Origin of the sequence: Micromonospora sp. NPDC049257 (assembly GCF_040678915.1) — a bacterium.
Taxonomy (GTDB): domain Bacteria; phylum Actinomycetota; class Actinomycetes; order Mycobacteriales; family Micromonosporaceae; genus Micromonospora; species Micromonospora antibiotica.
Window position 1 is genome coordinate 1 of the sequence record NZ_JBFAQU010000035.1, and the last position, 57,671, is coordinate 57,671.

The following is a 57,671-nucleotide window of genomic DNA, read 5'->3' on the forward strand; positions in this document are numbered from 1 at the left end:
TTGGGTGTGGTGGGTTCGGGTGGTGTGGTGGTGCCGACGTTGCGTCGGGGTGAGGGTGGTGTGGGTCGGGTGTTGTTGTCGTTGGGTGAGGCGTTCGTTGCGGGGGTGGGGGTTGATTGGCGTGGGGTGGTGGGTGCGGGTCGGTTGGTGGATGTGCCGACGTATGCGTTCCAGGGGGAGCGGTACTGGTTGGAGGCACCCCGCAACACCGGCGACGACACGACCGCCACCGGCCATGCGCTGCTCAGTGCCGCGGTGGAGTTGCCCGGCTCCGGCGGGGTGGTACTGACCGGCAGGGTGTCCCTGACCGACCAGCTGTGGCTGCGTGACCACGCGGTCGGCGACACGGTCGTCCTGCCCGGCACGGCCTTTCTCGACATGGCACTGCGCGCCGGTGACGAGGTCGGCTGTGGCCACGTCGACGAGTTGACCCTGCACCAGCCGCTCGTCCTGACCACCGGTTCCGTGCAACTGCGCGCCGTGGTCGACGCCGCTGACGACGCCGGTCGCCGGCCGGTGTCCATCTTCGCCCGGAGCGGCTCCGGCGAGACGGACTGGACGACGTGCGCCGCCGGTGTCCTCTCCGACAGTGACGACCGGGCACCGGCCGAGGGCCTGGCCGACACCTGGCCGCCGGCCGACGCGGAACCCCTCGACTGCGTCGAGCTCTACTCCGACCTGGCTACCCGGGGCTACCACTACGGCCCGGCCTTCCAGGGCGTACAGGCCGCCTGGCGGCGCGGAAACCAGGTCTTCGCGGAGGTGACGCTCGCCGCCGAGCAGCACGCCGAGGTGACCGCCTTCGCCATCCACCCGGCGCTGCTCGACGCGGCCCTGCACGCCGGCCTGACCGACCCGGAGGCACCCGCCGCACCGGTGGAGCTGCCCTTCGCCTGGTCCGGCGTCGCGCTGCACCGCACGGCGGCGACCACGGCCCGGGTCCAGCTCACCCGGACCGCACCCGGTGTCCTGCACCTGGTCGTCACCGACCCGACCGGCGCGGCGCTGGCCACCGTGGACACGCTCGTGATGCGGCCCATCCCCGGCGGCCTGCGGGGACCCGCCACCGACGGCGGCCTGTACGCCATCACCTGGTCACCCTCCGGTGACCGGGAGCCCGCTGCGGCGGACCCGGCGGATGCACCCGACCGGCAGGTGCTGGACCTGACCGACCGGGGGGTCGGCACCACCACCGACGGCGACGCCGCCGAGGCCGCCCGGTTGCTCGTGCACGAGGTCCACACCGAGGTCACCCACTGGCTGACCGGGGCCGGCACCGACGGGTCCCCGGGCGGGGCCCACCCGTCGAAGCTGGTCGTGGTGACCCGTGGCGGGGTCGCGGTCGGGCCCGACGAGGACGTCGACCCGGCTGCCGCCGCCGTGTGGGGGTTGCTGCGTACCGCCCAGATCGAGCACCCGGACCGGATCGTGCTGATCGACCTGGACGCCGACGAGCGCTCCCGGGCCGCCGTCACCGTCGCCGGGTTCGGCACCGAGCCGCAGCTCGCCATCCGCTGCGGCGTCGAGCACCGGGCCCGGCTCACCCGGCTCGCCCCACCCGGCGACGCCTCGCGGGCCACCGCCGGGACGCGCAACGACGGCACCGTCCTGATCACCGGTGCCTCCGGGGTGCTCGGTGGGGTCTTCGCCCGTCACCTGGCCACCCGGTATCCCACCCAGCGGCTGCTGCTCGTCGCCCGGCGCGGTGCCGCCGCACCCGGGATGGCCGAGTTGACCGCCGCGCTGGGCGACCTCGACGCCCGGGTGGAGGTGGCGGCCTGCGACGTGACCGACCGGACGCAGCTCGCCCGGCTGCTCGACGCGATCCCCGCCGCGTACCCGCTCACCGCCGTGGTGCACGCCGCCGGGGTGCTGGACGACGGACTGCTCACCTCCCTGCGCCCCGAGCAGCTCGACGCCGTCCTGCGGCCGAAGACCGCGGCGTGGCACCTGCACGAGTTGACCCGCGACCTCGACCTGGCCGAGTTCGTGCTCTTCTCGTCGGTGACCGCGACCCTGGGCAACGCCGGTCAGGCCAACTACACGGCGGCGAACGGCTTCCTGGACGGCCTGGCCGCTCACCGACGCGCCCACGGCCTGCCGGCCACCAGCATCGCCTGGGGCCTGTGGGCCACGGCCTCCGGCATGACCGCCCACCTGAGCCGGACCGACCTGAACCGGCTGGGCCGCGACGGGATCGGCGCGTTGGACGAGGCGGCGGGCCTGGCGCTGTTCGAGGCGGTCCGGGCGGGCCACCCGACCGGCCCGGACCCGTTGCCGGCGACCGTGGTCGCCGCCCGGCTGGACGAGGCCGCGCTCCGCGCGAAGGCCACCGCCGGGCTGCTGCCCGCCCTGTTCGGGGACCTGGTCCGGGTCGCCCCACGCCGGGTGCGGGCGACCGCCGGTGTCGACGCCGGTCAGTCCTGGGAGCGGCGGATGGCGGCGCTCCCTGCGGCCCGGCGTCGGGAGGCGGTCACCGAGCTCCTGCGCGGCGCGGTGCTCACCGTCCTCGGACACGACCCGGCCGGGACGATGGAGGCCGACCGCACCTTCAAGGACTTCGGCTTCGACTCGCTCAGCGCGGTCGAGCTGCGCAACCGGATCGGGGCCGCCACCGGGATCACCCTGCCGGTCACCCTGGTCTTCGACCACCCCACCCCGGCCGCGCTCGCCGAACACCTCGACCAGCGGGTCTCCGGCGGCACCGGTCCCGCCCCGACGCCGGTCGCCCCGACGGTCGGGCCGGCCGACGAACCCATCGCGATCGTGGCGATGGGCTGCCGCTACCCGGGTGGTGTCGAGTCCCCGGAACAGCTGTGGCGGCTCGTCGCCGACGGTGTGGACGCGGTGGGCGGGTTCCCCCGCAACCGGGGCTGGGACATGTCCGGTCTGCTCGACTCCGGCTCGGACGGGCCCGGCACCAGCCACGCCGACCAGGGTGGTTTCCTCTACGACGCCGACCGGTTCGACGCCGACTTCTTCGGCATCAACCCCCGCGAGGCCGCCGCGATGGACCCCCAGCAACGGCTGCTGCTCCAGACCGCCTGGGAGACGTTCGAACGGGCCGGCCTGCCGTCGGCCACCCTGCGCGGCAGCCGTACCGGCGTGTTCGTCGGGGTGATGTACGGCGACTACGGGGCCCGGCTCGCCACCGCTCCCGAGTCCTCCGAGGGCTACCTCTACAACGGCAGTGCCGGCAGTGTCGCCTCGGGACGCATCGCGTACACCTTCGGGTTGGAGGGGCCGGCCGTCACCGTCGACACGGCCTGCTCCTCGTCGCTGGTGTCGGTGCACCTGGCGGCGCAGGCCCTGCGTCGGGGCGAGTGCACGATGGCCCTCGCCGGTGGTGTCACCGTGATGGCCACCCCCAAGACGTTCATCGAGTTCAGCAGGCAGGGCGCGCTCTCCACCGACGGCCGGTGCCGGGCCTTCTCGTCGTCGGCGACGGGCACCGGATGGGCCGAGGGGGTCGGTCTGCTGCTGCTCGAACGGCTCTCCGACGCCGAACGCAACGGGCACGAGGTGCTCGCCGTGTTGAGCGGCTCCGCCGTCAACCAGGACGGGGCCAGCAACGGGATGACCGCGCCGAACGGGGCGGCCCAGCGTGCGGTGATCCGGCAGGCGCTCGCCTCGGCCGGGCTCACCGGCGTCGACGTCGACGCGGTGGAGGCCCACGGCACCGGCACCCGGCTCGGCGACCCGATCGAAGCCGAGGCCCTCATCGCGACGTACGGCGTCGGACGCTCCCCGCAGACGCCGCTGTGGCTCGGCTCGCTCAAGTCCAACATCGGCCACGCGCAGGCCGCCGCCGGGGTGGGTGGTGTGATCAAGATGGTGCTCGCGATGCGCCACGGCACCCTCCCGCGCACCCTGCACGTGCAGGAGCCGACGCCGCACGTGGACTGGTCGGCCGGCGCGGTCCGCCTGCTCGACGAGGCCCGGGACTGGGTCGCGGTGGCCGACCGTCCCCGCCGGGCGGGCATCTCGTCGTTCGGCATCAGCGGCACCAACGCCCACGTCATCGTCGAAGCTCCCGCGCCGGCCGGACGCCCCGGCGACGACGTCCCGGACAGCCCGTCCGCCGACGCGGGGAAGGAACCGGCCGGGGTAGCGCCGGGCACGGACGACGGCGGTGCCGGGGCGTCGGCCCTCCCGGTCCTCGTTCCCCTCTCGGCGCGTACCGCCGAGGCACTGCGCGGTCAGGCCCGCCGGTTCGCCGCCGCCCTGGCCGACCTGCCGCCCGGCTCCGACGGGCAGCGGGCGCTGGTCGCGGACACGGCGTACACCCTGGGTCGGCGGGCGGTGTTCGCGCACCGCGCGGTGCTGGTCTGCCGGGACCACGACGGCCTGCTCGCCGGCCTGTCCGCGCTCGCCGACGGCGGCGTGGCCGGCGGCGTCGTCACCGGGCGCGGCACACCCGGCGGGTTGGCCCTGATGTTCACCGGGCAGGGCAGCCAGCGTCCCGGCATGGGCGCCGAGTTGTACGCCACCGAACCCGTCTTCGCAGCGGCCTTCGACGCGGTCTGCGCCCACCTCGACCCCTACCTGGACCGTCCCCTGCGCGCAGTGGTCTTCGCCGCCCCCGACTCGGCCGACGCCGCGCTGCTGGACCGGACCCGCTACACCCAGGCGGCCCTGTTCGCCGTGCAGACGGCGCTCTACCGGCTGGTCGAGCGGGCCGGCATCGTCGCGGACCGGCTGATCGGCCACTCGATCGGTGAGGTCGTCGCCGCGCACGTGGCCGGGGTGCTCACCCTGCCCGACGCGTGCCGGCTGGTGGCGGCCCGCGGCCGGCTGATGGAGTCGGCCCCCGAGGGCGGCGCGATGATCTCGATCCGGGCCGACGAGGCCACCGTGACCGCCCTGCTCGGGCCGGACGCGCACCGGTTGAGCATCGCCGGGATCAACGGCCCGGAGTCGGTGGTCGTCTCCGGCGACGCCGACGCGGCGCAGCGGGTCGCCGAGCGGTGCCGGGCCGACGGCCTCGGCACCCGGCAGCTGCGCGTCAGCCACGCCTTCCACTCCGCACACATGGACGGTGTGCTGGCGGAGTTCGTCCGCCTCGCCGGCGAGTTGACCTTCCACGAACCCGAGATCCCGATCGTCTCCAACGTCACCGGTCGCACGGCCACCACCGAGGAACTGACCTCACCCGACTACTGGGCCCGTCACCTGCGCGGCACGGTCCGGTTCCACGACGGGGTCCGCACCCTGCACGCCGACGGGGTCCGGATCTTCGTCGAGCTGGGACCGGACCCGGTGCTCGCCGCGATGGTGCAGGGCAGCATCGGCGGTGCGGAGCCGGCACCGGTGACCGTGGCCGCGTTGCGGACCACCCAGCCGGAGCAGGACACCTTCGCGGCGGCCGTGGCGACGGTACTGGCCAACGTCGAACACCCCGACCCGGTGGCGGTGCTGGCCGCGCGCAATCCGGCCGGCCGGCTGGTCGCGTTGCCCACCTACCCGTTCCAGGCCACGCGGCACTGGCTCGACGCCCCGGCCCCGGTCGGGGACACCCGCGCCGCCGGCCAGGACACCGCGGGTCACCCCCTGCTCGGTGCCGTGGTCGAGTTGGCCGACGGGGCGGGTGAGCTGCTCACCGGTCGACTCTCGGTGGCCGACCAGCCGTGGCTGGCCGACCACGCGGTCGGCGGGGTGGTCACGCTGCCCGGCGCGGCGATCGCCGACCTGGCCGTCCGGGCTGGCGACCAGGTCGGGTGCGGGCGGGTCGACGAGCTCACCTTCCGGACGCCGATCGTGCTGCCGGCGCAGGAGGCCGTCCGGCTCCAGGTCACCGTCCGGCCGGCCGACGGGTCGGGGCGTCGGGCCTTCACCGTGCACACCCAGCCGCAGGACCGCTCCACGCCGTGGCGGCTCAACGCCGACGGAGTGCTCGGCACCGAGGCGGCCACGCCCGCCGGGTGGCCCGAGGGCGACGCGCCGTGGCCGCCGCACGGGGCGTCGCCGGTGGACCCGGACGCCCTGCACGCCGACCTGGTGGCCGCCGGCCTGGCGGTCGGCCCGGCCTTCGCGGGCGTACGGGCGCTGTGGCGGGCCGGTGACGTCCACTACGCCGAGGTGGCCCTGCCCGACGAGGTGTCGTCCGACGCCGCCGGTTTCGGCCTGCACCCGGCGCTGCTCGATGCGGCACTGCGCGCCGTCGCGTTCGGCGTCCCACCGACCGACCGGCTGCACCTGCCGTTCACCGTCGCCGGTTTCGCCCTGCACGCCGGCGGCGCGACCACCGCCCGGGTACGGCTCGCGCCGGGCTCCGGGGCCGGCACCGTCTCCGTGTCGTTGGTCGACCCCGCCGGTGCGCCGATCGCCGACATCGACGAGTTGGCCCTGCGGCCGTACCAGCCGGACAGCGGGCCGACTGGTGGCCTCTACCGTCTCGACTGGCACCCCGTGGCGCTGCCGGCCGTCGACCCGAGCCCGCACCCCCGGTGGGCGGTGCTCGACGACGGTCGCGTCCTGGCCGACTCGGCGGCGGAGCTGCTCGGCCCGGCCGCCCTCTTCGTCGACATGACGGCCGTCCACGAGGCGGTGACGAACGGGGCCCCGCCGCCGTCGGTGATCGTGGTCGACGCGGTCTCCTCGATCGCCACGAGCCGGGCGATGGCCGCGCTCGCACCGCCGTTGGCCGCCGAACGGGCCGTCGCCGACACGCTGGAGTTGTTGCAGCAGTGGCTGGCCGACGACCTGCTCGCGGACGTCGGTCTGGTGGTGCTCACCGAACTGGCGGTCGCCGCGCGCCCGGGTGAGACGCCCGATCCGGCGATGGCCGCGGTGTGGGCGATGCTCGGTAGCGCGCAGAGCGAGCACCCGGGCCGGATCACGGTGGTCGACGTGGACGGCACGCCGGCCTCGATCACCGCACTGCCGATGGCGCTGGCCGCCCGGGATCCCCGGCTGGCCCTGCGTGACGGCGTCGCCCTCGCTCCCCGGCTCTCCCCGCTTCCCGCCTCGGCCCGGACCGCCGGGGACCGGCCGGACCCGACGGCCACGACGGGTGACCGGCTCGACGCCGACGGCCCCGTGCTGATCACGGGTGCGACCGGCGCGGTGGGGGCCGTGCTCGCCCGGCACCTCGTCGCACAGGGTGTCCGTCGGCTGGTGTTGACCGCCCGGCGCGGCCCGCAGGCGCCCGGCGCGGCGGAACTGCTCGCCGACCTGACCGCCGCCGGTGCCACCGCCACCGTCGTCGCCTGCGACGTCGCCGACCGGGACCGGTTGGCCGAGGTGCTCGACGCGTACCAGCCGGGTGCGGTCTTCCACGCCGCCGGTGTGCTCGACGACGGGGTGCTCACCGGGCTGACCGCGCAACGCTGTGCCGCCGTGCTGCGCCCCAAGGCCCGGGGCGCGTGGAACCTGCACGAACTCACCCGGGGTCGACGCCTCTCGGCTTTCGTGCTGTTCTCGTCGGTGGCCGCCACCGTCGGGACCGCCGGTCAGGCCAACTACGCGGCGGCCAACGGTTTCCTGGAGGCGCTGGCCGGGCAGCGTCGCGCCGAGGGACTTCCCGGCCTGGCCGTCGGCTGGGGGCTGTGGGGCACCGGCGGTATGGCCGGCGAGCTGGGCGCGGCGGACCGGGCCCGGCTGGCCCGCATCGGCATCTCCCCGATGGCCGCGGCCGATGCGCTGGGCCTGCTCGACGAGGCGCTCGCCGGGGTCGACCCGTACCTCCCGCCGGTCGTGGTGGCTGCGGCGTTCGCGCCGGCGGCACTACGCGCGGCGGCCGGGGCCGGTGGGCTGCCGGACGTCCTCACCGCACTGGCTCCCGTGGTGCCCGTGCCGGCCCGCCGGGCGGCGGCCGTGAGCTCCGCCCCCGGGAACGACCCGGGCAGTCTCACCGACAGCCTGGCCGCCCTGTCGACCCAGCAGCGTGGCGAGCGGCTGCTGGACCTGGTCCGCACGGAGATCCGCGGCGTCCTGGGTTACACCGACGCGGAGGTCGTGGACGACGAGCGCAGCCTGCGCGACATGGGTTTCGACTCGCTCACGGCGGTGGAGCTGCGCAACCGGCTGAACACCGTCACGGGACTGCGGCTGCCGACCACGCTCGTCTTCGATTTTCCGACCGCGGTGGCGCTGTCGGAGCAGATCGGCACCCGTCTGGTGCCGGAGACCGGTGAACCCGCCGGAGCGGTGCTGGCCGTGCTGGACCGGCTGGACGCTCTGCTGGCCACCCGCGACATCCCCGACGGGGAGGAGGACGACATCGGTGAGCGACTGAGGAATCTGCTGTGGAACTGGCAGGGCCGGCAGGGCGGCGACGAAGCCGCCGGGGGCGCCGACGAACTCGACACGATCGACGACGACGACCTGTTTCACACATTGGACCGGGAGCTCAGCGGTCCGCATCCGGATCGGCTCCCCTGACCGGCACGCGACCGTGTGGTCGGCACCGGTAACCGCATCATGAGGCATGGAAGGGAAATATCTTGAATAGGCTGCGCGGAAACCCGTGGGCGGTGCTGGCGACACTGTCGATCGGTTTCTTCATGACCCTGTTGGATCTCACGATCGTCAACATCGCCATCCCGGACGTGATGTCCGACCTGGGCGCCTCGTTCAACCAGGTGCTCTGGGTGATCAGCGCGTACTCGCTGGTCCTCGCCGTCCTGTTGATCACGACCGGGCGGCTCGGTGACCTGAAGGGACCACGGCTGCTGTTCCTCACCGGTACGGCGCTCTTCACCCTGGCGAGCGTCTTCTGCGGTGCGGCACAGAACCCCGGCCAGCTCATCGGGGCGCGGGCCGTGCAGGGCATCGGCGCGGCGATGATGGTGCCGCAGACCCTCGCGATGATCATCGGTATCTTCCCGCCGCAGCGGCGGGGCACGGCCATGGGCGTCTGGGGTGCGGTCGCCGGTGTCGCCACCATTTCCGGTCCGACCCTCGGCGGTCTGCTGGTGTCGACCTTCGGCTGGCGGTCGATCTTCTTCGTCAACGTGCCGTTGGGCATCGCCGTGCTGGTGCTGACCCCACTGCTCATCCCCAACATGAAGCCGGACCGCAAGCACCGCTTCGACGTGGTCGGCGTGCTGATCGCCACCGCGGCGCTGTTCTGCGTGGTGTTCGCCCTCAACGAGGGGGAGCGTTACGACTGGAGCGCGAAGATCTGGGCGTTGCTCGCGGTCGGGGTGGTGTTGATCGGCGTCTTCATCGCCCACCAGCGCACCAAGCAGGACGACGAACCGCTGGTGCCGTTCGCGTTGTTCCGGGACCGCAACTACACGATCATGAGCATCAACGCGGCCGTCGTCTCGATGGCGATGCTCGGACTGGTCCTGCCGATGAACCTCTACCTCCAGCAGGTCCTGGGGATGGACGCGTTGCACGCCGGCCTGACGCTGGCACCCTCGCCGCTGGTCGCGATCATCGTGTCCCCGTTCGCGGGTCGGCTGTCGGACCGTATCGGCGGCAAGTTCGTCCTGCTCTTCGGTCTGACCATGTACGCCATCGGCATGGTCATCCTGGTCAGCCTGGCCCAGTTGGACAGCAAGTGGTACACCTTCCTGCCCGGTCTGCTCGTCGCCGGCGCCGGCACCGGGTCGTTGCTGGCGCCGATGGCGACCGAGGCGATGCGCGGGGTCAACCCGCGGCTGGCCGGAGCGGCGTCCGGGCTGAACAACACGGTGCGGCAGCTCGGTTCGGTGCTCGGTCTGGCGATCGTCGGCGCGCTGATCCAGAGCCGGCTCGCCACCACGGTCCGGGAGGAGGCGACCGCGCAGGCCGGGCAGTTGCCGGCGGACGTGCGTGACCGGTTCGTCGACGCCGGGGTGCAGGCCGGGGCCGGTGGTCCCGGTGGCATCTTCGGTCACCTGCCGGGCGACCTGCCGGACCAGCTCCGGGCCCAGATCGCGACGGTCTTCACCAACGTGTACGACCATGCCTTCCTGTCCATGTTGAAGACCAACTTCCTCTTCCCGATCGCCATCGTCGTGGTCGCGGCGGTGCTCACCACGTTCGTCCGGCGGCGGCCCCCGGCCCCGACCCCGCCGGGCACCGCGGTGCCCGCACCGGCGCCGGCCGCTGCGGCTGCGGTGGCCCCGACCGAGGCAAGCCGGACGTAGCACGGCTGACACCCGAGACGACGTGTCCCTGGTCCGCAGTCGCGGCCGGGGACACGTCGTTTCGGGTCGGGCGGGGTTCAGAAGACCAGCACCCGGTTGTCGTACTGGAGCAGCCGGTCGGCGCAGTGCCACTCGACGGCTCTGGCCAGGACGGTCCGTTCCACGTCCGCGCCGAGCCGGACCAGGGTGGCGGTGGTGTCCCGGTGCGAGGTGCGGATCACGTCCTGCTCGATGATCGGCCCTTCGTCCAGCGCGGCGGTGACGTAGTGCGCGGTGGCGCCGATGAGCTTCACGCCGCGCTGCCGGGCCCGCTCGTACGGGCCGGCGCCGGGGAACGCTGGTAGGAACGAGTGGTGGATGTTGATCACGGGGACGCCGACCTTCTCCAGGAACCCGCCGCTGAGGATCTGCATGTAGCGGGCCAGCACGATCAGGTCGCACTGCCCGGCCAGCAGGTCGGCGAGGGCACCCTCGGCGGCGTCCCGGGCGCCGGGCCGGACCGGGACCTCGTGGAAGGGCACGCCGAATCCGGTGACGGTGTCGCGCAGGACGGGGTGGTTCGAGGCGACCAGGGTGACGTCCGCGGCCAGCTCTCCGCGCCGCCACCGCCAGAGCAGGTCGACCAGGCAGTGGTCGGCCCGCGAGGCCAGGATCGCGATCCGTTTGACCTGTCGGGCGTCGCTGAACCGCCACCGCATGCCGAACGGCTCGGCGATGGCGGTGGCGAACTGGTCGCTCAGGCCCGCCCGTCGCTCGGGTGCGATGGTGAACTCGGTACGCAGGTAGAACTGACCGCCGCTGGGTTCGCTGGTGTACTGGTCCAGCTCCACGATGCTGGCTCCCCGCAGGTGCAGGAACCTGGCCACGGCGGCGATGATCCCCGGCTGGTCGGGGCTGGACACGATGAGACGAAGGGTGTCGACCGACATCTGCTCTCCTCGACGATCTCGGGGTGCCCGGGAAGGTGACACCCCGACGCCGAGCCTGCCCTGCGGACCTAACGCGGATCCTGCGTCGTGCCGTCGTGCCGTCGTTCACCCGTCCGTCGGGCTCATCCGTCGCTCGCCTCGGTGCCACCGCGGAGCCGCAGGAGCGCCTGCGGGGTGAGGCTGCGGGCGAGGGTCTCCAGGGCGGCGGTGATCTCGGCGATCCGCTGCGGGTCGTCGGTGCCGAGTGCCGTGGCCAGCGCGCCGTCGATCGAGGCGGCCCTGATCTGGACGACCCGGTCGGAGACCTGCTGTGCGGTGTGCAGCAGCAGCCGTCGCCGGTCGTGGGGGTCGGCCACCGCGTCGATGGCACCGGCCTTGCGCAGGCGTGCGGCGCAGACCGACACCTTGCTCTGCGGGAAGCCCGTCCGCTCGGCGATCTCGCTGACCGAGGTGCCCGGATGGGCCCGGATGTCGCTTGCCACGATGAGCACCGAGCGGTGCAGCGCCGGGTGGGGGTCTACCCCCTCGGTGGGGATCGCCTCTTCGCCGATCTTCATGAGGGTGCGCCCCAGGAGGAACAACTCGATGCCGTTCACCCGTTCAGAGTACATCAGAAACGATCCATCATTCGAGATGCATCTGATACGATGCTTTTATCGGCGCGGGGCCCGCCCGTCCGTCAAGCGCATGGAGATGCACATGTCCGCAACCGACACCCTCCGGACCGGTACGCTCGCCGTCGCCGGCGCCCGCCTCTACCACGAGGTCCGGGGCAGCGGCCCGGTCCTGCTGATCGGCCAGAGCGGTGAGGGTGACGCCCGCCGGACCGCCGACCTGGTCGCACAGCTCGCCGACGCGTACACCGTGGTGACCTACGACCGGCGCGGGCTGTCCCGCAGCGCGCTCACCGACCCCGACCGGCCGGTGACCCTGGCCGACCACGCGGACGACGCCGCCCGCCTGCTGGCCGCCCTCACCGACGAGCCGGCCGCGATGCTCGGGTGCAGCCTCGGTGCCTCGATCGGGCTCCGCCTGGCCGTCCACCATCCCGGCCGGCTGCACACGCTGGTCGCCCACGAACCGGTCTCGCCCCGGCTGCTGCCCACCGGCGAGCGGACCCGCCACGAACGCGAACTGCTCGACGTCCAACGCCTCTACGCCGCCCGTGGACTGACCGAGGCCATGCGCGAGATCGCCCGGGTGCTCGGCATCGACCCGACCTGCCAGCAGGCCGAGCCCGACCTCACCCCGCAACCGTTCACGCCGCGCCGGGTCGCCAACTTCGACACGTTCATCCGCCGGGACTTCACCGCGATCGTCGGCGACGACCTGCGCCCGGCCGACCTGCCCGGCTGCGGCACCCGGATCGTCCCGGCCGTCGGTGCCCGCACCGCACCGGAGGTCTTCGACCGCCGGTGCGCCGACCGGCTGGCCGAGCTGCTCGGGACCGCACCGGTGGTCTTCCCCGGCGGCCACAACGGCAACACCACCCACCCCCGGGGGTACGCGGCCACGCTGCGCCGGGTCCTCACCGCCGCGCAGCGCTGACCGGCGGAGCCGACCACCCACCGTGCGGCGTGGCACCGGGGCGCCGACCACCCGCCGTGCGGCGTGGCACCGGGGCGCCGACCACCCGCGGTGCGGTCCCGCGTGCCGGTGGCGCATCGGCGGCCGGTGCCGGGGTGGGACGGTTCAGCCGCGACTCCACCGCTGGCTGGTCGCGCCGTTGCAGTCCCAGATCTGGGTACGGGTGCCGTTGGCCGTGCCGTTGCCCACCAGGTCCAGGCACCGGCCCGAGCCGACCGCCGTGACGGTGCCGTCGGCGTTGAAACGCCACTTCTGGTTCGACTGGCCGTTGCAGTCCCAGATGATCACCGAGGTGCCGTTGGCGGTGCCGGCGTTGTTGACGTCCAGGCACTTGGTGCCGTAGACCCGCAGCTCCTGGCTGCCGGTCGAGGTCCACGACTGGTTGGTCTGGCCGTGGCAGTCCCAGACGATGGCGGTCGCGCCGTTGGTCTGCGTCGCGCCGTTGACGTCGAGGCACCGGCCGGCGGAGACGCTGCGTACGGCCGACGTCGTGCCCGGCGGGGGCGTCGTCGGTGGGGGAGTGGTCGGCGGCGGGGTGGTCGGGGGTGGCGTCGTGGGCGGCGGGGTGGTGGGCGGGGGCGTGCCGCCGCCGGTGACCAGGAACATCGCCGCGCCGTGCGCCGGCACCGAGGCGCTGATCGTGCCGGTCGACGTCGAGCTGCTGTGCGCCCACAGGTCCCGCACCGCGTAGGACGACGCGCTGCCGAGGCCGAGCGCGCTGGCCGTGGTGGTGACCGTGGCCGTGCCGCCGCCCCGGTTGAGCAGCACCGTGGCCACCCCGCCGGAGGACATCGGCTTGCGCCAGACCTCCAGGTCACCGCTGTCACTGATCTTGTAGCCCTGCCGGCCGCCCCAGTCCTGGTTGACCGCGATGACGTCGGTGTTGGTCAGGATGGTCCGGGTGGCCGCCGACATGGTGCGCAGGTCGTTGCCGGCCAGCAGTGGGGCGTTCAGCAGTGCCCACAGGCTGAAGTGGGCCCGCGACTCGGTCTCGGTGGGGCCGTTGCCGACCTCCAGCATGTCCGGGTCGTTCCACGCGCCGGGACGGGCGTACGAGTCCTTGCCGACCTGCTGGTCGAGGATGCCCATGATGGAGTTCCAGTTGCCGCCGATGTCGCCGGTGTTGCGCCAGGAGTTGCCCACCGACGCGCCCCAGGTCCAGACGCTGTCCTGGCCCCAGTTGCACAGGCTGTAGAGGATCTGCCGGCCGGTCGCCGCCAGCGCGTCCCGCATCGCCGTGTAGCGCTGCTGTCCGCTGCGACCGAGGTGGTCGCCGCAGTTGTCGTACTTGAGGTAGTCGACGCCCCAGGACGCCCAGAGGTTGGCGTCGCGCTGCTCGTAGTTGATGCTCGCCGGGTAGCCGGCGCAGGTGGTGGTCCCGGCCGAGGAGTAGATGCCCAGCTTGAGGCCCTTGCCGTGGACGTAGTCGGCGAGCGCCTTCATGCCGCTGGGGAACTTCGCCGGGTCGGCGACCAGGTCGCCGCTGGCGTTGCGCTGTCTGGTCGACCAGCAGTCGTCGATGTTGACGTACTCGTAGCCGGCCGCCGCCATGCCGCTTGTCACCAGCGTGTCGGCGGTCTGCCGGATGAGCGTCTCGTTGACGTTGCAGCCGAACGAGTTCCAGTCGTTCCAGCCCATCTGCGGGGTGCGGGCCAGGCCGTTCTCCAGCGCCTGCGCGGGCGGGGCGCTGCCGAGCACCGCCGCGCCGGTGACCACCGCCGTGCCCAGGGTCGCCGCCAGCAGTACGGGGGACAGCAGGGCGACTCGTCGTCTGAACATGCGCACGCTCCTTGCCGGGGTGCAGGCCACGATTCGTAATACATCGACGTTCGCCAACGTAATTCGTCTGACATCTGACGTCAATACGCGCCCATCGGCCGTACCCGGGGCCGGCCTGCGCCGCCCTCGCCCGGGCCGCACCGCCCGCCGTCCGCCGTCCGCCGTTCGCCGTCCGGGGGTCGGTCACCGGACGTCCGGGCTGCACACCTTCCAGTCGCCGTCCTGCCGCTCGACGTTCAGCCCCACCGTCCGGGGTGCCTGGTCCGAATAGGTGACCTCGGCGGTCACCCACCGCAGGGTCGGTCCCTCGCTCAGGCGCTTGACCGTCACGTCGGTGATCCGGAACCCGGTCACCCCGTACCCGGCCGCAGGACGGTCCAGCCAGTCCGCCCGCGACTCGCGGCGTCGGTCGGCCGCACACAACATGTCGTACGCGCCGTTGTCGTCATGCCTGACCACTGCGGACAGGTAGGCGTCGGCGGCGGCGCGGATGCCGGGCTCCTCCCTCGCGTCCTTGTGGGACAGGTAGAAGCCGGCGGCCGGTGTGCCACAGCAGAGCAGCACGCCGACGCCGACGATAGCGATGACGAAACCCCGGTCGGAGAGGTCCTTCTCGGCCACCGCACCGACGGTACGGGCCGGCGGCAAGGTGCCCACCGGCCCGGCCGCGACGGGTGTCCACCGTGCACCACGGCGGACACCCGTCGACAGCCCCCGTCAGGAGACCGAGGCGGGGAACCGGTCCCACACCCGGTGCGCGGCCAGCAGGGGCTGCGCGTCGGCGAGCACGCCGCTCGGCGAATCACCGGCCACCACGCCCGCCGCGCCGGCCACCCCGGCCAGCTCCAGCACCCGCACGCCGTCACCCCACGCGCCGATCACCTTGGCGTGCCGCCAGCACTCCTGCACCAGCAGCAGCACCCGGGGGTCGACCACGGTGGCGTCCGCCGCGCCCGCCTTGGCGTCCCGGGCCGGCAGCGCGTCGGGGGCCGGCGCGGGGGCCCCGGCCAGCAGCAGCGCGTCCAGCTCGACCGAGCGGCCGGTGGCGAAGGTCCGCTGCACCGTCAGGCCGCCCACCGTGCCGCCGTGCGCGGCGATCACCAGCGGCACCATGCCGGCGGCGGACACCTCCCGGCGTACCTGCTCGACGTCGTCGGTGTCGGCGTCCGCGTCGACCACGATGCCGACCGTCCGGCCGTCGGCCGGCCAGACGCGGCCGAGCTGGGACAGCGCCGGGCTGGGCGTGACGTCGGCCAGCGGCACGGTCGGCTCCGGTGCCGGCAGGCCCAGGCCGGTGGCCACCTGCGCGCAGAGCACCGGGTCGATGTTGGCCAGGCACTGCAACTGCCGTTCCCGGATCGCCTGGTGGTAGCACTTGCCCAACTCGAAGGTGTAGGCCCGGACGATGTGCTCCCGCTCCACCGGCGACATGCTCAGCCAGAACAGCCGGGCCTGGCTGAAGTGGTCGTCGAAGGAGGCCGGGTTGGCCCGGACCTTCGGGGCCTCGGCCACGGTGACCGGCACGTCGACGAACGCGTTCTCGGCGTCCCCGGCCGGGAACGGGTTGCCCCCGTCGAGCGAGTTCGGCCGGTACGGCGCGACCCCGGCGTGCACGGCCTGCTGGTGGAACCCGTCGCGGAGCATGTCGTTGACCGGCGCGTGCGGCCGGTTGATCGGGAGCTGCGAGAAGTTCGGCCCGCCCAGCCGGGTGAGCTGGGTGTCGACGTACGAGAAGAGCCGCCCCTGCAACAGCGGGTCGTTGGTGACGTCGATGCCCGGCACCAGGTGGCCGAGGTGGAAGGCGACCTGCTCGGTCTCGGCGAAGAAGTTCGTCGGCGTCCGGTTGAGCACCAGCTTCCCGACCGGCTGCACCGGTGCCAGCTCCTCCGGCACGATCTTGGTGGGGTCGAGCAGGTCGATGCCGGCGAAGGTCTCCTCCGGGGTGTCCGGGAAGACCTGGAGGCCGAGTTCCCACTCCGGGTACGCGCCGGCCTCGATGGCGTCGTAGAGGTCACGCCGGTGGAAGTCGGGGTCCATGCCGCTGAGCAGCTGTGCCTCCTCCCAGTCCAGCGAGTGCACGCCCAGCTTCGGCTTCCAGTGGAACTTCGCCAGCACCGTCGCCCCGGCGGCGTCGACCAGCCGGAAGGTGTGCACCCCGAAGCCCTCCATGGTCCGGTACGAGCGCGGGATGCCCCGGTCGGACATGTTCCACAGGGTGTGGTGCTGCGCCTCGGTGTGCAGCGAGACGAAGTCCCAGAAGGTGTCGTGGGCGCTCTGCGCCTGCGGGATCTCCCGGTCCGGGTGCGGCTTGCCGGCGTGGATGATGTCGGGGAACTTGATCGCGTCCTGGATGAAGAAGACCGGCATGTTGTTGCCGACCAGGTCGAAGGTGCCCTCGTCGGTGTAGAACTTGGTGGCGAATCCCCGGGTGTCCCGGACGGTGTCGGCCGAGCCCCGGGACCCCAGGACGGTGGAGAACCGGACGAACACCGGCGTTTCCTTACCCTTGTGCAGGAAGCCGGCCCGGGTGACCTCTTCGGCGCCGTACCCGGTGAAGACGCCGTGCGCGCCCGCGCCCCGGGCGTGCACCACCCGCTCCGGGATGCGTTCGTGGTCGAAATGGGTGATCTTCTCGCGGAGGTGGTGGTCCTGGAGCAGCGTCGGCCCGCGCGGACCGGCCTTGAGTGAGTGGTCGGTGTCGCGCAGCCGGGCCCCCTGCGCGGTGGTGAGGAACTCGCCCTGCTGGCCGTTGGCGACGGCCGGTGCGCCGGTGGCCGCGCCGGTCGGGGTACGGGTCTGCGGTGCGCCCTGTTCCTTCTTGGGTGGCAGCGGACCGTGCGGGGTGGTGGGCTCCTCGACGGTCGGCGGGGCGCTGCCCGGTGCGCCGGGCACCTCGGGGGTGATCAGGTGGGACACCTTCTCGGCTGCGGCGTCCACCACGTCCTTGACGACTTCGGTCGGCTTGCGGGATTCCATCTGGGTGGCACCTCTTTGTGCGGAGCGGGGAACGGGTCTTCTTCCCCTACCCGGGCATCCCACCGCAAAACACACAGGGCCGTCCGGTACGCCGCCGCCCGCCGCCCGCCCGCCGCCCGCCGCCCGCCCGCCGCCCGCCGCCCGCCGGTGGCCCGGGCACCGCGCTGCCGCCGTGGGGTCAGCGCAACGCGCGGAGGGTGACGGCGGTGACCGCGCCGTACGCCAGGTGCGGGACCAGGTCGGCTACCCAGTCGGTGGCCGACCAGGTCCGCGGGTCGGTGACCCGCAACAGGGTCAGCGGGCCGTTGGAACCGATCATCGCCAGGCCGGTCAGCGCGAGGGTGGACACGCCCAGCGGCAACCGGCGACCACCGGCCGCCACGTAGCCGACGGCGGCGGCCACCGAGGTGACGTAGCCGAGCAACGGCCCGAGCCCGGACCGCCGGTTGGTGGCGGTCCGGGCGTCACCGAGGTCGACGTGGGCCAGTTCGGCCAACCGGCCGGCGCTGTCCTCGGCGGTGCTGCTGGCCGGCCGGGCCCGGACCACCATGTCGAGGTAGGTGACGGCGTTGAGGGCGGACGCGCCGGCCGCACCGGCGATCAGGGCTCTGCTGGTCGGCATCATCCCTGCCGCGTACCCGCCTGAGCGGCGGTGACACCCCGGAGCACCGCCCGCCAGCCGGGACACCGGCCGCTGCCGGTCAGGAGACCGCTGCCGTCACCAGTTCCCGGACCCGCTTCTCCACGGTAGGGCTCCAGGTACGCAACGCGTACGACACCGGCCAGAGGTCACCGTCGTCGAGGTGCGCCGCCTCCTGGAAGCCCAGGGTCGAGTACCGGTAGTTGAACTTGCCGGCGTCCTGGAAGAAGACGACGATCTTGCCGTCCTCGTTCGCGTACGCGGGCATCCCGTACCAGGTCTTCGGGGACAGCTGCGGAGCCGCCGTGACCACCGTCAGGTGCACCCGCTCGGCCAGCGCCCGGTCCGCCGGGGCCATCTGGGCGATCCGGTCCAGCACCGCCTGCATCCCGTCGGCCTTCTTGGCGCCCTTCTTCCCCTCGGCACGCAACTCGGCGGCGCGTTCCTGCATCGCGGCACGCTCCTCGGCGCTGAACCCGCCGGCATCGGCCCCGGCGGCCTCTCCGGCGGTGCCGCCGCCGGACGCGGCGGTCGAACTCTTCGTGGACACGCTGTCTCCCTCACTGGGTGGACGAGGCGCGGCGTCCTGCCGGCCACCTGGGAAAAGGCTATGGTCCGGTGCCGCCGCCCGCTTCTCGATTCCTGACCAACGGCAGGCGGCCGGATGATCCCACCGTGGGGCAGGACCGGGCTGCGCCGGTCCACCCGGGTTGGCGGCCGGCCGGCGGACCCGTCGTCGGGGGTGCCGGTCGTGGACACGTCGCCGTCGATGCGTCTATGGTCACCGCATCCTCCGCCCGTGCCCGTCGTCCGAGGAGCGCCATGGGTTTCCCGGTATCCCTCGACGACCTGCTCGGCGACGAGGTACGCCGCGACCCGTACCCGTACTACGCCCGGCTGCACGAGCTGGGGGAGGCCGTCGCGCTCGCCCCGACGGCCCCGTACGCCGCGGTGGTCCACGGGTACGACGCCGCCCACCGGGTCCTGCGTGATCCGGTGTTCCGGGTGCTCGACGCGGACCACCTGGACCGGGCCGGCCTGCGCTGGCGGGACCACGCGGTGATCCGGACCCTGCAGGCCAGCATGTTCAACGCCCCGCCCGACGACCACGCCCGGATACGCCAGTTGTTCGGCCAGGCGCTGACCGCCCGCCGGGTCACCGCGTTGGAACCGGCGATCCTGCGCATCGCCGACCGGCTGCTCGACGGGCTCGCCCGGGAGGGCGCGGACGGCCGACCGGTGGACTTCATGGCCGCGTTCGCGTTGCCCCTGCCCAGTGCCGTCGTCGGCGAGCTGCTGGGGGTGCCCGAGCGGGACCGGGGGTGGTTCCCGGCGCGGGTGCGGGCGTTCGACGCGGTGCTGGAGATCGGACCGCGTTCGTTCCGGGAGATCCGGGCCGCCAACGTCGCCGCCGACGAACTGACCGCCTACTTTACCGACCTGCTGGCCGTACGCCGGGCGGAGCCCCGCGACGACCTCGTCTCGGCGCTGGCGGCGATCCGGGACGGACGCCCCGACCAGCTGTCGGAGGCCGAGCTGCTGGCCAACCTGATCGTCATGTACAACGCGGGGTTCCGGACCACGGCCAACCTCTTCGGCACCGGGCTGACCCTGCTGTTGGCGCGGCCGGCGGCGTTGGCCGCGTTGCGCGCCGACCACAGCCTCGCCCCGGCCTACGTGGAGGAGATCCTGCGGTACGAGCCACCGGTGCACTTCGCCGTGCGCTACGCCGCCGAGGACACCGACATCGCCGGAGTCGCCGTCCCCCGTGGACGGTCGGTGCTGGTGCTGACCGGTGCGGCCAACCGCGACCCCCGACGGTTCCCCGACCCGGACTCCTTCGACCCGTCCCGTCCGGACAACCGGCACCTGGCCTTCAGCGCCGGGCCGCACTACTGCGTCGGCGCGGCGCTCGGCCGGGCGGAGGGGCGGCTCGTCCTGCCCCGGCTGCTGGACCGGTTCCCGGCGCTGGCGCTCGCGGCGGAGCCCGGCGAACGGCGGCAACTCATGCTGCGGGGTCACGACCGGCTCCCGGTGCGGCTCGTCGCTGCGGACACCGATCGGTCCGCCGGCACCGTCCGGGTGGACCTTGCGAATCGGTCTTGATTGAGTAAGGTCGATTCACACGGAGCGGCTGCTCCGGTGACCAGAACGGCGACGGTCACGCCGACGTCGTACCCGGTCTCCGGCCGCGTCCCCGGCCACCTGTCACGCCTCCCGCGCCCCACCGGCTGCCGGGCCCGCCGACGCCGACCTCCGGAAAGGAAACAACGGCCATGACCGACGAGATCCGCGCGTTCCTCTTCGCCGCGCTGACCGAGATGAAATACGACATCGAGGGCGCCGACGACGACACGGTGTTCGGTCCGGCCGGCCTCGACGTGGACTCGCTCGGCCTCGCCGAGCTGGCCGTCCGGGTGGAGGACCGGTTCGGGGTGGCGTTCGACGACGACGAGGCCGAGGCCCTGGCGATGATGACGGTCGGCGAGTTCTGCGGCGCGGTGTCCCGGCGCATCCAGCCCGCCTCGGCGCACTGACCGTGCCCGCCGCGCCACCCGCCCGGACGCCCGTCGACCGGTCGGCTGACCGGGCCCGGTGCGGTCGGGCCCACGGTTGTCGTCGGTGCGGCCGGGGTGTCGCCGGGACCGGGCGGGAGGGACGCGCGTGCGTGCGGGTGTGACGGTTACCGGGATCGGGCTGGTGAGCCCCGTCGGCAGCACCGCCGCCGAGGTGTTCGACGCGGTCTGCGAGGGCCGCTCCGGCCTACGCCGACCACCCGAGGGGCACCCGGTCGATGGGGTCGTCGACGTCGCGGCGTTCAGCCCGGACATCGACCCGGCCAGTGTGCTGCCCGGCCCCGAGTCCCGGGTGGTGGACCGCTCGATCGTGATGGTCCTGCGGGCCGCCGAGGACGCGTTGGCCGACGCCGGTGTCGAGGTGGGCCGGGACGTCGACCCGTACCGCGTCGCCGTCATCGTCTCCGGCGTCGGCGGCCTGTCGACCCTGGCGAGCCAGGTGCTCGCGCGGGCCGAGCGGGGCCGGTTCGGGGTCAGCCCGTACCTGCTGCCCGGGACGCTGCCGAACATGGGCGCGGCACGGATCGCCATCCGGTTCGGCATCCGGGGCTACACCTCGTCGATCGGCACGGCGTGCGCGTCAGGTGCCCAGTCCCTCGGCGAGGCGCTGCGGATCCTGCGCGCCGACGAGGCCGACATGGTGGTCTGCGGGTCCAGCGAGGCGCCGCTCTTCCCGGCCTTCGTCGACGCGTTCGGCAACGCCCGCGCGCTCGCCCACGGCTGGTCCGACCCGACGGCCGCGAGCCGTCCGTTCGACCGTCGCCGCAACGGTCTCGTCCTCGGCGAGGGGGCCGGGGTGTTCGTCCTGGAACGCACCGCGCACGCCGTGGCGCGCGGCGTCCCCCGGTACGCCGACCTGCTCGGGTGGGGGGCGAACAACGACGCCTACCATCCCACCACCCCGCGCCCCGACGGGTCCGGGGCCGCGCACTGCATGCGGGCGGCGCTGCGCGACGCCGGTCTGCACGCCGACGAGATCGGCTACCTCAACGCCCACGGCACCAGCACCAAGGCCGGTGACGCGGCCGAGATCGCCGCCCTGCGTGACGTCTACGGCACGGCCACCCCGCCGGTGAGTTCCACCAAGGGCGTCACCGGGCACCTGCTCGGCGTCTCCGGGGTGGTCGAGGCGGCCATCGGCATTGAGGCGCTGCGCCGCGGTCTGCTGCCGCCGACGCACAACCTCGACGACCCGGACCCGGCCGACGAGGTCGACCACATCCGCAAGCAGCCCCGGGCCGTCCCGGTGACTACCGTGATGTCCAACTCGTTCGGCTTCGGCGGCCACAACGTCAGCCTGGTGTTCGGCCCCGCCGGGGGCTGACCGGCCGGGGCCGCCCCAGCGGGCACCGGCCGGCCGCACCGGGCGGTTCAGCGGATCGTGAGCACCGTCGCGGTGTCGTGTACGCCGACCGTGACGTCGAAGTGCTGGTGCAGCATGTCGGTCAGGTAGTCGAGGTCCGCCACGAGGGGCACCGGCAGCATCGCCCGCTGGTCCGGGACGGCGTGGGTGGCGACCAGCTCGATCCGGTCGGCCTTGAGTAGCCCCCGGGTCAGGAAGGCCGGCAGATCCTCGGGGAGGAGACAGCGCCACAGGTCGACGTTGACGATCAGATCGAGCGCACCGGCCTTGAACTGCTGGAGCACGGTGCCGAGCAGGTGCGCGTTGGTCGGGCCGGGCGGCGCGTCGTGGTCGAAGGTCTGCGAGTCGGGGCCCAGCTCCAGGGTGGACACCCCATTGCCGATGACCAGGGCCGCGCCGGTGGCCAGCTCCGCGCGCAGCGCGGCGGGCAGCACCGCCGGCCGCCCCAACCCCGCCCGCCGGTACGCGTCGATGGCCTGGCCGTAGAGCCGGATCCGGCCCAGGTGCCGCCCGAACGTGTTGATCGAATACAGCACCTCGACGTCGTAGCGCAGGTGCTTGCGCAGCAGGTACTTCATGTTGTCCATCGAGGCGAGCCCGTTGGACGTCTTGCGGAAGTGCGGCAGATGGTAGGACGTCGCCTCGACGTCCAGTTCGAACAGGTCGGGCCGGGCCCCGTGCAGGTGGAAGATCCGGTAGAAGAACTCCAGATCCTCGAACCCCCACTTGACGATCGTCTCGTCGAAGCCGCCCACCCGCAGGAACGACTCCCGGTCCACCGACGCGTTGTGGGTCAGCCCGAGCACCCAGGGCGCGCTGGGGAAGTCGTGGATCCGTTGCGGGTGGGAGATGTCCTCCAGCCGGGGGTCGCCGCGCTCGGCGTCGAGCAGCTCCGCCCCGATCGGCTCACCCCGGCGCAGCGCGTCCGCACCGGCCCAGTCGAGGTCGTACCGCTGACCCAGCAGCACCCCGGGCCGGCCGTCGAGGGCGTCGTGGTGGGCCCGGTGCCGGGCCAGCAGGGTCGGGTGGGCCACCGTGTCGGCGTCCAGGAACAGCAGGGTGTCGGCGTGGGCGCGGGCCGCCGCCGCGTTGCGGTTGGCACTGCGGCCCCGGTTGGCTTCGCTGCGTACGCAGTCGATCCGCAGCCGGTCGGCATAGCTCCCCACGAGAGCGGTGAGCGGTTCGGCCGAACCGTCGTCACCGACGATGACCTCGAATTCCTGTGGCGGCAGGGTCTGCCGGGTCAGGGACGTCAGCGTCGTGTCGAGCGCCGTGCCGTTGTTGTGGGCGGGGATCACCACGCTCAGCCGGGGCTGGTCCATGGTCGGCATGTGACTCCTTCGCGAAACGCCGGCCAGGCCCCGTCGCGGGCCGTCAGCGGGGGGTGCAGTGCGCGGTGATGTAGTCGGCCAGGTCGGCGACCGTGGTCATCTGGTCCTCGTCCAGATCCTCCACGTCGATCTGGATCTCCAGCTCGTCCTCGATCTCGAGCAGCAGCTCCAACGCGAGGGAGGAGCTGAGGCCCAGCTCGTCCATCAGCTGGGTCCGTTCGGTGACCGGGGCCGGCGGCCTGAGCATCCGGGTCAGCAGCGTGGTCATGCTGTCGACGACCTGCGCACGCAGCTGCGGCGCAGTGGCCGTGTCGGACTCTGTCACGGGACCCTACGCTCCACCATGGAGCCATCAGAGCAAACGTGATCGTCGGGTGTCAACGGGTGCGACGATCTTCAGCCGGGGTGCCGGCGGGACGATCCGTCCACCCGGTCGGACCGTACGACGTCGCGACGTCGAACGGCGGCTCGCCGGCGAGCGCCACCGCGACCCGGTACCCGCCCGGGGTGGCGACGTCGGTGACCCGGTGCACCCCCACCGGGTCGCCGCAGCGCACCACGTCGTCGCGGTGCACCGGCAGCGCCAGCTGGGGCCAGAGCCGACCCCCGGCGGCCTTGACCACCGCCTCCTTACGGGCCCACAGCCGGGCGAACTGGTCGGCCCGGGCGGCGGCGTCGGGCCCCGAGCGGACCAGCCGCGCCTCCTCGGCGGCGAAGAACCGGTCGGCCAGCGCCACCGGGTCCAGCCCCGGCGTCGGATGCTGGATGTCCACCCCGACCGCCCGGTCGCCGGCCACGGCGATCGCGACGAGTTCGTCGGAGTAGGACAGGCTCGTCTGCGGGCCACCCCGGGGGTGGGTCAGCGTCGGTTTGCCGTGCCGGCCCCGCCGCCAGCTGAGCCGCTCGGGTGACAGGTCCATCGCCCGGCCCACCAGGACGCGCAGCGCGCCGTGCGCCACGGTGAACCGGTCCCGGGTGGCCGCCTGGGCGAGCGTCGCCGCGCGGGCCCGCTCGTCGGCGTCGAGCAGCGCCCGGTACCGGGCCAGCTCGTCCGGGGACACCCGGGCCGACACGATCCAGATCCGGACGGCGTCGGGCATGGCCGTACCCTAACGCCACCGCGGCGGCGGCGATTTGTGACGTTGACACGTGCCGATTCGCGTTGCTCTGATGGACCGATGTTCGCGCAGACCGCCGAGGCGCAGGTGCTCGTCCCGTTCGCCGGCCCGGGGGCGGGCACCGCGCCGCTGACCTGGGGTCAGCTCGCGATCATGCAGGACATGCGGGAGACCGGGTGGACGCACAACGTCAGTGGCGCGCACCCGGTGCCGGCCGGGGTCACCGTGGCGGAGGTGGCGGCGCAACTCGGCGACCTGATGAGCCGGCACCCGGCGCTGCGGATGCGGCTGGGCGCCGACGAGCACGGCGAACCCTGCCAGGTGGTGTCCGCCGCCGGGGAGGTCGCCCTCGACGTGCTGGACGTCCCGGACGACGCCGACCCAGCCGACGTGGCGAAGTTCGCCTACGAACTGGGCCACGCCCGGCTGCTGGCCCACTACGACCTCTACCGGGACTGGTCGGTGCGGATGGCGGTGGTCCGGCACCGGGGTGCCCTGGTGCACCGGGTGCTGACCCTCGACCACCTGGTGGTCGACGGCACCGCGACCGCCCTGCTGATGGCCGATCTCGGGCTGGTCGACCTGACGGCCCGGCGGGCGCCCGACCCGCGTACCGTGCAGCTGCTCGATCTTGGCCGGCGGGAGCGCACACCGCCACTGCGCCGGGTCAGCGACCGGGCGGTCCGGCACTGGGAGTCGCACCTGCGCGACATCGCGCCGTCGACCTTCGGTGCGGTCACCAACCCGGCCGGGCGACACGGCCGGCGGTTCTGGCACGGCCGGTTCAGCTCACCCGCGGCCTACCTGGCGGTGCAGGCCATCGCCCGACGGACCAGGACGGACACCTCCCGGGTGCTGCTCGCGGTGATCGCCGTGGCGGTCGGCCGGGCCACCGGGGTCAGCCCGCTGACCGCCAAACTCATCGTCGGCAACCGGTTCCGGCCGGGGTTCGCCGAGGCCATCGCCCCGCTGAGCCAGAACGGCGTGCTCACCGTGGACGCCACCGACACCACCGTGGACGAGGTGGTGGCCCGGGCCCGCAAGGCCTCCGTCGCCGCCGGGATGTACGCCTACTACGACCCGGTGCAGCTCGCCGAGGCCAGCGCCCGGCTCGACGACGAACGCGGGTACCCGGCCCGGGTCACCTGCCGGATCAACGACCGTCGGGTGGTGACCCGGCAGGCGGCGGACGACGGCGCGCGTACCGAGGAGGTGACCCCCGAGCAGATCCGGCGGAAGGCAGCCGAGACGTTCCTGGTCTGGGACGGCACCCTGGACCACCTGCCAGAACAGGCGTTCATCACCGTCGAGGACCAGCCGGAGACCATCTTCCTCCAGGTCATCTTCGACCTGGGCTGTTTCACCGAGACCCAGGCCGAGGCGCTGCTGCGCGGGGTGGAGGAGGTGGCCGTCGAGGCGGCGTTCGACCCGACGGCCCCCACCCGGATCACCGGCTGAGCGCCGGGTCGACGGTCACCCGTCGACCCGGTCCCAGGTCACCGGCAGCGTCTCCAGGCTGCGTACCACCAGGCCGGGCTTGAAGCGCAACTCCTCCTCGGGTACGGCCAGCCGCAGGCCGGGCAGCCGGCGCAGCAGCGCGCCGAGGGCCTCCTGCAACTCCATCCGGGCCAGCGCCGCGCCGAGGCAGTGGTGCGGGCCGGCCCCGAACGCCAGGTGCGGGTTGTCGACCCGGCTCAGGTCGAGGGTGTCGGCCCCGGCGAACACCGAGGCGTCCCGGTTGGCCGACGCGATCGCCGGGAGCACCGGGGTGCCCGCCGGCAGGCACACCCCGCCGAGTTCCACCTCCTCGGTGGTCACCCGGGGCAGCAGCACCCCGTTGTCCCCGAGCTGGATGAACCGGGACAGCTCCTCCACCGCGCGGGCCACCGCGACCGGGTCGTCACCGCGCAGGCCGGCGAGCTGCTCGGGGTGCCGGGCCAGCACCAGCAGGAACAGGTTGAGCTGGTTGGTGGTGGTCTCGTGGCCGCCGACGAAGATGCCGGCGGTCACCGAGACGAGTTCCCGTTCGGTGAGGTCGTCGTGTTCGTCCCAGGCGTTGATCAGGGCGCTCATCAGGTCGTCGCCGGGCTCGCGGCGACGTTCGACGATCATCTCGCCGAACGCGTCCAGGGCGGCCTGCGGGGCGGCCGGGTCGGCGTCCCAGTCACCGACGAGCGCGTCGGACCACTCGCGTACCCGGTCCTGGTCCTGCTCGGGGATGCCGAACAGTTTGCTGATCACATAGATCGGCAGCGGCGCGGACAGGTGCGGGATCAGGTCCGCCGGTGGTCCCGCCGCCACCATCCCGTCGATCATCCGGTCGATCAGCGCGGCCACCGTCGGGCGCAGCGCCTCCACCCGGCGGACGGTGAACGCGTGCGACACCGCCCGGCGCATTTTGGTGTGCCGGGGCGGGTCCATCCCGATCAGCGAGTCCTCGGCCAGCGAACCCAGCTCCCGGGTCGGACGGTCGGGCCCGGCCGCGGCGGCCCGGCTGAACCGCTGGTCGGTGAAGACCCGGCGGACGTCCGCGTGCCGGGTGGCCAGGTAGGCCGACGCCCCGTCGGGCAGCGCGACGGGCGCCACCGGGCAGGTCTCCCGCAGCCGGGTGTAGTCCGGTGACGGGTGGTAGATGGTGGGAGCCGGGGCGAGCGGGTACGGAATGGGCTCTTGCGTCATCGACGACTCCTAGGGTGGTCCGACAGGCCGGTGGGCTCAGCTGCGGGGGTGCGCGGCGAGGGCCACCAGCGCCGGCACCACCTCGGCGGGGGTGGGCATCGCGCGGACCCGCTCGCGCATCGACGTCGCGGCGTCGCGCCAGGGGCCGTCGCCGATCAGCTGGCCGACCAGGTCGCGCAGCGTGTCGTCGTCGGCCCGCGCGGGCGCCAACCAGGTCCCGGCGCCGGTGAGCGCCAACCGCTCGCCGTTGAAGTGCTGGTCGCTGACCTGCGGCAGGATCAGTTGCGGCACCCCGAGGCTGAGCGCCGTCATCGTGGTCCCCGCGCCGCCCTGCTGCACCAGCGCGGCGCAGGTCGGCAGCACCAGCCGCAGCGCCAGCGGGCCGTCGACCAGCCGGACGTTGCCCGGCAACGGGCCCAACCCGGCCTGCTGGGCCCGTTCGACAAGCACGACGACCTCGACGTCCAGCCCGGCGACCGCGCGGATGACCCGGGGGAGGCCCAGCCGGTCGCTGAGCCCGGCACCGGCCATCATGGTGCCCGCCGTGACGCAGACCCGGGGCCGCTGCGGCGGGCGGTGCAGCCAGGACGGCAACACGGCCGGGCCGTTGTACGGCACGTACCGGATCGGTCGTCCCGGGCGGGTCATCGGCACCTGCATCGGTGGTGGCACCGGGTCGAGGGTCAGCCCGCCGGTGAGGTCCACGTCGGTGGCGGCGAGCCCGAACCGGCCGGCGAGCGGGCCGAGGACCTCCTCCGGGTCGAGCCGGAGGGTGACCGAGGAGTCCGGCCCCCACAGGTGCTGCACACCGGGCACGCCGAGCGCGGCGGCGGCCACCGCGGCGGCGAGGTTGAACGGCTCCCAGACCATCAGGTCGGGCTGCCAGTCCCGGCCGAAGGTGACCAGGTCGTCGAGGAGGGCGTCGGCGAACCGGACCACGCCGCCGTCGGCGGTGATCGCCGGCTCGACCGCGTCGACCGGCTCGGCGGTGCGGGTGGCCCCGTCCAGCGCGCCCACCGCGCCGATCCGGCCCGCGAACGCCTCGGCGAAGTCGAGGTCCGCACCCAGCGGCACCGCCGCCAGGCCGGCCGCGGTGATCGCCGGCACCAGCGTGGGATGGCTGGCCACCCGCACCTCGTGGCCGGCCGCCTGGAGGGCCCAGCCGAGCGGGACGAGGCCGTAGAAATGCGACCGCCAGCCCCACGTCGACATCAGAATCCGCAAAGCCGCAGTCAAGTCCGACCCATCCGCGCGCGTCACCGGGCAGTCCTGGTGCACAGATGCTAGGCGATGGATGTCGGTACCCGGAAGATCGTCGGTCGACCCAATGGATATTGACGACGACGCACCGATGGCCGAGTCTTACCAGTGCCCGATGTGGACCGCCGACCGACAGGTGGGTAGCTCGTCATGACCGTCGTCTCCGAGCTGCGGGACTATCCGTTCGAGCCGTTCACCGGTGACCTGCCGGCCGAGCTGCTCGACATGGTGGTGTCCGACCCGGTCAGCCGGGTGCGACTGCCCGACGGTCGGCCGGCCTGGCTGGTGCTCGGCTACCAGGACTGCTGCACCGTCCTGGCCGATCCCCGGTTCTCCCGGCTTCCGCCGGGCGCGACCGCGACCCCCGACGGCGTCGGCCCGCGCGAGCTGAACATGGACGGTCCGGCGCACGCCGTGGTCCGCCGGGTGGCCAGCCGGGCGTTCACCGCCCGCCGCATCGACACCTTCCGCCCCCGGGTGCGTCGGCTGGTGGACGCGCTGCTCGACGACCTGCTCGCCGGCCCCCGGCCCGCCGACCTGGTGGCGGCCCTGGTGGCGCCGCTGCCCGTGTACGTGGTCTGCGACGTGCTGGGGGTCCCGGTCGCCGACCGGCCCCGGTTCTACGGGTGGATCGAGGGCCTCAACTCGGTCACCGCGTACGGTTCGGCCGATGCCGCCACCGCGCAGGCCCAGCTGCGGGACTACCTGGCCGGGCAGTTGGCCGACAAGCGGGTGAGCCCCGGCGACGACCTGCTCTCGGCCTGGGTGCTCGGCAGGGACGCGCACGAGCTGGTCGACGCCGAGCTGGTGGAGCTGGCGATGGGGGTGCTGCTCGGCGGGCTGGAGATCAACTCCACCAGCGCCGGGCTGCGCGCGCTGTTCCAGCACCCCGAGCAGTTGGCGAAGCTGCGGGCCGACCCGGGCAAGCTGTCCTCGGCGACCGACGAGATCCTGCGCTACACGTCGGTGAGCAGCATGTTCCGGGTCCAGGTGGTGCAGGAGGACCTGACCCTCGGCGGGGTGGCGATGCGCGCCGGGGACTGCGTGATGGCGATCCCGTGGGCGGGCAACCGCGATCCCCGGGTCTTCCCCGACCCCAACGTCTTCGACATCGACCGGGTGCCGACCGCGCCGCACCTCACCTTCGGCTTCGGGCCGCACTTCTGCCTGGGCACCGCGCTGGGCCGGATGCAGGTGGAGCTGTCGATCGGCGAGCTGCTGCGGCGGCTGCCGGGGCTGACGCCGGCGGTGCCGATCGAGCAGATCCCGTGGCGGCACGACCGGATGAACGGCGGCATCGCGTCGTTCCCGGTCACCTGGTGAGCCGCCGGGGTGGCCCGGCGGTCAGTAGTTGTCCACCGCGTTGACCCGGTCCGGCCAGTAACGCTGGCCGGGTGCGGCGACGTAGTGGTCCCACCGGGGCGCGTCACCGGTCGGGTGGTCACCGAGCACCGTGATCCGCTGACCGCGCCGCAGGCCGTCGTAGTCGTTGATCGCATAGTGCTGGGTGACCCGGTTGTCCCAGATCGCCACGTCGCCGACGCGCCAGCGGTACCGGCAGGTGAACTGCGGGCCCTCGGAGAACGCGAACAGGTACTCCAGCAGCGCGTCGCTCTCGTTGCGGCTCAGCTGCGGGATGTGCGAGGTGAACAGCCGGTTGACGTACAACGAGCGGCGGCCGGTCTCGGGGTGCACCCGGACCACCGGGTGCTCGGCCCGACTGGTGAACTCGGTGCCGATCCGGATGACGTGGATGGCGGTCAACCCGTCGAGCAGGTCGCGCATGGGCGCGGACAACGCCTCGTACACCTTGCACTGGTTGGTCCACATGGTGTCGCCGCCGGTCTCGGGCAGCTCGACCAGGTGCAGGATGGAGGCGATCGGTGGGCTCTGGTGGAAGGTCATGTCGGTGTGCCAGACGTCGACCTTCCCACCGTGCTCGGAGTCGATGAGGACGATCTCCGGATGCCCCTGGAGCCGGGGCAGGTACGGGTGCAGCTCGACCTCGCCGAAGCGCCGACCGAAGGCGATGTGCGCCTGCGGGGTCAACCCGGTCTGCCCGGCGACGAAGACCACCTGGTGCGCCAGCAGCAGCCGGTGCAGGTGGGCGAAGCCCTCGTCGGTCAGGGTGTTCAGGTCGATGCCGTGGACCTCGGCGCCCAGGGCGCCCGCGACGAGCCGTACCTGCGGCACGAGGGAAGTGGTCATCGGTGCTTCCTCCGGTCTGGGCCCCGGGCCCGTCGGCGCATTGTTCCACGACGGTGAATGGGATCTCCACCGTCGATGTTGACGCCGTCACGCCGCCCTTGGGAACATTCGGGCCGCCGGACGACGGCCACGGCCATCGTGGACGCGTGGCGCGACAGGAGGCTGTCCGGGTGACGATCGAGACCCCGACCGATGACGACGCGGCGGCCCGGCTGGGCCGGCTGACCGACCTGGCGACCCCGTTCGCGGTCCGCACGGCGGTGACGCTGCGGGTCCCGGAGCGGATCGCGGCCGGTACGACCCGCCTCACCGAGCTGGCCGACGGGTGCGACGCCGACCCGGACGCCCTGGGCCGGTTGCTGCGCTACCTGGTCCACCGGGGCGTCTTCGTCGAGCCGGCTCCCGACGAGTTCGCGCTGACCGACGTCGGTGAGCTGCTCTGCGACCGTGACGGCGGCGGGCACGGCGGCTACCTGGATCTCGACGGTCTCGGGGCCCGGATGGACCTCGCCTACACCGGGCTGCCGACGGCGATCCGCACCGGCGGGCCCGGCTACCAGGCGGTGCACGGGCGGGACTTCTGGGCCGACCTGGACGCCCACCCGTCCTACCGGGCCTACTTCGACGCGTTGATGCTCAGTCAGCAGCGGTTCACCGCACCCCAGGTGGCGGCGCTCTACCCGTGGGAGCGGGTGGGTCACGTCGTCGACGTCGCCGGGGGTGCCGGCGGGCTGCTGCGGGAGCTGCTGACGACCCACCCGCACCTGCGGGGCACCCTGGTCGACCGGGCCGAGCCGGTGGCCACGGCGGCGGGCACGTTCGCCGAGCACGGGCTGACCGGGCGGGTCGACACGGTGGTCGGGGACTTCTTCGCCGAGTTGCCGGCCGGCGCCGACGTCTACGTGGTGTCCCGGGCGTTGACCGACTGGAGCGACACGCACGCCACGGCGATCCTGCGCCGGTGCGCCGAGGCGGCCGGCAAGACCGGACGGGTACTGGTGGTGGAGGTGCTGCCGACCGACCCGTACGTGCCGCACCGGTCCCCGTACGACCTGCAGATGCTGGTGTTGGTGGGTGGCCGGGAGCGGGGCGTGGCCGACCACACGGCGTTGGCCTCGGCGGCCGGTCTGGCACCGGTCGGGACCTATCGCGGCACCGACGGACTGACCCTGTTGGAGTTCGCGGCGGACGCCTGATCCGGCGGCGGGTGATCTGACTTTCGTACCTGATTCCGGCTATCGGTGTGACACACGGTGAGCAGGTCAGCGGATTTCTCTGGGCATCAACCGATTTGATGGTGAATTGGTTCGTGACATTCGTGTTTCTCCATCGCCGGGGCGGTTTTCCGATGGTTGTTCAGGGCGGGACCGGCAGGTAACGTCTCGCGTGGCGGCTGGGCCGAGCCTTTGCGAAAGGGTCGACACGCTATGACGGTTACTGGCTTTACGCGTTTTCCGCCCTTCATCGACGACCTTGCCCGCAGTGAATCCGGGCGGCTGCTGCACGCGGAGTTCGAGCGTCGGTGGCCCGAGACGACCGACCAGTTGGTGGGGATCGCCCGGTACGCCCTGTTGCCGGCGGGCAAGCTGCTGCGTCCGATGATGACGCTGCACGCCGCCGAGGCGGTGGGCGGGTCGCCGTCCCGGGTGCTGCCGGCCGCGCTGGGGATGGAGTACCTGCACGTCGCGACGCTCGTGCACGACGACATCATCGACGCCGACACGCTGCGGCGGGGTCGCCCGGCGGTGCCGGTGGCCTTCGGGATTCCCAGCGCCATCGTGGTGGGTGACCACCTCATCTTCACGGCCTTTCAGTCCATTGTGGAATCAGGGGTGACCGCACCCCCGGGGCACGTCGCCGCCGCCGTCGCGGCCCTGGCCGAGGCGGGCCGGGACCTGTGCCGGGGCCAGATGCTCGAGACGCAGCTCGTCGGTGACCTGGACGCGGGCGCCCGGTGGTACCCGGAGATGATCCGGCTCAAGACCGGCGCGCTGTTCCGCGCGGTCTGCCACGTCGGCGCGCTGCTCGGCGGAGCCGACCCGCAACTCGCCGCCGGGCTGGCCCGCTACGGCGAGCACCTCGGCATCGCCTTCCAGATCCGCGACGACCTGCTGTCCTACGTGGCCACTCCCGAACAGACCGGCAAACCGGCCACCAGCGACCTCAACAACGGCCGGCCGACCCTGCCGCTGCTGCTCGCCTACGACGCGGCCACCGACACCGCCCGGGTCGAGCTGATGGCGGTGCTGCACCGGCGCGGCGCCGGCCCGGGGGACGTCGAGTGGGTCGCCGCCCTGCTCGACGAGGTCGACGCGGTGCAGGCGGCCCGGCGGCAGATGGCGGAGCACGCCGAGCAGGCCCTGGCGGAGCTGACCGCGCTCACCCCCTCCGCCAGCGCCGACGTGCTCACCGGCATCGCGCACTGGATGACGAGCGAGACGGCGTGAGCACAGCCGGTGCCGTACGCGCGCTGCGCGCCCACATCGAAACCTGGCGGCCGTACACCCTGTGGTATGTCGGGCTGGTCGGGCTCGCCGGCGCGGCCCTGGCCGACGGCCCGCACCACCCGTGGCTGCTGGTGTCGGCCTGGGCCGCCCCGACCGCCGGTTGGCTGGGCGGCCACTACCTCGGCGACTACTTCGACCGGGACCTCGACGCCGGCAGCAAGCCGCACCGGCCGATCCCGTCCGGCCGGCTGGCCGCCCGCACGGCGCTGTGGTGCGGCGGGGTCTGCTTCGCGGTCCTCGCGCTGCTGGCGGTGCTCGGCGGCTGGGGCACCACCTCGGCCGCCGTGCTCGCCGCGTTCGGCATCGTCGCCTACAGCCGCTGGTGCAAGGCGCGCGGCGTCGCCGGGAACCTGGTCCGGGGCGCACTCGGCGCGATCGCGCTGCTCTACGGGGCGCTGGCCGTCGGACTCTCCCCGGACCCCCCGTCGGCGGTGCCGGTGCTGCTCGCCGCGATGGTCGCGTTCTGGTCGCACGACACGATGTCCAACCTGGTCGGTGCGTTGCGCGACATCGACGGTGACCGGGCCGGCGGCTACCACACGCTGCCGGTACGCCGGGGTTCGCCGTTCGCGGTACGCACCGTGCTGGCCCTCTACGCGGTGACCGTCGTCGCCGCGCTCACCGCCGGGCTGCTGGCCGGGCCGGACGGCCGGACCGGCTACCTGGCCACGCTGATCGTGGTCCTGGTGCTGGGGGTCGTCGCCCTCGCCCCACTGGTCGCGCACCGCGCCGACATGCCCGTCGTGGTGGCGCTGCGGGCGCACTCCGTCCTGGTCGTCGAGCGGGTGGTGCTGGCCTCGGCCCTGGTCGGGCTGCGGCTGGGTATCGGCCTGCAACTGCTGCTGGTGCTGCCGATGGTCGGGTTGACCTGGTGGGCCCAGCACCTGATGCGTGCCCGGCACGAACTCGGCACCGGCCGACCGGCACTGGCCCTGGCCACCCCCCGCCGAGCCGCCATGGAGGACGTGTCATGACCGTTGTGCCCACCGAGGCCCTCGACCGGGCCATCAGCGACGGCGCGGAGGCGCTGCTGCGCCGGCAGCGCCCCGACGGGGTCTTCGGCGACGACCCACCGGCCTCGGTGCTGGGCACCGCGGGTACGGTCGCCGCCCTGCACGCCGCCGACCCGGTGGGCAGCGCCGACCTGGTCGACGCCGGCACCTCATGGCTGCGCCGGCAACAGCACGACGACGGCGGTTGGGGCGGCGTGGTGGGGGCCGACAGCGAGGTCGTCGCCACCGCCGTCGCGGTCGCCGCCCTGGCCCTGACCGCACCGGAGGCCAGCGCCGAGGCGATCACGGCCGGCCGCGCCCGGCTGGCCGCGATGGGGGGTGTCGACACGGTCACCGACCCGGCCATCTCGCTGCTCTGCCGGCAACTGCTCACCCTGGCCGGGATGACCGTCGAGGCGGGCCCGCTGCGCCGGCTGCCGTTGGAGATCGTGCTGTTCGACCGGGTCCGCCGGCAACGGCTGTCGTTCCGTACCTCGCCGTTCATCGGGCTGGCCCTGATGCAGGCCGACCTGCTGCCCACCGGCCGACTGCGCCGGGCCACCCTGCGCCGGGCCCGCCCGGCGGCCCTGCGGCTGCTGCGCGCGATCTACGACCACGAAGGCCGGACCGGCGCGCTGAGCGAGGACCCGTGGCCCGCCGCCCTGGTGCTGCTCGGCCTGGCCCGCTCCGGCGAGGCCCCGGACATCGCCACGGCCGTCGTCGGCTGGCTGCGTCGCGCGGTCCGCCCCGACGGCGCCTGGGACGCGGTGACCAACCTCGACCTGACCCGCTCCGGCTACGCGGTGACCGGGCTGGCCGCCGCCGGCTACGCCGCCGACCCCCGGTTGGCCCCGACCCGGGACTTCTTCCACGCCACCCAGAAACCGACCGCGTTCACGGTGCTCGACGTGCCGCCGGGCGGATGGAGCTACTCCAACGTGGGCGGCTGGCCGGTGACCCTGGAGTCCGCCGAGATCCTCTCGGCGCTCGCCGGCTACCCCGACGCCGACACCGACCCGGTGCTGCGCAGCGGCCTGACCTGGCTCATCGGCCGGCAGGACACCCGGGGCTCGTGGAGCCTGTGGGTGCGCGACACCAAGCTCGCCAACGACGGGCCCTGCCCCGCCATCACCAGCCAGGCCGTCCTCGCCCTGCACGACACCGGCCACCCCGACGACCACCCGGCGGTCGCCGCCGGGGCGGCCTGGCTGCTGACCGCCGGACGCCCCAACGGCAGCTACGAGAACCTCTGGTACCGCGACCACACCTCCGGCACGGCGGTCGTGGTGACGGCGCTGTCCCGGGTCGGCCACGCCCGGCACGACGTGGTCCGCCGGGCGGCCGGCTGGCTGCGCGACACCCAACTGCCGGACGGGTCGTGGGGGCCGGGCGACGGCACCGCCGGGTCGGTCGAGGAGACCGGCTGGGCCGTCCAGGGGCTGCTGGCCACCGGCGACCCCGCGCACGCCGACGCGGTCGACCGGGGGGTCCGCTGGCTGCTCGCCGCCGCCGGGCCCGACGGCGGCTGGCCGGCCACCCGGGTCTGCAACTACATCCGCCACCACCTGCGCTACCCCAACGCCGTGATCACCCAGGCGGTCGCGCTGCGGGCGCTCGGCGAATACCGGCGTACCGTCGCCGGGCGGGCGGGCGTCACACCCGGCGCGGTGGCCCGATGAGCGCCGACGTCGTCGTGGTCGGGGCCGGGGCCGGCGGCCTGGCCGCAGCCCGCGCGCTCGGCGCCCGCGGGCTGCGGGTGGTCGTGCTCGACCGGCAACGCACCCCCGCGTCGATCGCTAAGGGCGAGATCCTCCAACCCGAGACGGTACGCATCCTCGACGGCTGGGGCGTGCTCGACGCCCTGCGGGCCACCGGCGCGCGTCCGGTCGACCAGCTGGCCATCCGCGACCCGCAGGGCCGGGCACTGCTCGCCCTCGACTACGGCACCCTGCCGGGCAGCCACCGGCAGATCCTCTGCGCCGACTACGGCGACCTGCGCGGCGTCCTCGCCGACGGGCTGCCCGGCACCGTCGAGCTCCGCTGGGGGCAGCGGGTCACCGGCCCACTGCGCGCCGCCGACGGCCGGGTCACCGGGGTCCGGGTCACCGGCGGCGACGGCGAGCAGGACATCCCGGCGGCGCTGGTGGTCGCCGCCGACGGGATGTCCTCACCGCTGCGCAAGGCCGTCGGCATCGACGTCGAGCGGCGGGAGTACCCGCACGGCCTGGTCGCCTTCGACGTGCCCGGGGTGGAGGTGGCCGACGAGGTGTCGGCCTACCGCACCGACCGGGGGCTGTGCCTGGTCTACCCGCTGCCCGGCGGGCGCTGCCGGGTCTACGTCCAGGTGACGCCGGGCGAGTTCCGCGGCCACAGCACCGCCGACCTGGCCGCCTGGTGCAACCGGCTGCTCGCCGGGGTGCCCGCCATCCGGCCGCTGGGGTCGGCGTTGCGGGCCAGCCTGCAACGGCGGCAGCTCCTCGCCGTCTACCGACTGCGCGCGGCGCAGCTGACCGTGCCCGGCCTCGCCCTCGTCGGCGAGGCCGCCCACGCGGTGCACCCGATGGCGGCGCAGGGCGTCAACAGCTCACTCGCCGACGCCGAGACCCTCGCCGCCACCCTCACCGCCGACGGGGACCGCCCGGACGCCGCCGGGGTGGACCGGGCACTGCGGAACTACGACACGGCCCGCCGACCCCAGCTCGACCACATCGCCACGGTCAGCCACAACGCCGCCCGCATGATCACCAGCGTGTCGGGGCTGCCCCGGCTGCTCGGGGCGCGGATGATGCGGCGCACCGCGGCCAACCCCCGGCTGCTCGGGCTCACCGCCGGCAACCTGTCCGGCACGAACGTCCGACCGCTGTCCCTGGTCGACCGGATCTACCAGCTCGGGCTGCTCACCGACCGGCACGCCCACCCGCCCGTCCCGCCGGCCCCGCAACGAAGTGAGCGACGATGACCACTGCCACCACCGTCGGCACCCAGCCGCCGGCCGACCTGTCGATGAACGAGACGCCGTACCCGCCGCTGCCGAGCATCCGACGGATCGTCGAGGACGGGGCCGCCGCCCTCCAGCGGTACCCGGACCGCACCGCCGCCGCACTGCGGGGCACCCTGGCCGCACGGTTGGGCGTGGGACCGGAGGCGATCCTCGTCGGGCCCGGCTCGGCCGGGCTGTGCCAACACCTCGTCCAGGCGCTCGGGCCGCGCCCCGAGGTGGTCCACCCGGCACTGTCCTTCGAGGGCTACCCGCTGATCATCAGCAACGTCGGGGCCCGGGGCGTGCCGGTGCCGATGGACGGCTACCGCCACGACCTGCCCGCCATGGCCGCCGCCGTGACCGACCAGACCCGGTGCGTGCTGCTGTGCAACCCCAACAACCCGACCGGGGCGGTGCTGCACCGCGACGAGATCGACGACTTCCTGGCCCGGATCCCGGCCGACGTACCGGTGATCATCGACGAGGCGTACCGGGAGTTCGTCACCGACCCGCAGGTGCCCGACGGGATGGACCTCTACCGCGCCCACGACAACGTCTGCGTCCTGCGCACCTTCTCCAAGGCGTACGGGCTGGCCGCGCTGCGCGTCGGCTACGCGGTGGTGCCACCCAGGGTGACGCCGCTGGCCGGCATGGTGGGCGCGGTGTTCTTCCCGAACAGCCTGGCCCAGGCCGCGGCGGTGGCGAGCCTCGACGAGGCGGTCACCCCCGAACTGACCCGACGCTGCGCCGAACTGGCGGCGTCGCGTACCCGGCTGATCGACGAGCTGCGCGGACTCGGCCTCACCGTGGCGGACAGCGAGGCGAACTTCGTCTGGCTGCCGCTGGGGGAGCGGGCGGTGCCGTTCGCCGAACGGGCCCGCGAGGCCGGCATCCTGGTGATGGCCCTGCCCGGCGCGGGGGTGCGGATCACCGTCGGCACGGACGAGGCGAACGACCGGCTGTGCGCGTTCGCCCGGACCGCCCTGGCCGCCGGGCTCTGACCGGCCGGTGCGGCGTGCCCACCGTCCGGGCCGCCGCCGGCCCGTCGGGCCGGAGTAGTCACCGGTCGGGCCGTCCCTCGCCGGTCGGATCGGCGTCGTCCCAGCTGACCAGGCAGAGGTAGCGCAGGTCGGGGTCGTAGTCGGCGGCCACCACCGGCCGGGACCGGTCCGGGTCGGCGAGCCGGTCCAGCAGGGTCCACCACAGGCCGGTGACCGGCTGCCCCGGCGGCGTGACGTGCACCCCCTCGACGGGGTGCGCCGGCCAGGCAGTGGCGAGGTCGGCGCTCAGCACCACCCGGCCGTCGGTGCGGCCGGCCGACAGCGCGGCCAGTTCGGACCCGGCCAGCGCGGCGACCTCGTCGGCGGCCACGTCCGGGTGCTGGCGTACGACGTCCACCCGGGCCGTGACGTCCAGGACGTCACCGGTGGAGCCCGCCGGGCCGGTGGTGCCGGGTCCACCTCGTACCCCGGCGGCCACCGGCTCCTCCGCTGCGGCGGGAGCCGCGGGCGGCACCGGGCCCGGTGTGGGGACCGGCCCGTTGGCGCGGTAGAGCAGGGCGACCCCCTGGTGCCGGGCCGGAGCGGGGGCGGACGTGTCGTAGGGCACAACGGTCTGTTCGACGACGATCAGCAGGACCCGTCGGCACCCGACCGACGACGCGTACGCCCGGGCGAGCCGCAGCGCGCTGAAGGCCGCCGCCGAGCCCTGGTCGCAGACGGCGAACGACAGCGGGGTCCCCGGGCAGACGTGGCTCAGGTAGGTGGCGGTGGCCCGGCCGGGCAGCATGTCGTGTCGGGAGAACGCCAGGACGAGCAGGTCCACCGGTTCGTCCGGCGTGACGAGCGCCCGGATCAACGCCTCGGCCATCTCCGCGTAGGACTGCCCCAGCGACCCGGACGCCGTGTCGAACAGGTCGGCCGGCACCTCCCGCCCGTCCTGGCGGGCCAGGTCCGTCAGGTAGCGCCGGGACTGCTCCCGGTGGGCCGGGTCGTGCAGCAGCGCGGCCGGCCCGGGGAAGGCCCGCCGGGCGGCCCGGATCAGGTGCAGGTCGGTCGGCGGGGCTGCCGGCACGGTTCTCCTTCCTCACACCGGTCGGCACGCACCGATCGGCTTCACACCGGGCGGCACGCGCCGACCGGTTCCTGCGGCGCGGTCAGTGGGCGAAGACCATGGCGGCGAAGGTGGCGCCGTCCCCGGCCCCGACGGCGGCGACCAGGTAGCGGTCACCGGGGTCCAGCAGCCCCCGCTCGCGCGCCGTCAGGTAGTTGGCGAACGCGTCCGCGCAGAAGACGTGACCGGTGTCCCGGACGTTGTCCAGCAGCACCCGGTCGCGGGGGAGCCCGATCAGCCGGCACAGCCGGTGCCACGTCACGACGTTGACGTTGTGCGGCAGCACCAGCCGGATGTCGTCCAGGGTGACCCCGGCCACCGCCAGGGCACGCCCGATCACCTCCGCCAGCGCCGGCCGGTACTCGCGCTGGAACTGGGCCCCGGAGGCGCCACCGGCGACGTCGAACTCGCCCCGCTGCGCGCACGCGTAGCCGAGCAGCCGGTCCCGGGGCCCGTCGGCGCTGACCAGGCACGCGGACGCCCCCTCACTGAAGACCGAGGTCTCCGGGATGAACTGGGCGTCCCGGGTGAACGCCTTCTCCCCGGTGAGGACCAGCGCCAACGGACCGTCGCCCGGCCCGTGCCGGCCGGGTGGTTCGGCGGCCAGCAGCCGGCCGGCCATCTCGATCGCGAGCAACGCGCTGGCACACGACTGCTGGGTCAGGGTGAAGGCGACCGCGTGGCCGAGCCCCAGCGCGCGGCAGACGTCGTGCAGCGGGTTGACCGGGTACGGCGTGACGACGGGAAACGCCCGCCCGTACAGGACGAACCGGACCCGGTGTTCCTGCCCGCGCAGGGCGGTGAGCCCGGTCGCGGCGTGCAGCAGCAGGTCGTGCAGCGACAGGTCGGGGTCGCGGCGCACCTGGTCCAGGCCGTGGAACCGGCGGAACAACCGGACCTGCATGTCGGTCAGCTCCAGCGGGCCGGCCAGGCTCTCGATCGGGACCCGGCGCTGGGGGAGGTGGACCGCGACCGCGTCGAGGGCCGTCATGCCGACGGTGCCGACCGTGGCCGGTCGGCGGCCGGCGCCCGGCGTCGGCCGGCCACCACGACGGTCGGCCCGTCACCGGACACAGTGGACGACGCCGCCCGGTGTCGTTGCTCGTCGACCGCCACGCGTCGAATCCCATCAGCGGCGTCCGTCGCTGTCAACGCGTGCCACAATATCGACGTGGCCCGCTTCCTGTTCGTCGTCCTGCCGGTGGCGTCCCATCTCAACGCCCCGCTCGCCATCGGCCAGGCGCTCCAGGCGGCGGGGCACGAGGTGGCCTGGTGCGGGCCCCGCAGCGACCTGCGACCGCTGATCGGCCCCGACGCGACCCTCTACCCGACCGGCAAGCGGTACTTCCGCCTCGACGGCGAGACCGGCATGGCCTCGGTGCGCAGCCTCTGGGAGGGGCACGTGTTGCCGGTCAACCGGTTCATCCGCGACGCCGCCGACCAGGCCGTCGCACACCACCGGCCGGACGTCGTCGTCGTCGACCAGTACGCGCTGGCCGGCGCGCTGGCCGCGTACCGGCACGGGGTGCCGTGGGCCACCTTCTGCGTCGGCACCCTGGAACTCACCCCGCCGGACCTGCCCGAGTTCGACGAGTGGGTACGCGGCCAGCTCACCCGGGTCTGGGCGATGACCGACCTGCCGGTCGACGAGACGATCGACCTGCGCTTCTCGCCGTACCTGGTGCTCGGGTTGACCAGCACGGCGTTGACGGGCGCGACGCCGCTGCCGGCGCGGTGCGTGCTGACCGGCCCGGCGCTGGGCCACCGGCCCGACGCGCCGGCCTTCGACTGGGACGCCTGGGACCGGTCCCGCCGGCACGTGCTGGTCACCGTCGGGACGATGGCCGAGCACCTGGCCCGGGAGTTCTTCCAGCGGATGCTGGCGGCCACGGCACCGCTCGCCGACCGGGTGCAGGTGGTGCTCACCGCCTCGACCGACCTGCTGCCCGACCCGCCCGCGCACGTGCTGGTGGCCCCCCGGGTGCCGGTGCTGGAGCTGATGCCCCACCTCGACGCGCTGGTCTCCCACGGTGGGCTGGGCACGGTGACCGAGGCGCTGGCGCACGGCGTCCCGGTGGTCGTCGCGCCGATCCGGCACGACCATCCGATGGTCGCCCGGCAGGTGACCGACGCGGGCGCCGGCATCGAGGTCTCGTTCGGGTCGGCCACCCCGGCGGAGCTCACCGCCGCGCTCACCGCCGTCCTCGACGGGCCGGGCTACCGGGCGCAGGCCCGCCGGGTCGGCGAGTCGTTCGCCGCGGCCGGTGGCGCGACGGCCGCCGCCCGGCACCTCGCCGCCCTGGCCGGTCGACCCATCGACCATTGTCCTACGGGTACGCCCACACTAGCCTGACCTGACGCACCCGCACGGGTGTCGCCGTCCATGGTCGACACTCCCGTGGCCCGGCGTCGTCCCGCCCGAGGAGGCTCGATGATCGAGGCCACCGGCCTGCGCAAGTCCTACCGGGTCGGGCGTGGCCGCAGCGCCGGCACGGTCGAGGCGGTGCGCGGGGTCGACTTCGCGGTGGCCCGCGGCGAGATCGTCGGCTTTCTCGGCCCCAACGGCGCGGGCAAGTCCACCACCATGCGGATGCTGGCCACCCTGATCCGCCCCGACGGGGGTCGGGCGACGATCGCGGGGGTCGACCTGCTGCGGGCACCCGCCCAGGTCCGCCGGCAGATCGGCTTCGTGGCCCAGGCCAGTGGCACCTACGACGACTCGACCGCCCGCCGTGACCTGGTGCTCCAGGCCCGGCTGTACGGCTTCGGCAAGGCCGAGGCGCAGCGCCGGGCCGAGGCGGCGATCGGGGCGTTCCAGCTCGGCGACTTCGCCGACCGCCGGATCAGGACCTACTCGGGTGGGCAGCGGCGGCGGCTCGACGTGGCGCTCGGGGTGATCCACTCGCCGCAGGTCATCTTCCTCGACGAGCCGACCGCCGGGCTGGACCCGCCCAGCCGGGTGCGGATGTGGCAGGAGGTCCGGCGGCTGCGGGCGGAGGGGATGACCGTCTTCCTCACCACGCACTACCTCGACGAGGCCGACACCCTGTGCGACCGGGTGTCCATCATCGACGGCGGCCTGATCGTCGCCGAGGGCACCCCGTCGGATCTCAAGCGGGAGATCTCCGGGGACGTGGTCGCGGTCGACCTCAACCGGGCCGGTGTGGTCGACGACGTCACCGACAATGACCTGCCGGTCGCCACGAAGCTGCTGACCGAGCAGCCCTACGTGCACTCGTCCGAGGTGGTCGACGGCACCCTGCGGCTCTATGTGGACAGTGCCGCCACCGCCATCCCGCAGATCATGCGCACCCTGCTGGGCCGGGGGATCGAGCCCGGGGCGATCGAGGCCCGCCGACCCAGCCTCGACGACGTCTTCCTGGCCAAGACCGGCCGCTCGCTCGAGGAGTGACCACCGGTGCGAGAGGAGCCGCAGTGAAACTGGTCCGCGACACCTGGCTGATCTTCCAGCAGGAGGTCGGCCTGATGGTGCGCAACCCGGTGATGGTGGCGTTCAGCCTGGCCCAGCCGATCACCTATCTGGTGCTGTTCGCCCCGTTCCTCAAGGTGGTGATGGTCGACCGGGGCGCCTCCTCGTACGCGGACGCGTACCGCATCTACGTGCCCGGACTGTTCGTGGCGATGGGCCTGTTCGGTGGGCTGTTCGCCGGCTACGGGCTGCTCAGTGCCCTGCGTGCCGGCATCATCGACCGGTGCCGGGTGACCCCGGTCAGCCGCACGGCGCTGCTGCTGGGCCGGGCCCTGATGCACGTCTGCCTGAACGTGGTGCAGGCGGTGATCATCACGCTGGTGGCGTTGCCGTTCGGGCTGCGGGTGCACCTGGGCAACCTGCTCATCTCCTACGCGTTGCTGTCGGTGATGGTGCTGCTGAGCACCTCGATCTCGTACGACATCGCGCTGCTGGTGCGCAACGAGAACAGCCTCGGTGTGCTGGTGAACACCGTCGGCCAGCCGATCTCGCTGCTCGCCGGGGTGCTCATCCCGCTGGTGCTGGCCCCGCTGTGGATCCAGCAGGTCGCGGTCTGGAACCCGTTCGCCTGGGCCACCAACGGCATGCGGGCGCTGTTCAACGGTCAGATCGGCCAACCCGTGGTCTGGCAGGGTGCGCTCATCATGATCGGGTTGGCGGCGGTCAGCCTGGTCTGGTCGTCGCACCTGTTCAACCGTGAGGTCTCCTGACAGGCTGCCGCAAACCGGCCGGGCGGCACGGGCGGTCACCGCCGTGGTCGTACCCGAAATTGATGTTGGCCATTGTCTGCCGGTGGTCCGCGCTCTAGCCTGAGCGTGTCCCAGATCGGCCGTCGCGCCGAGGTGCGGTGACCGTGAGCGTGTCAGGTGAGGAGACAACTCGTTGGGTGCCGACAACTTCCGGGCGACCCTGGCGGCCGACATGGAGCTGGGGGCCGGAAACGTCCTGCTCCGGCTGGCCGAACACGGTGCCGACCCGGACCTGCCCCGGGTGACCTTCGACGTCGACGTGGACGGGATCCCCGCCTGGACGCCGCTGTCGCTGGCCACCCTGACCGAGCGGGTCGCCGCCCGCGCCGACTGGTTCCGGCGGCGCGGCATCGGCCGGCGTGACCCGGTCGCGGTCTACGTGACGTCCGCGCCCGACGTGTTCCTCAACTTCCTGGCCCTCAACCGGCTCGGTGCGATCCCGGCCCTGATGAACGGCAACATGCCGATCGAGTTGGCGGCCGAGTTCATCAGGCGGCTACGCGGCGTCGGGGTCGTCGTCGACGCCGACCATGCCGCGCTGCGTGAGCACGACCTCGGGGTGCCGATCCTCGGCGACGCCGCGGAGACCGGCACCGGCGACCCCGACCAGGCCCCACCGCACTACCGCCACCACCCCGAGGACCCGGTCGCCATCACCCACTCGTCGGGGACCACCCGGGTGCCGGCCGCGATCGTCCACTCGCACCACGGGCTGTTCGCCGCCATCCGGGCGGTCCGGCTCACCGAGTCCCGCCCCTACGGTGAGGTACGGGAGCTGTCCGTCCTGCCGGCCGCGCACACCGCCGGCATCATCACCGTCAACCAGGCGCTCTGCAACGGCTACCAGCTGCTCTACCTGTCGGCGCAGGGTGGCCCGTTCGCGCGCAGCGCCGAGACGATCCTCGACGCCATCGAACGCTGGCGGCCGACCGGCGTCTTCGGTTTCGCGGTGACCTGGTCGGAGCTGGCCCGCCACGACCTGACCGCCCGCGACCTGAGTTCGGTGCGCAACTGGTTCAACACCGGCGACTGCGCCCACGAGTCGCACATCCGGCGGCTGGTGGCCGTCGGCAGCCACCCGGCGTACACCCGGCAGGGCATGGTGGACGTGCCCGGTTCGAAGTTCGTCGACATGCTCGGCTCCACCGAGATGGGCCACGGCGCGTTCCGGATCAGCCACCGCCTCGGCAGTGACCGCTACGACCGTTGCGTCGGCAAGCCGTACCCGTTCGCGCAGATCGCCCTGCTCGACGTGGTGACGGGCGAGGAGGTCGCCGAGGGGGAGGTGGGCCACGTCGGGCTCAAGTCGCCGACGCTGGCGATCGGGTACTGGAACGACTCGGTCAACACCTTCCGTACCCGGCTCAACGGCTACTACCTGACCGGTGACCTGATGTACCGCGACCCGGAGGGCAACTACCACCACGTCGACCGGGCCAGCGACGCCGTCGACCTGGGCGACGGCAACTGGCTTTACACGGCGCTGTCCGAGGAGCGCGTCCTGAAGCACTGCCCGGACGTGCGCGACTGCACTGTCATCGCGGTCCGGGAGGACGACGACCGCATCGTCACCGAGGTGCTGCTCCTGCTCGCCGACGACGCCGATCCGGCGCTCGACCGCGCCGACCAGGTCCGCACCGCGCTCGGCCCCGTGGTCGGCGGGACGCTGCGGCGGGTGGTCACCGTGCCCGACGACGGTGTGGTGATGGGCCCGACGGGCAAGGTCCGCAAGTTCCTGATGCGCCAGCGGCTGCTGGCCGACGCCGGGGCACCCGCCACGCGTTGACGCCTGCGCACCGGTCGCTCGTCGGCCGGCTGCGCTCGGGTCGGCCTGCCGGGCTGCGCTCCGACCGGTCCCGACGGGCTGTCTGGGTGCCGGCGCTCGGCGTCCGGTCCGGGCGCTGCCTCCGCCGCCAGGTGTCCCCGGCGGCCGGCTGCTCTGCTGCCTGCCGCTCCTCACTGCGGCGGCGTCCCCGTCCCGTCCCGACGTCAGGATGCGCAGACAGCGTTATGCCGCAGCGTCATATTCATGACGCTGCGGCATAACGCTGTCCACGACAACCACTCCCAGGCCGGTCGGCTCCGGCAGTTCGGGCCGCAGCTGCGGCCCGTCGGTAGGCCCGCCCGGACCGGCGACCGCCACCGCCGGGTCGACCAGCGACCGCCACCCCGGACTGGCGACGTCACCCCGCCGGATCGACCAGCGACCGCCATACCGGACCTGACGACGTCACCCGGGCGGGTCGGTCAGCGACCGCCACACCGCCGGCTCGGCCGACCGGTCAGCCGACCGGCGGGGCCCACCGGACCCCGCCGGTCGGCGTCACCGCAGTCGGGACTCGATCGCCTCGATGATGCGGGGGCGCAGTTCGGCGGCCCGGATCACCGCGTCGACCGAGCCGACCTCCACCGCCCGCTGGATGTTGTGCACCCGGTCGAACTCCGCCGCCACCTCGCCGAGCTTCTCCGCGCGGACCGCCGCGCGGGTCTCGTCGAGTTCCGCGGTCAGCGCCGCCCGCTCGGTGCCGGTGGCCGCCGCGACCCGCGCCTCCAGGTCGCGCACCCGCAGGTCGGCAGCGGTACGGGCGTTGACGTCGCCGGAGAACACCACCGCCGCCGCCGGGGCGCCGCCGAGCACCGAGGCGAACGAGCCCTCCAGTGCCAGCACCGTCATGTTCGGGTTCAGCGCCTTGGAGAAGACCACGAACGCCCCGCCGTGATAGCGGGAGATCACGCAGAACACGATCGGACCGCGGAAGTTGACGATCGCCCGGCCGATCTCGGCCCCGTACTCCAGTTGCAGTTTGCGCATCGACTCGGGTGAGCCGTCGAAGCCCGACAGGTTCGCCAGCACCACCAGCGGCCGGTTGCCGCTGGCCGCGTTGATCGCCCGCGCGGCCTTCTTGGACGAGCGCGGGAACAGGGTGCCCGCGGTGTAGGTGTCCGGGCCGTCGGTGGGCGGGAAGCCCCGGCGGGGCACCGACCGCGACTCGATGCCGAGCAGGCAGACCGGGATGCCACCGAGGTGGACGTCCTGCACCACCGCGGTCTCCGCGTCGGCCATGCCCGCCCACCGCTCCAGCACCGGGTGGTCCTGGTCGGACAGCGCCCGCATCACCGTACGGATGTCGAACGGCTTCTTGCGGTCCGGGTTCGCCGTGGCGGAGAAGATCTCGCCGACGGTGGTGAAGTCGCTGCCCGCCACGGTGTGCGGGAAGGCGGAGACGTCCCGGTCGGCCGGGTCGGCGGTGGTCGCCCGACGCGGGGCGTCCTCCCCGGGCGCGACGTACGTGTGGTCGTAGTACGACATCAGCACGTCCCGGGCCGCCGTCAGGTTGGGCGCCCAGTACTGCGCCTGCCCGTTGGGGCCCATCACCCGGTCGTAGCCGCCGATGCCGAAGTTGTCCTCGGCGGAGACCCCACCGGAGAAGTCCAGCGACTGCTTGCCGGTGAGCACCATCGCGGCCTCCGGCGTCATCACCAGGATGCCCCGGGTGTGCATGAGCATCGTCGCCTCGGCGTTCCAGTACGGCTGGGCGCCCACGTTGATCCCCGCGACCACGATGTTGATCTCGCCGCCGTCCTGGGTGAACTCGACGATCCGCTTGAGCGCCGCCGCCACCCAGTCCATGTTCTCGGTGCCCGACGTCATCGAGATCCGGGCACCGGCCGACAGGGCGTACCACTCCAGCGGCACCTGGAGCCGCTCCGCCAGATCCAGGGCGGCGATCACCCGCCGGCACTCGGCCTCGGAGAGCGCGCCGAGCGACTTGGTCGGGTCGCCCAGCAGCACCACCCGGGTGACGCCCTGCGGGTGCCGCGGGGTCGGCGTGGTGACCACCCCCGCGACGATCGCCGCCGTGTTGCGCCCCCGGGGCCGGTCCACCGGCGCCAGCGCGTGCTCGTCGTCGAGGTCGTGCTCGACGAACTGGCCGAGCATCCCGGTCAACTCGTACGGGTAGACCGTGTTGCGGCTGCTGGCCCGCAGCACCTTCAGCCGGTAGTCGTCGAGCGGCTCGACCGGGTCGGCCGGCGGCTCACCCATGCTCAGCTCGGCCCCACCGGTGGCGTCGAACGAGATCCGTACCGCGATCTTGGTCAGCTCACCGGTGCGGCGGTCGCGCTGGCGCGCGATGAACAGGATCTCCTCCAGCCCCGCGCCGACGGTCGTCGGGCGGACCCGCCCGGCGATCATCTCCATCTCCTCACGGGTCAGGTCGCTCGGCGGCCAGACGTAGATGACGATCCGGTTGGTGTTGAAGCGGGTCTTGGACGGGCGGCGGGTCTGCGCCCGACGGATCGAGTCCAGGCAGGTGGCGACGATGTCCTCGGCCGTGGGCAGGGCGACCAGCCGACCGTCGTGCTCGCGCAGCGCCGTCAGGTCACGCACCTGGGCGAACGCGACGAGCCGCTCGTCGGACGGGTTCTCCCGGGCGACGGCCTGGAAGAGGTAGACCTCCTCGTCCGACGACGGCAGCCGGGTCAGGTCGAACTTGCGCAGCCGCTCCAACTGCATCCGCTGCGCGATGTACGGGTGCAGGCCCCGGATCAGCCGCTCCTCGCTCATCCCCGTGCTCGACGGGCGGAACGTGAAGTGGTGGTGCATCACCGCGCCGCCACGCCCGGCGACGGTGGTGGTGAGCCGACGGACCTGGGCCGGCAGCGGGTGCGCGTTGACGACCTCCAGCAGCGCGGCGGCCATCGCGTCGAAGTCCTCCGGCTGGTTCTCCCAGCCGAGGTAGATGTCGGCGTCGACGGCGGAGCCGTCCCCGGCCAGCTCGGCGAGCCCGCGCAGCGCGTCGCCCAACGCGTCGAAGCGTACGGCGGCGGAGAGCAGGCTGGAGTCGGCCCGCTCGGCCACCACGAACGTGCAGTCGGCGACCTGGCGGGTGCGGACGTCGGCGAGACCCTTGTTGCCGTAGTACCGCCGGGTCAGCACCTCCAGCATCACCGCGTTGTCGAGGTGGTCCCGGACGAGCCGCTGGCCGAGCACCCGGACCAGGGGTTCGGTGCTGCGGACCATCTCCGCGACCCGCTCGGCTCGGTCCGCTGCGTCCGGGTGCGCGTCCAGGTGCCGCAGGTGGCGGCGGACCGAGGCGTACAGCCGGGCGCGGTTGCGCAGCAGCAGCGGCTGGGCGAACCAGGCGAACACCACGCCGCGCGCCAGGTCGGCGACGACCGGGAAACGCACCTGCGTCGCCGCCACCAGCCGCTCCAACGCGAGACCGGCGGGCTCACGCAGCACCGCGTCCGGCGGGGGCTCGCGCAGCCAGGAGCGCAGCAGCGTCGCGACGACCGTGGCGTCGGCGGAGGCCCGCTGCTGGGCCAGGAAGATGCGGAACACGGCGGCTTCGAGAGCGGGGGAGCGGTCCAGCTCGGTGACGCCGTAGTGGCCGAGGGCCTTGGCCAGCTTGGCCTGGAAGGGCGCCGGCAGCCCGGCCCGCTCGACGTCGAGGCTCTGCAGGTAGGTGTGGAAATACTCGCGGGCGCTGGGGACGTGGTTGTCCCCGCTGACGTCCTCACCGGTCAGCCGGTTGCGGGTCAGCTCGGCGAGGTCGGCGAAGACGTCGACGAGGTCGATCTCCTCGGCCAGCGGACGGTGGCCGTCCTCGATGGCGGCCCGCCGTGCGGCGAGGTACTCGTCGAGCACCCGGCCGTCGTCGTGCGGGTCCACGTCGAAACCCAGCAGCAGACCACGGAGGTCCTCCTGGCCGCGCCGGGACCGCTCGACCGCCGGGGCCTGGTCGGGCGCGACGGGAAGGTCCAGGGCGACGGGAGCGGCGGTGGGGGCGTCCGGGGTGTCGTCGGAGTCGTCGGCGAGGGGCTCCAGCCGCAGCAGCGCCGCGCCGGCCTCCACCTGGCTGCCGACGGAGACGCCGCACTCCCTGAGCCGGGCCCGGAACGGTGCCCGCAGCACCGTCTCCATCTTCATCGCCTCCAGCACCAGCACCGGTGCGCCCGCCTCGACCTCGGCACCCACCTCCACCGGCGTCGCGACGACCAGCGCCGGCATCGGGGAGCGGACCACGCCGCCCTCGTCGCGGCCGACCCGGTGGGTCACGCCGTCGACCTCGACCAGGTGGATCGCGCCGTGGGTGCCGGTGAGCAGCCGGTACCGGGCACCGTTGACGGCGATCTGCCCGGTGTGCCGGTCGAACCGGTCCAGCTCGACGTCGGCGGTGTGCACGTCGCCACCGGCCTCGATACCGACCCGGAACCGGTGCGCGCCGACCCGGGCCACCCGCATCCGGTAGCCCACGCCGCGCAGTTTGAGGTCCAACGGCCGGCCGCTGACGTGCTGCACCTGGGGACGCCCGCCGAACGCCGTCGACAGCAGCCGCTGCTGCTCGGCGCGTTCCTGCTCCTCGTACGCCTCGATCGCGGCGGCGGCGAGCGCGACGGCGGAGTGCCGGTGCGAGACGAGCCGGCCCTCGGCGCGTACCCGGTCGATCCAGCCGGTGTCGGCGCTGGCGTCGATCACCTCGGGCTGGTCGAGCAGGTCGAGCACGAAGCTCTTGTTGGTCGCGCCGCCCTCGATGATCACGGTGGTGTTGGCCATCGCCCGCCGCAGCCGGCCGAGCGCCTCGTCGCGGTCCCGCCCGTAGGCGATGATCTTCGCGATCATCGAGTCGAAGTCGGCCGGGATGGTGTCGCCCTCGCTGACCCCGGTGTCCACCCGGATGCCGGGCCCGGCGGGCAGGTCCAGCCGGGCGATCCGGCCGGGGGCGGGCGCGAAGTCGCGGTCCGGGTCCTCGGCGTTGAGCCGGGCCTCGATGGCGTGCCCGCGCTCCAGCGGCGGCACCCCGTCGAGCCGGCCGCCCGCCGCGACGTGCAGCTGCGCCTTGACCAGGTCGAAACCGGTGGTCAGCTCGGTGATCGGGTGCTCCACCTGGAGCCGGGTGTTGACCTCCAGGAAGGCGAACAACCGGTCACCCGGGTGGTAGAGGAACTCGACGGTCGCCGCGCCCCGGTAGCCGACCGCGACGGCCAGCCGTTCGGCTGACGTCTTGAGCTCGACGGCCTGCTCCGGGCTGAGCACCGGGGAGGCGGACTCCTCGATGACCTTCTGGTTGCGCCGCTGCACCGAGCAGTCGCGTACGCCGAGCGCCCAGGCGGTGCCCTGACCGTCCGCGATCACCTGGACCTCGACGTGCCGGGCGCCGGTGACCAGGCGCTCCAGGAACACGATGCCGCTGCCGAAGGCGCGGGCCGCCTCCTGGCTGGTGCGCTGGTAGGCGTCGGCCAGCTCGGCGTCGCTGGTGACGACGCGGATGCCCCGCCCGCCACCACCGGCGGTCGCCTTGAGCATCAGCGGGTAGCCGATCTCGGCGGCGGCGGTGATCGCCGCCTCCAGGGTCTCCACCGCGCCCCGGCTCCACGGCGCGACCGGCACGCCGACCTCCTCGGCGATCAGCTTCGCGCCGATCTTGTCGCCGAGCTTGCGCATCGCGTCCGGGCTCGGCCCGACGAAGGTCACCCCGATCTTCTCGCACAGCTCCGCGAAGGCCGGGTCCTCGGCGACGAAACCCCACCCGACCCAGGCGGCGTCGGCCCCGGTCTCGACCAGGGCGTGCTCCAGCTTCTTGAGGTCGAGGTACGGCCGGGCGGAGGCGGGACCGAGGTCGTAGGCGACGTCGGCCTCGCGGACGAATGTCGCGGTACGGTCGACGTCGGTATAGAGGGCCACGGTTTCGATCCGCGTGTCGGTCTGCGCGGCCAGCTCTCGGACCGCGTGAATGAGGCGCATCGCGGCCTCACCCCGGTTGACGATGGCGACACGGCTGAACACCCGACCGACTCCTCCGGTAGATCCACGAGTACGCGCCGCAAGGCATCGACCCCCGACAGCGATCACCCTTCCGGCTGCCGGCCGGTAGCGCCATGTCGTAATCACCGAACCCTGAGCGGTGACCGTTGTAGGAACCCCACAAAAGTTTTTGGTCCTCCCCGCCCGTGCCGGTGGTGGCGCGGCACCCGCCGCAGGTCGCGGGGGTCAGGCGTCGACAGTCGCCGTCGCGGCCACCTCGCGGCGGCGGATCACCGCGATCAGCGCCGTGCCGACGGTCAACAACGCCCCGGCCACGACCAGCGCCACCGCCCCGTTCACCCGCAACGTCAGCACCGCGGAGACGAACGCGCCCAGCCCCATCGTGGTGATCGCCCCGAACCGGCGCAGCCAGGCCGTACCCGGACCGCCGGCGGCCCGGCTGTCGGTGGAGAGGTTCACCATGGTCATGGTCACCACGACCGTGGAGAGGTCCCGGATACCGATGTGCTTGACCGCTGCGGCCTGCGCGCCGAGCACCAGGGCGAGCAGCCCGGTGACGGTCAGCATCACCCCGTGCGTCGGTGGGCCGGTGGCGAGCCAGAGCCCGGCCAGGGCGAGGGTCAGCACACTGCCGCCGACCAGGATGGCCAGCCCGGCGGCGGGCAGCGCCGCCGGCCCCGACGAGCGCCGGGTCAACCGGGCGGCGAGCACCGCGCCGAGCATGAACGCCAGCAGCGCCACCAGGTTGTTGAGCACCGGCAGGCCGGACACCCCGGCCAGCCCGAAACCGATGAAGAGCACGTTGCCGGTCATGTTGCCGGTGAAGACCCGGTCCAGCGCGAGGTAGCTCACGCCGTCGACCGCCCCGGTCGCCGCGGTCAACACCAGCAGCGGCAGCTCGTAGCTTTTCGTCATGGGCCCTTCCGATGATCGTTTCCGGCCGGAGTCTACCCATGACCTGCGGGAACGTCCCGGGCGACCGGGACGGCGGTCCCTGGTGGCCGGGACGTGGCGGCCCGTTGACTGGGCCCATGACCAACGTTCCGGACCACTTCCCCGCCCACGTCAAGGGTTCCTACGTCAACTGCGAGGAGTACGCCCGCGAGGCGCGGCTCACCCCGCCACCGGACCACATCCCCGCCCACGTCAAGAACTCCTACGTCAACTGCCAGGAGTACGCCCGCGAACTGCAGCTCACCCCGCCGCCGGACCACATCCCCGCCCACGTGAAGAACTCGTACCCGACCTGCCAGGAGGCGGTCCGCCCGCCCCGGCTCACCCTCGTCCCGGCGGCCGGGGCATGACCACGCTCGTCCCGCCCCGACTCGACCCCGCCTGGCGGGAGTGGCTCGTCGAGAACCTCGCCATGGGCGCGTCGGTGCCGCAGGTGCGGGCCGCCGCCGTCGCCGGGTCCGCCGACCCCGAAGCCGTCGACGCCGAGCTGCGGGACCTGGCCGACCACCCGTACCTCGCGGTGTGCCGCCGGCTCGCGCTGCGCTACGACTGGCTGGAGTCGGTGCTCGACACGTACCGGACGCTGCGCGACAGCGACGGAGGTCGGACCCTGGAACGGCGTGCGGACCTCGACCCCGCCGAGTTCTTCTCCCGCTACTACTTCGGCAACCGGCCGGTCGTGCTCGATGGCCTGATGGCCGACTGGCCCGCCCTCGGCTGGACGCTTTCCGGCCTGGCGGCGGCCTGCGGCGACGCCGTGGTCGAGGTGATGACCGGGCGGGAGGCCAACCCCGACCACGCCTGGCAGTACGACCGGCACCGCACCAGCATGCCGTTCCGCGACTACCTGGCGCTGCTCGGCTCGGGCCGGCGCACCAACGACTACTACATGGTGCCGCGCAACGAGAACTGGTCCGGGGCGCTGCGCCCGCTCGCCGCCGACATCCGGGCGCCGGAGGGGATCGTGGACCCGTCCGGGCTCGGGCACCTGCTGCTCGGGCCGGCCGGCACGGTGACCCCGCTGCACGTGGACAACAGTTCGGTGCTGCTCGGCCAGGTGCTCGGCCGCAAGCACGTCCGGCTGGTCCCGTCGTACGAGCGGCACCTGGTCTATCCGCGCGGCGGCACGTTCAGCGCGGTCGACGCGGCGGACCCGGACCTCACCCGGCATCCCCGGTTCGCCGAGGCGACGGTGCTCGACGTGGTGCTGGAACCGGGGCAGCTGTTGTTCGTGCCGGTGGGCTGGTGGCACTGGGTGCAGGCGCTGGAGGTCAGCGCCACCGTCAGCTTCCACCACTTCCGGGTCCCGGGGCAGAACCACAAGATGGCCACCCCGCCGGCAGCCGGTGTCGACCGGTGACGCCGGGGCGGCCCCGCTCGACCGGAGCGGGGCCGCCCGCTGCCGCCGGTGACCGCCTGAGCGTCGGCCACCCCTGCCACCCCTTGCTCACATGCATTATCGTCGATCGGACTGTGGGGTGATCCGGCGAGCCGGATCTTCGATCGTGAAGGTGGCCGTTTTGCGTTATGCCGATGGACCGGGCGTGACCTACGAGGTCTACGTCGAGGCGATTCCGTCCCGGGTCTGGGAACTGGTGACCGACATCCACCTGCCGGCCCGGCTGAGCCCGGAGTTGCAGCGGGTGGAGTGGCTCGACGACACCAACGGCCTGGCCAAGGGGGCCAGCTTCCTCGGCTACAACAGCCATCCACGCATCGGTGAGTGGCGGACCGCGTCGTACGTCACCGAGCTGGACCAGGAGCGGGTCTTCGGGTGGGTCGTCACGGACGTGGACGGCGCGTTCGCCGGCCCGGACGGCGCCGGCCGGGCCGACGTGTCGTCCCCGGCGGCCACCTGGCGTTTCGAGCTGGAACCGGAGGGCGCCGGCACCCGGCTGCGGCAGACCGCCCAGGTCGGTCCGGGCCGGTCCGGCCTCAGCCTGGTGATCGACCAGGCCCCCGAGCACGAGGAGCAGATCGTCGAGTCCCGCCTCGGCCAACTCCGCTCCCACATCGAGTCCGTCCTCGACGGCATCAAGGCCCTAGCCGAAAACCGAACCCCCTAACCCCCTCCCTCCCCCTCCCCCCGGGGGCCTCCGGCCCCGCCCGGAGCCCCCCGCCCCGCCCGGAGCGTCCCGGTGATCAAGAGGAATGCGTCAGGAACCGCTCGTCGGGTGACGTTTTCCTCTTGATCACCGGGAGTTGGCGGGGTGCTGCGACGTGGCGGGCGTGGTGGGGGGAGGGGGCGGGATTAGGGTGGTGGCGTGGATCAAGAGGATCGGATCGCGCTGTTTCTCGACTACGAGAACCTCGCGCTGGGCGCGCGGGACCACCATGGCGGGCGGGCCTTCGACTTCCGCCCGATCGCCGACGCCCTGGCGGAGCGGGGTCGGGTGGTGGTGCGGCGGGCGTACGCCGACTGGTCGTACTTCGACGAGGACCGTCGGATGCTCACCCGCTCGCACGTCGAGCTGATCGAGATCCCCCAGCGGATGGGTGCGTCCCGCAAGAACGCCGCCGACATCAAGATGGCGGTCGACGCGGTGGAGCTGGCCTTCGAGCGCGGCTACATCTCCACCTTCGTGATCTGCACGGGGGACAGTGATTTCACCCCGCTGGTGCACAAACTTCGCGAACTCAACAAACGGGTCATCGGGGTCGGGGTGGAGAAGTCCACCTCGGCGCTGCTCCCGCCCGCCTGCGACGAGTTCCTCTACTACGACCGGCTGGAGGGCGTCGACGTCCTGCCCGTCCGGGCCCGGCGGGGCCGGCCGGCCCGTGCGGCGGAGCCGCAGCAGGTCGAGACGGTGGAGCAGGAGCAGGCCGAGCCGGAACGCCCGCCGGCCGCCGAGGAGCCGGTCCGCGACGCGGACGCGCTCGCCGTGCTGGTCGCGCAGACCGTGGCCGGCCTCCAGGGCAGTTCCGACGGCGAGGTGACCGCCTCCCGGCTCAAGCGCACCCTGCTGCGCAAGGACCCGACCTTCAGCGAGTCCGACTACGGGTTCCGCACCTTCGGCGAGCTGCTGCGTCACCTCGCCGGGCACAACGTCGTCGAGTTGGCGGAGGGGCCGGCCAAGGGCGACCCCGAGGTGTCCCTGCCCGAGCACGGCGACCAGGAGGTGGCCTTCGCGTTGCTCCGCAGCGTGGTGGCGGAGCTGGCCGGGTCCGGCGGCCCGGTGGCGCTCTCCGGCCTCAAGAACCAGCTCCGCCGGGCCCGCCCCGAGTTCAGTGAGAAGAAGCTCGGCTACCGCAGTTTCCTCCAGTTCTGCAAGGCCGCCGCCACCGCCGGCGAGGTCGCGTTGGCCTGGAGCGCGGAGGCCGACGACTACCTGCTCACTCCCCGGCAGGGGTGACCGGGGCCGGGTCCGTGAGGGATCTCGACGAATTCGTGACTCACGTCCTGAGGCCGATTTGCTATACGGTCGGCAAATGATGGTCGAGGAGCACTGGTGGAACGGTGACCCGAGCCCGCGCGGGCGGCGGGACGTGTACATCCGTACCGACGGGGAGGCCTGGGAGGTCCAGGCGCAGATCGGCGGGGCGTCGGGTCGCTCCCGCGTGCAGCAGTGCCCGAGCCGGGCGGCGGCGGTAATCCTCGCCGACGCCTGGCGCGGCAGCAACCCCTCCTGGCGCGGGCTGCATCACTGATCGGCCGGGCCGGGCGGCGGGCGGTCCGCACCGCGTCCCGCCCGCATCCGGCCCCCGGTGGAGTTTCCCGGGCCCGGTCGAAAGTCATCCGCGCCCGGCTGAGGGCCCCTTCGGGTCGGCCCCCCGACGTTCCCACCGCGCGGAAACGCTGATTACTGAGAGTGAAATTCTCGTTACGAAGGTGTCCTGAGCTGCCCGTGGTCACCCGAGTTAATTGGCAACATTCTTGACAGAAGCGCGGCATATCGACATCCTTCGTGGAGAGCGCTCTCCCCCGGTGCGCGCAACCCACCCGCCCCCGATGTCGTCCCCGAGGAGCCTCCCGTGCTCGCAACCCGACCCCTCACCCGCGCGGCGGTCGCCCTGGTCACCCTTGCCGCCGCCCTCGTCCTGCCGGCCCAGGCCGAGCCCGCCTCGGCCGCCATCGGCGGCATCAGCTGGCAGGACGAGTTCAACGCCGCCGCCGGCACCCCCGTCGACCAGAACAGGTGGCGCTTCGACATCGGCGGCGGTGGCTGGGGCAACAACGAGCGGCAGTACTACACCAACAGCACCAGCAACGCCGTCCACGACGGACAGGGCAACCTGGTGATCACCGCCCGCAAGGAGAACCCGGCCAACTACCAGTGCCACTATGGCCGGTGCGAGTACACCTCGGCCCGGCTGCTCACCGCCGCCACCTTCAACCAGGCGTACGGCCGGTTCGAGGCCCGCATCAAGATCCCGCGCGGGCAGGGCATCTGGCCGGCGTTCTGGATGCTCGGCAACGACATGGGCAGCGCCGGCTGGCCCGCCGCCGGTGAGATCGACATCATGGAGAACATCGGCCGGGAGCCGAACACCGTCTACGGCACCGTGCACGGCCCCGGCTACTCCGGCGGAGGCGGCATCACCGGCAGCCGTACCATCGGCCAGCCCCTCGCCGACACCTTCCACACCTACCGGGTGGACTGGGAGCCGAACCTCATCGTCTGGTACCTCGACGGCGTCGAGTACCACCGCGTCGACCCGTCCCGGCTCGGCGGCAACCGCTGGGTCTACGACCACCCGTTCTTCATGATCCTCAACGTGGCGGTGGGCGGCAACTGGCCCGGCTACCCCGACGGCTCCACCCAGTTCCCCCAGCAGATGCTCGTGGACTACGTGCGGGTCTCCAGCTACGTCCCCGGCGGCGGCAACCCGCAGCCCGGCACCACCCGGCTGCGGGGCGCGCAGAGCGGCCGATGCGTCGACATCCCGAGCGCCAACCCGGTCGACGGCGCGAAACTCCAGATCTGGGACTGCAACACCACCGCCGCGCAGGCCTGGACCTTCGCCACCGACGGCACCGTACGCGCGATGGGCAAGTGCATGGACCCCGCCTGGGCCGGCACCGCCAACGGCACTGAGGTCAACCTGGTCACCTGCAACGGCAACCCGGCCCAACGGTTCACCCTCAACGGCGCCGGGGACCTGGTCAACCTCAGCGCCAACCGGTGCGTCGACGTCCGCGACCAGAACCCCAACAACGGCGGCAAACTGCACCTGTGGGACTGCCTCGGCGTGAGTAGCCAGAAATGGTCCCGCTTCTGACCGCAGCCCGGCGGTAGCCCCGCGACGGATGGCCCCTCAGCGTGTGCTGGGGGGCCATCCGTCGTTCCGCCACGATGCCCGCGGTCGGAGTCGCCCGGCCCGCAACCCCAGCCGCCGCGCGGGTGGCCCGGCCGACGGTGACCCACGGTCGAGGTCGGAGCGTCGCGGGCTAGGGGGCGCTCTGGGGGCGGTAGGGGGTTAGTGGTGCGCCGGGCCGCCGTAGGGTCATCGCGAACAACCAACAATCCCCGAAGAAGCTCTCTGTTTCGACAATTGCCGCCGCGCTGACCCGTGAGTCGATATTGACCCGGGTCTGCCCGGCTGGGGCTAGTGGCGGGAGACGTAGATGGAGAACGAGGAGAAGCTTCTCGGGT

At 73.2% G+C, this 57,671-nt stretch carries 42 protein-coding genes (1 of these 42 running past the window's edge); 25 read left to right on the forward strand and 17 right to left on the reverse strand.

Annotated features, from left to right (window positions below; all coding sequences use genetic code 11):
- The first annotated feature begins 30 nt into the window (after positions 1-30).
- On the forward strand, positions 31-8,382 hold the full coding sequence (locus AB0K25_RS29340; RefSeq protein ID WP_363823768.1) for a type I polyketide synthase: 8,352 nt from the start codon (positions 31-33) through the stop codon (positions 8,380-8,382).
- 62 nt (positions 8,383-8,444) lie between these two features.
- Positions 8,445-10,079, forward strand: coding sequence for a DHA2 family efflux MFS transporter permease subunit (locus AB0K25_RS29345; protein ID WP_219469041.1), 1,635 nt, complete (start codon positions 8,445-8,447; stop codon positions 10,077-10,079).
- A 77-nt stretch (positions 10,080-10,156) separates the two neighbouring features.
- On the opposite strand, the gene purU is transcribed toward AB0K25_RS29345, so the two are convergent.
- Both purU and AB0K25_RS29355 read right to left on the reverse strand, forming a co-directional pair.
- A complete protein-coding gene (gene purU / locus AB0K25_RS29350; RefSeq protein ID WP_219469045.1) occupies positions 10,157-11,008 on the reverse strand; it encodes a formyltetrahydrofolate deformylase in 852 nt (283 codons plus the stop codon).
- 122 nt (positions 11,009-11,130) lie between these two features.
- The gene (locus AB0K25_RS29355) at positions 11,131-11,619 is read right to left on the reverse strand and encodes a helix-turn-helix domain-containing protein (protein ID WP_208569094.1); all 489 of its coding nucleotides are present in this window, start codon (positions 11,617-11,619) and stop codon (positions 11,131-11,133) included.
- Between the two features lie 88 nt (positions 11,620-11,707).
- Here AB0K25_RS29355 and AB0K25_RS29360 point away from each other — a divergent pair, with 88 nt between their 5' ends.
- Positions 11,708-12,556, forward strand: coding sequence for an alpha/beta hydrolase (locus tag AB0K25_RS29360; RefSeq protein WP_219469047.1), 849 nt, complete (start codon positions 11,708-11,710; stop codon positions 12,554-12,556).
- Between the two features lie 144 nt (positions 12,557-12,700).
- Here the strand turns inward: AB0K25_RS29360 and AB0K25_RS29365 are convergent, their stop codons facing one another.
- The 5 genes from AB0K25_RS29365 to AB0K25_RS29385 all read right to left on the reverse strand — a co-directional run bounded on the left by AB0K25_RS29365 (position 12,701) and on the right by AB0K25_RS29385 (position 18,540).
- Positions 12,701-14,374, reverse strand: a complete 1,674-nt coding sequence (locus AB0K25_RS29365; protein ID WP_357538301.1) for a lectin — start codon at positions 14,372-14,374, stop codon at positions 12,701-12,703.
- A gap of 183 nt (positions 14,375-14,557) precedes the next feature.
- Positions 14,558-14,995 carry a hypothetical protein gene (locus AB0K25_RS29370; protein ID WP_219469051.1) on the reverse strand — a complete coding sequence of 146 codons (438 nt, stop codon included), beginning with the start codon at positions 14,993-14,995 and terminating at the stop codon, positions 14,558-14,560.
- Between the two features lie 96 nt (positions 14,996-15,091).
- Entirely contained in the window at positions 15,092-17,350 is a 2,259-nt protein-coding gene (locus AB0K25_RS29375) for a catalase (RefSeq protein ID WP_363823771.1), read from the reverse strand.
- A 178-nt stretch (positions 17,351-17,528) separates the two neighbouring features.
- Positions 17,529-17,972, reverse strand: a complete 444-nt coding sequence (locus tag AB0K25_RS29380) for a hypothetical protein (RefSeq protein ID WP_208569099.1) — start codon at positions 17,970-17,972, stop codon at positions 17,529-17,531.
- Positions 17,973-18,051: 79 nt separating this feature from the next.
- Positions 18,052-18,540 carry a hypothetical protein gene (locus tag AB0K25_RS29385; RefSeq protein WP_307799565.1) on the reverse strand — a complete coding sequence of 163 codons (489 nt, stop codon included), beginning with the start codon at positions 18,538-18,540 and terminating at the stop codon, positions 18,052-18,054.
- Between the two features lie 272 nt (positions 18,541-18,812).
- Between AB0K25_RS29385 and AB0K25_RS29390 the strand changes: the two genes are divergently transcribed.
- The 3 genes from AB0K25_RS29390 (at position 18,813) to AB0K25_RS29400 (ending at position 21,890) form a co-directional block, all read left to right on the forward strand.
- The gene (locus AB0K25_RS29390; RefSeq protein ID WP_219469059.1) at positions 18,813-20,096 is read left to right on the forward strand and encodes a cytochrome P450; all 1,284 of its coding nucleotides are present in this window, start codon (positions 18,813-18,815) and stop codon (positions 20,094-20,096) included.
- A gap of 170 nt (positions 20,097-20,266) precedes the next feature.
- A complete protein-coding gene (locus AB0K25_RS29395; protein ID WP_208569101.1) occupies positions 20,267-20,527 on the forward strand; it encodes an acyl carrier protein in 261 nt (86 codons plus the stop codon).
- 139 nt (positions 20,528-20,666) lie between these two features.
- Entirely contained in the window at positions 20,667-21,890 is a 1,224-nt protein-coding gene (locus AB0K25_RS29400; protein ID WP_363823773.1) for a beta-ketoacyl-[acyl-carrier-protein] synthase family protein, read from the forward strand.
- A gap of 47 nt (positions 21,891-21,937) precedes the next feature.
- Here the strand turns inward: AB0K25_RS29400 and AB0K25_RS29405 are convergent, their stop codons facing one another.
- The 3 genes from AB0K25_RS29405 to AB0K25_RS29415 are packed head-to-tail and all read right to left on the reverse strand — an operon-like array spanning position 21,938 to position 24,360.
- Positions 21,938-23,260, reverse strand: a complete 1,323-nt coding sequence (locus tag AB0K25_RS29405; protein ID WP_357538307.1) for a glycosyltransferase — start codon at positions 23,258-23,260, stop codon at positions 21,938-21,940.
- A gap of 43 nt (positions 23,261-23,303) precedes the next feature.
- Positions 23,304-23,585, reverse strand: a complete 282-nt coding sequence (locus AB0K25_RS29410; RefSeq protein ID WP_307799566.1) for a phosphopantetheine-binding protein — start codon at positions 23,583-23,585, stop codon at positions 23,304-23,306.
- A 52-nt stretch (positions 23,586-23,637) separates the two neighbouring features.
- Positions 23,638-24,360, reverse strand: a complete 723-nt coding sequence (locus tag AB0K25_RS29415) for a 4'-phosphopantetheinyl transferase superfamily protein (RefSeq protein WP_219469066.1) — start codon at positions 24,358-24,360, stop codon at positions 23,638-23,640.
- Between the two features lie 78 nt (positions 24,361-24,438).
- Between AB0K25_RS29415 and AB0K25_RS29420 the strand changes: the two genes are divergently transcribed.
- The gene (locus AB0K25_RS29420; protein ID WP_219469067.1) at positions 24,439-25,836 is read left to right on the forward strand and encodes a condensation domain-containing protein; all 1,398 of its coding nucleotides are present in this window, start codon (positions 24,439-24,441) and stop codon (positions 25,834-25,836) included.
- 15 nt (positions 25,837-25,851) lie between these two features.
- Here the strand turns inward: AB0K25_RS29420 and AB0K25_RS29425 are convergent, their stop codons facing one another.
- Together AB0K25_RS29425 and AB0K25_RS29430 are read right to left on the reverse strand one after the other, a co-directional pair.
- Positions 25,852-27,057: a cytochrome P450 gene (locus tag AB0K25_RS29425; protein ID WP_357538313.1), complete on the reverse strand. Its 1,206-nt coding sequence runs from the start codon at positions 27,055-27,057 to the stop codon at positions 25,852-25,854.
- A gap of 36 nt (positions 27,058-27,093) precedes the next feature.
- Positions 27,094-28,269 (reverse strand): nucleotide disphospho-sugar-binding domain-containing protein, encoded by a 1,176-nt coding sequence (locus AB0K25_RS29430; RefSeq protein WP_357538315.1) that lies wholly within the window; start codon positions 28,267-28,269, stop codon positions 27,094-27,096.
- A 198-nt stretch (positions 28,270-28,467) separates the two neighbouring features.
- On the opposite strand from AB0K25_RS29430, the gene AB0K25_RS29435 reads away from it, so the two are divergent.
- Positions 28,468-29,640, forward strand: coding sequence for a cytochrome P450 (locus AB0K25_RS29435; protein ID WP_208569107.1), 1,173 nt, complete (start codon positions 28,468-28,470; stop codon positions 29,638-29,640).
- A 21-nt stretch (positions 29,641-29,661) separates the two neighbouring features.
- Here the strand turns inward: AB0K25_RS29435 and AB0K25_RS29440 are convergent, their stop codons facing one another.
- On the reverse strand, positions 29,662-30,525 hold the full coding sequence (locus tag AB0K25_RS29440) for a TauD/TfdA family dioxygenase (RefSeq protein ID WP_219469074.1): 864 nt from the start codon (positions 30,523-30,525) through the stop codon (positions 29,662-29,664).
- 170 nt (positions 30,526-30,695) lie between these two features.
- Here AB0K25_RS29440 and AB0K25_RS29445 point away from each other — a divergent pair, with 170 nt between their 5' ends.
- The 6 genes from AB0K25_RS29445 to AB0K25_RS29470 all read left to right on the forward strand — a co-directional run bounded on the left by AB0K25_RS29445 (position 30,696) and on the right by AB0K25_RS29470 (position 38,005).
- On the forward strand, positions 30,696-31,721 hold the full coding sequence (locus AB0K25_RS29445) for a methyltransferase (RefSeq protein WP_219469079.1): 1,026 nt from the start codon (positions 30,696-30,698) through the stop codon (positions 31,719-31,721).
- 231 nt (positions 31,722-31,952) lie between these two features.
- Positions 31,953-32,972, forward strand: a complete 1,020-nt coding sequence (locus AB0K25_RS29450; RefSeq protein WP_208569110.1) for a polyprenyl synthetase family protein — start codon at positions 31,953-31,955, stop codon at positions 32,970-32,972.
- Positions 32,969-34,006, forward strand: coding sequence for a UbiA family prenyltransferase (locus AB0K25_RS29455; protein WP_219469082.1), 1,038 nt, complete (start codon positions 32,969-32,971; stop codon positions 34,004-34,006). Before AB0K25_RS29450 ends, AB0K25_RS29455 begins: the two co-directional genes overlap by 4 nt.
- Positions 34,003-35,703, forward strand: coding sequence for a prenyltransferase/squalene oxidase repeat-containing protein (locus AB0K25_RS29460; protein ID WP_363823777.1), 1,701 nt, complete (start codon positions 34,003-34,005; stop codon positions 35,701-35,703). Before AB0K25_RS29455 ends, AB0K25_RS29460 begins: the two co-directional genes overlap by 4 nt.
- The gene (locus AB0K25_RS29465; protein ID WP_363823778.1) at positions 35,700-36,983 is read left to right on the forward strand and encodes an NAD(P)/FAD-dependent oxidoreductase; all 1,284 of its coding nucleotides are present in this window, start codon (positions 35,700-35,702) and stop codon (positions 36,981-36,983) included. Before AB0K25_RS29460 ends, AB0K25_RS29465 begins: the two co-directional genes overlap by 4 nt.
- Positions 36,980-38,005, forward strand: a complete 1,026-nt coding sequence (locus AB0K25_RS29470) for a histidinol-phosphate transaminase (protein WP_255597946.1) — start codon at positions 36,980-36,982, stop codon at positions 38,003-38,005. The genes AB0K25_RS29465 and AB0K25_RS29470 overlap by 4 nt, the downstream gene beginning before the upstream one ends.
- 58 nt (positions 38,006-38,063) lie before the next feature.
- On the opposite strand, the gene AB0K25_RS29475 is transcribed toward AB0K25_RS29470, so the two are convergent.
- Together AB0K25_RS29475 and AB0K25_RS29480 are read right to left on the reverse strand one after the other, a co-directional pair.
- A complete protein-coding gene (locus tag AB0K25_RS29475) occupies positions 38,064-39,077 on the reverse strand; it encodes a 2-hydroxy-acid oxidase (protein ID WP_363823780.1) in 1,014 nt (337 codons plus the stop codon).
- 82 nt (positions 39,078-39,159) lie between these two features.
- Positions 39,160-40,107 (reverse strand): 3-oxoacyl-[acyl-carrier-protein] synthase III C-terminal domain-containing protein, encoded by a 948-nt coding sequence (locus AB0K25_RS29480; RefSeq protein ID WP_208569114.1) that lies wholly within the window; start codon positions 40,105-40,107, stop codon positions 39,160-39,162.
- 180 nt (positions 40,108-40,287) lie between these two features.
- Here AB0K25_RS29480 and AB0K25_RS29485 point away from each other — a divergent pair, with 180 nt between their 5' ends.
- From AB0K25_RS29485 to AB0K25_RS29500, 4 genes are all read left to right on the forward strand, one after another.
- Positions 40,288-41,469 carry a glycosyltransferase gene (locus AB0K25_RS29485; RefSeq protein WP_357538325.1) on the forward strand — a complete coding sequence of 394 codons (1,182 nt, stop codon included), beginning with the start codon at positions 40,288-40,290 and terminating at the stop codon, positions 41,467-41,469.
- 78 nt (positions 41,470-41,547) lie between these two features.
- Positions 41,548-42,528, forward strand: coding sequence for an ATP-binding cassette domain-containing protein (locus tag AB0K25_RS29490; protein WP_208569116.1), 981 nt, complete (start codon positions 41,548-41,550; stop codon positions 42,526-42,528).
- 23 nt (positions 42,529-42,551) lie between these two features.
- Positions 42,552-43,316, forward strand: a complete 765-nt coding sequence (locus tag AB0K25_RS29495; RefSeq protein ID WP_208569117.1) for an ABC transporter permease — start codon at positions 42,552-42,554, stop codon at positions 43,314-43,316.
- Positions 43,317-43,527: 211 nt separating this feature from the next.
- Positions 43,528-45,141 (forward strand): class I adenylate-forming enzyme family protein, encoded by a 1,614-nt coding sequence (locus tag AB0K25_RS29500; RefSeq protein ID WP_219470832.1) that lies wholly within the window; start codon positions 43,528-43,530, stop codon positions 45,139-45,141.
- A gap of 537 nt (positions 45,142-45,678) precedes the next feature.
- On the opposite strand, the gene AB0K25_RS29505 is transcribed toward AB0K25_RS29500, so the two are convergent.
- Both AB0K25_RS29505 and AB0K25_RS29510 read right to left on the reverse strand, forming a co-directional pair.
- Complete coding sequence (locus AB0K25_RS29505) at positions 45,679-51,144, reverse strand: carboxyl transferase domain-containing protein (protein ID WP_363823783.1); 5,466 nt, start codon at positions 51,142-51,144, stop codon at positions 45,679-45,681.
- 204 nt (positions 51,145-51,348) lie between these two features.
- Positions 51,349-52,038 (reverse strand): YoaK family protein, encoded by a 690-nt coding sequence (locus AB0K25_RS29510; protein WP_219469095.1) that lies wholly within the window; start codon positions 52,036-52,038, stop codon positions 51,349-51,351.
- A 116-nt stretch (positions 52,039-52,154) separates the two neighbouring features.
- On the opposite strand from AB0K25_RS29510, the gene AB0K25_RS29515 reads away from it, so the two are divergent.
- The 7 genes from AB0K25_RS29515 to AB0K25_RS29545 all read left to right on the forward strand — a co-directional run.
- On the forward strand, positions 52,155-52,427 hold the full coding sequence (locus AB0K25_RS29515) for a hypothetical protein (protein WP_219469098.1): 273 nt from the start codon (positions 52,155-52,157) through the stop codon (positions 52,425-52,427).
- Positions 52,424-53,437, forward strand: coding sequence for a cupin-like domain-containing protein (locus AB0K25_RS29520; protein ID WP_219469103.1), 1,014 nt, complete (start codon positions 52,424-52,426; stop codon positions 53,435-53,437). The genes AB0K25_RS29515 and AB0K25_RS29520 overlap by 4 nt, the downstream gene beginning before the upstream one ends.
- Positions 53,438-53,621: 184 nt before the next feature.
- Positions 53,622-54,143 carry an SRPBCC family protein gene (locus tag AB0K25_RS29525; protein WP_219469105.1) on the forward strand — a complete coding sequence of 174 codons (522 nt, stop codon included), beginning with the start codon at positions 53,622-53,624 and terminating at the stop codon, positions 54,141-54,143.
- Positions 54,144-54,341: 198 nt separating this feature from the next.
- Positions 54,342-55,430 (forward strand): NYN domain-containing protein, encoded by a 1,089-nt coding sequence (locus tag AB0K25_RS29530; RefSeq protein WP_219469109.1) that lies wholly within the window; start codon positions 54,342-54,344, stop codon positions 55,428-55,430.
- Positions 55,431-55,506: 76 nt separating this feature from the next.
- On the forward strand, positions 55,507-55,725 hold the full coding sequence (locus AB0K25_RS29535; protein ID WP_091251726.1) for a hypothetical protein: 219 nt from the start codon (positions 55,507-55,509) through the stop codon (positions 55,723-55,725).
- Positions 55,726-56,049: 324 nt separating this feature from the next.
- Positions 56,050-57,297 carry a glycoside hydrolase family 16 protein gene (locus AB0K25_RS29540; protein ID WP_307799570.1) on the forward strand — a complete coding sequence of 416 codons (1,248 nt, stop codon included), beginning with the start codon at positions 56,050-56,052 and terminating at the stop codon, positions 57,295-57,297.
- Positions 57,298-57,643: 346 nt separating this feature from the next.
- Positions 57,644-57,671: part of a type I polyketide synthase coding region (locus tag AB0K25_RS29545; protein WP_363823786.1), annotated on the forward strand (this coding region is incomplete at its 3' end). The annotated region continues 1,898 nt past the right edge of the window; the window shows 28 of its 1,926 annotated nt.

Coding starts and splice junctions, on each gene's coding strand:
- AB0K25_RS29435 (WP_208569107.1), top strand. CDS start 28,468: ATGACCGTCGTCTCCGAGCTGCGGGACTATCCGTTCGAGCCGTTCACC.
- AB0K25_RS29430 (WP_357538315.1), bottom strand. CDS start 28,269: ATGTCGACGTGGGGCTGGCGGTCGCATTTCTACGGCCTCGTCCCGCTC.
- AB0K25_RS29520 (WP_219469103.1), top strand. CDS start 52,424: ATGACCACGCTCGTCCCGCCCCGACTCGACCCCGCCTGGCGGGAGTGG.
- AB0K25_RS29480 (WP_208569114.1), bottom strand. CDS start 40,107: ATGACGGCCCTCGACGCGGTCGCGGTCCACCTCCCCCAGCGCCGGGTC.
- AB0K25_RS29405 (WP_357538307.1), bottom strand. CDS start 23,260: ATGCCGACCATGGACCAGCCCCGGCTGAGCGTGGTGATCCCCGCCCAC.
- AB0K25_RS29365 (WP_357538301.1), bottom strand. CDS start 14,374: ATGTTCAGACGACGAGTCGCCCTGCTGTCCCCCGTACTGCTGGCGGCG.
- AB0K25_RS29420 (WP_219469067.1), top strand. CDS start 24,439: ATGTTCGCGCAGACCGCCGAGGCGCAGGTGCTCGTCCCGTTCGCCGGC.
- AB0K25_RS29510 (WP_219469095.1), bottom strand. CDS start 52,038: ATGACGAAAAGCTACGAGCTGCCGCTGCTGGTGTTGACCGCGGCGACC.
- AB0K25_RS29515 (WP_219469098.1), top strand. CDS start 52,155: ATGACCAACGTTCCGGACCACTTCCCCGCCCACGTCAAGGGTTCCTAC.
- AB0K25_RS29390 (WP_219469059.1), top strand. CDS start 18,813: ATGGGTTTCCCGGTATCCCTCGACGACCTGCTCGGCGACGAGGTACGC.
- AB0K25_RS29415 (WP_219469066.1), bottom strand. CDS start 24,360: ATGCCCGACGCCGTCCGGATCTGGATCGTGTCGGCCCGGGTGTCCCCG.
- purU (WP_219469045.1), bottom strand. CDS start 11,008: ATGTCGGTCGACACCCTTCGTCTCATCGTGTCCAGCCCCGACCAGCCG.
- AB0K25_RS29465 (WP_363823778.1), top strand. CDS start 35,700: ATGAGCGCCGACGTCGTCGTGGTCGGGGCCGGGGCCGGCGGCCTGGCC.
- AB0K25_RS29490 (WP_208569116.1), top strand. CDS start 41,548: ATGATCGAGGCCACCGGCCTGCGCAAGTCCTACCGGGTCGGGCGTGGC.
- AB0K25_RS29440 (WP_219469074.1), bottom strand. CDS start 30,525: ATGACCACTTCCCTCGTGCCGCAGGTACGGCTCGTCGCGGGCGCCCTG.
- AB0K25_RS29355 (WP_208569094.1), bottom strand. CDS start 11,619: ATGTACTCTGAACGGGTGAACGGCATCGAGTTGTTCCTCCTGGGGCGC.
- AB0K25_RS29450 (WP_208569110.1), top strand. CDS start 31,953: ATGACGGTTACTGGCTTTACGCGTTTTCCGCCCTTCATCGACGACCTT.
- AB0K25_RS29360 (WP_219469047.1), top strand. CDS start 11,708: ATGTCCGCAACCGACACCCTCCGGACCGGTACGCTCGCCGTCGCCGGC.
- AB0K25_RS29535 (WP_091251726.1), top strand. CDS start 55,507: ATGATGGTCGAGGAGCACTGGTGGAACGGTGACCCGAGCCCGCGCGGG.
- AB0K25_RS29375 (WP_363823771.1), bottom strand. CDS start 17,350: ATGGAATCCCGCAAGCCGACCGAAGTCGTCAAGGACGTGGTGGACGCC.
- AB0K25_RS29395 (WP_208569101.1), top strand. CDS start 20,267: ATGACCGACGAGATCCGCGCGTTCCTCTTCGCCGCGCTGACCGAGATG.
- AB0K25_RS29425 (WP_357538313.1), bottom strand. CDS start 27,057: ATGACGCAAGAGCCCATTCCGTACCCGCTCGCCCCGGCTCCCACCATC.
- AB0K25_RS29500 (WP_219470832.1), top strand. CDS start 43,528: ATGGAGCTGGGGGCCGGAAACGTCCTGCTCCGGCTGGCCGAACACGGT.
- AB0K25_RS29470 (WP_255597946.1), top strand. CDS start 36,980: ATGACCACTGCCACCACCGTCGGCACCCAGCCGCCGGCCGACCTGTCG.
- AB0K25_RS29380 (WP_208569099.1), bottom strand. CDS start 17,972: ATGCCGACCAGCAGAGCCCTGATCGCCGGTGCGGCCGGCGCGTCCGCC.
- AB0K25_RS29460 (WP_363823777.1), top strand. CDS start 34,003: ATGACCGTTGTGCCCACCGAGGCCCTCGACCGGGCCATCAGCGACGGC.